Genomic DNA, 56,542 nt, shown 5'->3' with positions numbered 1-56,542 from the left:
AAAAACGTACGCATGTCTTTCCATCTCTTTCAGATGTGATCCAAGACAATTTTTCATCATCACATCTGTCGATTGATTCGCTGAAAATATGGTAAATCGGCCGTTTTGTCTTTTCTGTCTTTCGTAAATATCCACAATAAACGCCGAGAAGTGTGACAGCTCTTCTTCTCTCTTGCCTGCAACATAATAAATGCCGCATGCTGTTTCGAGAAAATAAATACGAGGGTGCACTGCATCATCTACATAAAGATTCCCTTGTATGAAACCATCCATGACCGCATCTACAAACACTGGATATGCCGGATCGATCTGGCGAATCCCTTCTTTTATCGATGCTGTCCTTTGCTTTTCCAAAAGATGCATGGCGCTCCCCTTTTCCAAACATGTTCTTTCCTTCCATTATATATAAAAAAATGCGCGCATGCAGTGACTCTTTGCAACAAATAAAATTCTTTCTCATTTGCTTTCCTCTATTGCTATGCTCATTGTGAAAGGAGGTTTATGAATGAGGGTTTGGTTTTATTTAGAAACAAGAAAAGGTTGTGAAAAGTAAACGTCATCAACCATCCACATGGCACAGGCATTAAAACACCTGAAGCCGCAGTCTTAAAGAAAGAGACCTCGTTTAAAAGGTCTCTTACTTCTTCATTCATTATTCTGCTGCTGTCTCTTCTGTCGCCTTCACCTTCCAAATAAGGGGTAAGCCTACCTGCGAATAAAAATGGGACATGAATATTTTGATCGGATAATATGCCGCCAAGTGCCGGGTCAAAGATCGTACCATTACTTATGTAGGCAGAGTTCATTTTCCTACACATACTGAAACCGCAGTGGAAGAGATAATAAATCACTTGACGCTGAAACTTAACAGAGCAATGTTTCTTGTCATCTTCTCATATGATCATTCTCTCTCTCTAAAAATGAATCACCCCTAATTCTAATGCTGCTTTAATTGCTTCCGCTCTTGAAGTGACCTCCAGCTTTTGATAAATATTTGTTAAATGAGCTTTGACAGTTCTTTCGGAAATCCCCATATCAAATGCAATTTCCTTACTTCGTAATCCTCTAGCCACTGCTTGCAAGACAAGCATCTCTTTTTCAGTCAGCATGTTTATTTCTTTTTTCAAATGGTTCGGAGTCACTTGATGCTCTGTTGATTCAAATACCTTGGCAGCGACGTTTGCTTGAAGAAGAATATCTCCTCTGATAGCTGCTTCAATTGTATAAAATAAATTTTCCCTGCTGGCATCCTTTAAAAGATAGCCCTTTGCTCCAAGTTGCAGCCCTTCAATCATTAATTTCTCTTCGTTATAGGTAGTGAGAATCAGGACCGGTACTTTTAATTGAAGAGACTGCATCTCTTTTAGCATCTCAAGCCCACTCATGTTAGGCATGTTGAGGTCAAGTAATACAAGGTCTGGAGCCTTCTCTTTCAAGACATCTAACCCCTTTGCCCCATCCTCAGCTTCACCAACAACATCAAATCGTTGATCTGTCTCAAGAATTAATTTTAATCCTTCCCTAACAACAAAATGATCATCGACAATCACAATTTGATAAGACATTGTTTTTACTCCTTTTTCAAAGGTATGGTTACCGTCACTTGTGTACCTTCATTTTTTTCACTTTTTAAGTGTAGCTGTGCATCAAGCAGTCGGGCACGTTCTGACATACCAATTAGACCGTAATGCCCGGAAGTGGATTCTTGTTTTTTCTCATTAAAACCCACTCCATTGTCTGTGATTTGCAAGGAGATGTGATCACCTTTTTGCTCCATCATCAATTCGACTTTACTTGCTTTGGCATGCTTGGCAATATTCGTCAAACATTCACTGACAATGTATACGGTATGTTCGATGAGAAAAGGTGACACTTGATAGGAGACAGCCACTTTTGTATGAACTGGAATATTCGTCGCCGTCATAAACCGATTCACTTCATCTTTCACAGAATCAGCTAAGTCATATTGATCCTGGCTATATGTTCGAAGGTCGTCAATGACCAATCTCGCCTCACCTAATGTCGTCCGCGCATGGCTCATTGAACCTTTAATAATGCTTTGAGCACGCTCAACATTCTGATTCTCTAAATGTGCATGGGCCGCTTCTAGCTGCATAATAATACCTGCCAGTCCTTGTGCAAGGGTATCATGTAAATCTCTCGCCATTCTTTGACGCTCATTTGCAAGTGTCAGCTCTTCCACTTGTTGATGTGCCAATTCAAGTTCCTTTAAAAATGTTTGTGTACGAATTCTAGCTTTGACTTGTCTAAAAAATAAAATGGAGTATGCGATGACTACAATCAGAATCAAAAACAAAATAGGAATGTATACCGTCAAATCATCTGTATCATTGACCAAAATAAGGGCAAGAAAAAAAAGGACATAAAAACTAAGCCCTGTCAAAATCACCTTCAATGTATGATAATATACCCCAATACTTTGCGCAATTAGTACCGGTAACAGACCAATTAAGATCACAGGGGAAGCCGCCTGCATGACTGAAACACAAAGTAGAATCACAATTCCTTGAATCAGAAAATATACCCATGGATTCTGCTGAAACCAGTAAAATGCCCACCAATGCAGAATCAGATGTATGGCAATAAGTGCAGAAAAAAACAGGCCAGAAATTGCTATTGGGGTGGTTATAAACTGAAATATCATTGCTGCAATATAAACAAGAATGACCCATAATAATGTTGGAATCCGCGAATAGATCATTTCATTAAAAGGGTCTACCCGTCGTTTCGCCATAAATAATCACCATCCGAGCTTCATATTCACTCAAAAAATACCGCCCACCCTTTATCGAGGTAATGGCGGTATCATCAATCATACCATGTAAGACTATCAGTGACTAAATCACCTTCTCTTCTTTCTCATCTTTCTGAGAAATAGACTCACCTTCAATGTCTATACGTGGAAGCCAGCTTTCGAACCATTTGGGTAAGTACCAAGCAGCTCGTCCGATCAGCATCATACAAGCTGGGATAAAAGTCATTCTTATGACAAATGCATCAAACAGAACGCCGAATGCCAACGTTAATCCCATTGTTTTAATGATCAAGTCATCTGCAAAGATAAAACTAGCAAAGACGAGGATCATGATTAAGCCTGCGGCAGTCACTACTCTTCCACTGTGCTTCAAACCTGATACAACGGACTTTTTCGCATCACCTGATAGAAGGAAATCTTCTCTCATTCGACTGACTAAAAAGACCTCATAATCCATTGCAAGACCAAATAATATTCCTGTCACTAGTACAGGCATAAAATTTAACAATGGGCCATTTGCTGGTATTCCAAACAATGGCGCAAGGTGTCCATCCTGTAAAACAAAGACTGAAAAACCTAGTGTAGCCGTCAATGTCATAAGGAATCCTAAAACCGCTTTTAATGGAACAAGGAATGATCTAAACACAAGAATCATTAAAATCAAAGCAAATCCAATAATGACTCCTGCAAATTTCGGTAACGCTTCACTGAGTCTATCTGAAATATCTATATTAACTGCCGTAGAACCAGTAACAAGTAATTTCGTATCATACTTTGCAGCAGTCTGACTAGATTCATTTCGTATATCTTTGACTAATTGCTTTGTCGCCTTATCTTCTGGACCGCTTTTCGGTAAGATGGTCAGCATGGCGTACTTACCCGATGGATTAGGAACAGCCGGTGCCACTTGTTTGATGCCATCCATCTTCTCTAATACTTTTGTTGTTTTCTCAATAGATTTCATTGCGTTATTTGCATGGGAGGCATCAATGATAACAACCAGTGGCCCATTAAACCCTTTGCCAAACCCTTCTGCTAACAGGTCATAGCCCTTGCGTTCAGTTGTTTCCTTCCCCTTCATACCGTTATCAGGAAGACCCAACTCCATATGAAGTGCTGGCCAACTGAGTAGAGCAGTCAATACAATGACACCTAGGATGATTTTACCTGGATACTTTTTGATAAACCTTCCCCAAGCTGTTGTTTCTTCTTTTTGTTGAGATTGTAATTTAGAGAACCATTTATTCTTTCTTGAAGGGCTTACTTTATCACCAATAATCCCTAGTATCGCAGGAACAATTGTCAGAGACACAAGCATAACTGATAGTACCATGAATGCAGCTACAAGACCCATAACGCCTAAAAATGGTATACCGACTAATACAAGTCCGCATAGTGCAATCACGACGGTGACACCTGCAAACAATACAGCACTGCCTGCTGTAGCAACAGCTCTAGCAGCTGCTTCTTTCAATTCGTAACCCTCTGCTAATAACTGTCGATATCGAGAAATGATAAATAATGCATAATCAATTCCTACGGCAAGTCCAATCATCACAGCTAATGTAAGACTAAATGCAGACATATCAACAAAATTTGAGGTAATTAATATGACCATCACGCCGATTATTAACCCAATGACAGCCGTCAAGATCGGTAGTCCTGCAATCAATAATGAAGCGAAGGTAAAGGCTAAAATAAAGAAGGCCATGACAATACCTATGACTTCCGAAATCCCGCCTACCTCAATTTCTGAGAATGTGACGGAGCCTCCTAATTCTGTTTGGATGCCAGCCTTTCTTGAAATCTTAATACTATCTAATACTTTCTCTTTTGAGGATGCTTTTACCTCACCCGCCTTCACCCGGTATGTAATATCCGCATACCCTATTTTCTTATCTTTACTAATAGCAAATGTCTGATATAAATCCGTCACTTGCTTGACTGCTTTATCCTTTTTGACTTCTTTGATCGTTTCGTTCAATTTATTTTTTACTTTTTTTGTTTCTAATGTTTCGCCCTTAGGTGCTTTAAAGATCAGACGAATCGTCCCGCCATCATCACCTGCTGGGAACTTTTTCTCCAAGAGATCCATTGCCTTTTCTGACTTTGTTCCTGGAATCGACATATCTCCATTAAATGAAACACCTGTCCCTATTGTTGCCGCCACAACAGCTACTAAAACAAGTAACCAACCGATAATCATCCGTTTCGGCTTAGAAAAAGCACTTTTTCCTAAATGATATAAAAATTTTGCCATTCACTTACTCCTTTTTCTTCAACTTCATGAACTTCATCTTTTTATTCTAAGCAATGAGATGATCGATTAAAATTGTACTTTTGGGCAAAAAGCACTGTACTTTTAGGCAACAAAAAAAGGGCATCTTCTTAAGATCCCCTTTAAATCGTTTATGAGGCGACTGTTTTTCGTCTCGTTCTGTTGATTTTACCGACAAACATATAGCCATATTTATAATGATTTGCTAACCGAGACAATAGGATAGGTCCAGCAATTGCAAGTGCTGATATTATGAATGTCCCCACAAAGAATGGATAATCTTTTAATTGTCCCCATAGTAACACAGAAATACCTAGAAAATACCCGTGAAGCAAATAGATGGTGAATGAATATTGACTAATGACAGCTACGAAAGGTGGAACGCTTTTTACTTTAGAAAACAAGAGAAAGCATAAGAAGACAATACTGATTGTATAAAGAACAACATCTGGCCTCTTAGAAGAAGGCTCGAAAAAGCCTACATATGTATTGCTTAGAAGGGTCACTGCTGAAATCAGAACAAGTCCATACACGGCAAACTTAAATTGATGAAGTCTTGTGATAAACTGCTGATAATTCACTCCACAATAATAGGCTAAACAAAAATAGAATAACCAACCTGGAAATGGAATCCATTCTAAGCCGAACATTGGATTAGGTAATTGAGGTTGTGGGATTTTGACGAGGTTCATGACACTTAAATAACCAACTGTGATGATAAAGGAGATCGGCAATACCCATTTGGCTGAGGTACGCTTAGCCATTTTGTGAAAAAACATATGCAAAAAGTAAAATTGAAAAATAATCAGAACAAAATAACCAATATAATTTCCCAATAAGACATTTGCTGAAGCTCTTTTAAAGAAGTCAGCTGCCCCTCCATTTAACGATGCAGAATACAAAAACCCATCGACAATCCCAATAAATGCAAATGGGAAAAAGATGGCTTTCACTCTCTTCCACATAAATCCTTTAGGTGTACCATTTGGATAAGAATGCGCCAATAAAAACTCAGAAATGAAAACAAAACTCGGTGTACTGAACATGAGTAGTGCTACAAGAATAGATGATGATTGTGGGCTAGATAAAATGGCTATTGCATGAATGAGCACAACACTCAAACACGAGATACACCGAATATAAAAAATCTCTTTAATTTGCATTAAAAATCCTCCTTTAGCATTTTGGTAAAATATGTATCATGTTAACATGAATAACACCTCATCAACAGGGACCTTGTGATTATTTCAATACTCTATCCACAGGAACAAAAAAAAGAGCCCTAGTTAGAGCCCTTAATTAGATACAACCGTCGCCTTCCCCTTCCAAATAAGGGTTAAGCCTAATCCGAGAAATAAGACAACACCTGCGAATAGAAATGGGAAATGTATATTTTGATCGAATAAAATCCCGCCAAGGGCTGGGCCGAAAATCGTACCTAGGCTTGTGTAGGTAGAGTTCATCCCTGCGACAAATCCTTGCTGATTGCCAGCGATTTTTGATAAGAAGGTCGTTAATGCTGGACGCAATAAATCAAACGCTAAGAAAATCACACATGTGACAATGAGGACTACCATAAATCCTGAGACGACAGTTGAAACAAAAGCGAGCACCGCTCCGACAATCAAGCAGAGCTGAATGACTCTTTTTTCCCCAAGGGTATTAACGAGTTTCCCAAACACCAGCACTTGGATGATAACCGCCACAATCGAGCTGACCGTAATAATCACCGCAATATCTTTTGGACCAAATCCAAACTTATGATTTGTAAACAGGCTGAAGACCGTTTCATACGCAGACAGTCCAAACGCGAGGACAAACACAATGATAAAAGCGATGAGATAGCTTGGATGGATCGATTTTTTCAAATCCTTAAAGAAGGTCGATTCCTTCACTTGATCCATCTGCTTCGCTCGCTCTTCTTTTGTTAATGGCTCCTTCAGCAAAAGCATAGACGAAATGACGGCTATAAAGGCAATCCCTGCTGCAAAGAAGAATGGCAGGCGTACACCGTATTCTGCAATAAATCCGCCAATCCCAGGTCCGATAATAAAGCCGGTACTAATGGCCGCTGATACATATCCCATTGCCTTTGATCTTTCTTGAACGGTCGTGATATCTGCGACATAAGCAGTCACAGCTGGCATAATAAATGCCGCACTAATACCGCCTAACAGCCTTGCAAAATACAGCACATACACGTGTGTCCCAAGACCGAAGACGAGTTCTGATAACGCAAATAGAAATAGTCCTGACACAATCATAATCTTTCTTCCATAGCGGTCTACCCATCTCCCTGCAATAGGTGATGCAATGAGCTGAGCCACAGCAAACGCCGCCACAAGGTATCCCATCGTACTCCCTGTTAGATGCATCACATTCATGAATAGCGGCATGACAGGAATAATAAGACCAATGCCTAAAAACGCAATAAATATGTTACTTAATAAAATAACGAGTACAGCTTTTTGCTCACGAATCGGTTTTTGCATGATGTTTGTTTCCCCTTTATTGATTCAATTGTTACTCATGATGGTTGATTCCGTGAATAATCAATGAGATCGCTTGTTTTTGTAATTCTTTTTTCTCTTCGATTGGATCATTTTTATACAACACGTCTAATCCGTAAAAAACGGATAATAATATTTTCACCGTTGACTCGACATGCTGGATCGACCAGTTGCCATCTTTGTTACCTTCAAGTATGATGTCTCTCATCACATCATCAAAGTCGGCGTCAATCTTGTTCAGCCGTTCCATGACCTCGTCTGATGTAAAGGCACTTGCACAAAATTCCTCACTTGCTCTCATTAATGGGTAGTTAATGCCCATTTGACTGAGCAGCTCTGCAAATCCTGCGAGCTGATCAATGGCCTGGTGCATCGTTTGTTTTTCCTGATGCCACGTCTCCATCATCAAGAGGTGATCCTCTTCCATGATATGAAGGAACAAAAACTCTTTTCCTTTAAAATGGTGATAAAGATTGCCTTTACTCACTTCAGCCGCCTCTAGAATATCTCGCACAGATGTTTCTGAGTACCCCTTTTTTGCAAATAAATCACGTGAAGCGGTGACGATTTTTCGCTTCGTCTTCTCGCTCTTTTCAGCCCCGCTTTGTGTACTTGTCATCTTTTACAATCCCTTCTATCTTGCTTTTCTTCATCAGGACAATTCAAAACCGACCAGTTGGTTTATTTTTTTATTATAAATGGATCTTTCTCAAAATACAATGAAAAAGTCGTCGAAACAATCACTCATGCCATCTCCTCATTTAAATTACCTTAATATTTAACTTCACTTAACTATAAACATTGCCTATAATGGAGTAGAGGTGATGTCATTGGATGCAGAAATCATTCATTACAGTAAAAAAATCATTGAATACTCGAATGCACTAGGCTCCATCTACGTAGAAGAGTATCAACGATTTTTAAAACATGAATATGCAGATTTATCAGCCAAACAAGAGCTGACACTTGAATTATTACGGACAAAAACAAGAACAATCAACGAACTAGCTGATTACTTTTCCATTTCGGCAAGTGCCGCCAGCCAGCTTGTATCAAAGCTTGAACAACTTGGCTATGTCAAACGAGAAATTAATCCACATAACCGGCGGGAAATCATTGTTGATTTTGCTGAAAAGGGTCATGACTTTCACAAGAATACAGAAGAAATTCAATTGCACCTCATTCAAAAATACTATGCAAAGCTTCCAAAAGAAGATTTAAAAACATTATTGTCTCTATACGAAAAAATCTATCAGATTGCGAAAGAAACGCCTTAATCCGGTGTTTCTTTCTCCGACATTTAAGTTAGATAAACTATTAAGGGGATGAAAGTATGGATAGTATTCATTTACAAGATGGACGTCATATTGGTTTGTGTGAATACGGGGATCTTGAAGGGTTTCCAGTATTCTTTTTTCATGGAACTCCTGGATCAAGAGTGATGTTTTTAGATGATGACCCCATTTCTAAAGAGCTCGGTGTTCGTCTCATCTGTTTAGACAGACCAGGATTTGGTTTATCTACCCCTCAACCTGAACGTACGATTTTAGATTGGGCAAAAGATGTGTTGGAAGTCGCAGATCATCTTGGCGTTCACCATTTTTCAGTGATGGGTGTATCTGGAGGCGGCGCATTCGCTGCTGGCTGTGCTTTTCAATTGCCGAACCGAGTCCTTTCAGCCGCTCTGATTTCAAGTACAACGCCATTTCAGGACGGAAAACCGCCTAAAAGTATGCTCAAAGAAAACAAATTGGCTTTTTTCCTCAGTAAGAAGTTCCCTTGGCTATTAAGAGCAAGCTATCGTTCCCAGAAGAAAATGATTGAGAACAAACCAGAGAAATTTAAGAAGCTGGCCAAAAACGGGAACAAGCATTTACATCCATGGGACCGTCAATTTCTTCAAACCGATGAGCAATTAGAGATGATGATGACACATTTACACGAAGCCACTCGTCAATCGGTGGATGAATGTATTCATGAACCAGATTTGCTCTCGCGTCCGTGGGCATTTGATATGAAGGATATACAAATCCCTGTTGATGTATGGCATGGAAAAGAAGATGCGATGGCTCCTTTTGCTGAAATAGAAAAAATGGCGCCTAGCATTCCAAACGTCAAAACCTATTATATCGATGAAGCGGGACATTTTCTTACAGATGTAGACGATATTTGGCGAGATATTTTACTCTCTTTAAAAACACGTGCAAAAGAGCATCATCAGGAGCACGCATAAAAAAGACCCGAAGCTTCGGGTCCCTTTCTTCATTAATACTTTTCATAATATGCCTGCACTTTACTTGGATCTTTTGTCTTCGTTAGAGCGAGCATAAGCAGAATGCGAGCTTTTTGTGGATTCAATGAATCTGATGAGACAAAGTGATGTTCATCATCCATTTTTTCATGGGTCACAATCCCATTTCCTGCACGGCTTGACCTCACGACGACTACATCTTTCTTTACGGCATCTGTTGCCCCTTTGATGGCTTCTGTTGACATCGTTCCATTTCCAGCTGCGGCAACGACAATGCCTTTCGCTCCTGCATTTACTGCTGCATCATACATGTATTTTTGATCATTTTGATAGCCGTATAAAATATCGACTTGTGGTAATTCTTTTATTTTTGATACATCAAATTCACTTTCAGACGTATGTTTTCTTGTTGGTTCGTTATAAAAGGAAACCACTTCACCAGCAATTTCTCCAATGTAGCCTTGCTCAAGAGACTTGAAGGAATCGGTTGTCGTCGTGTTTGTCTTTGTAATAAATCGAGCTGATGCAATTCGGTCATTTAATGTGACCATGACCCCTTTGCCCTTTGCTTCTTTTGTAGAGGCAATTTTGACAGCATGATACAAGTTTAGCGGGCCATCCGCACTGATAGCAGACGCTGGTCTCATTGAGCCAACGACCACAACTGGCTTATCACTTTTGACAACCAAATGTAAAAAGTAAGCGGTCTCTTCAAGTGTATCTGTTCCATGTGTGATGACAATCCCATCGACTTGATCATCGTTTAAGAGTTTATTGACTCGTTTGGCTAATTTTAAAAGAAGAGCATCATCCACATTTTCACTACCTACGTTCGCCACCTGCTCACCTGTTACGTTTGCAATATCCTTGAGCTGAGGAACTGAAGCAATGACTTTATCGATGCCAAGTGAACCAGATTTATACCCTGTCGTATCTGTATCACTGTCTGAACTGCCAGCAATCGTCCCGCCTGTCGCTAATACCTTAATATTAGACAAGGACTTATTCCCTGTTTCTACGGCTGTCGTTTTGTCCTTTGATTCCTTAGATGCGGTTTCGTTTTCGCTTTGATTTTTCTCTTGGGTACTTGTATTGGCACAAGCTGCTGTCGACATTAATAAAACTGAAAGAAGGACAGCACCTAACCATTTTGTTACGTTCATTCGATCATCTCTTTTCTTAAATATGATGGATTCAAAGCTAGATCTCTTTCTATAGGGTTTACTTTATAACATTCCTTCATTCATCAGCATGAGGCGAAAGATACAGAACCAAATAAAGGCAAAAAGGTCATTATCACAATCATTTCTTTACATCTAAATACCTAAATTTTTTTTAAAAAAAGGTAATATTGAGGTTGTTCAATTATTAACAGTAAACGATGCTAGATCATCAATTTATGATAAAATATAGTAAATTTTACAAAAAAGGAGTATACATATTGCAAAAGCTTCAATCATTTCACAAAATCCTAATAACACTATTCCTTAGTTCGATTTTACTCAGTCTGTTCGTATGCTTCTATCCACCGATTCAGGGAGAGCCTGCGTTCATGGTATTTTACGTTCCCATCTTTTTTGTTTGTTATTTCGTCTTTGCGGTTCCTTTGCAGTTGTTGTTTTCTTTGCAGCCAAAGGCTTTCCATCCACTTTATCTTGCTGCTTATTTACTGATCGCAATGGTTGTCATGCTTTTTGTGATCGATGGTATTGGGAGTTCAGTATCTATACCTATCGTTATCATGAGCAGTCTCATCTACTGGATCTTTGATTCTTTGCTTTATCAAAGAACGCATAAAAAAAACACCTAATGTGAAGGTGTTTTTAGCTGCTCGAGTATATGCTCACAATGATCCAAGTACGCTTGGCTAAGCAGGAAGTCTTTCGGTGCGGCGATCGCTGCTAATGTGATCAGAGTATTTGAATGATGAATGAGCGGATTCAGCATTGAATGCTCTACATCTCTTATTGTTTGAATATGCAACCATTGAGGTGCTACTTCTTTCTCGTAGATCGTTTTTGTTTCAGCGGAATCTACGTTTCGGTCATTTTGTGCCAAAACCAAATAGATCGGTGATTGGATGCGCTTGATATCTGAAGTGGCATCGGCTTTCATGTTCTTTTGTATGAATTCAAATCGATCTTTTGTCATCTCTTGATCGTCCGTTTTCTTTTGATATGTGCGAAATGCCGCGCCTTCTTCTAATAATTTGTTTTGCTCATCTTCTTTTTTGAGTGTTTTTTGAATTTGTTCTTTAGATGCATCCGCTTCTTTTAATGTTTGAAGTGTATTGTACCTTCCCTGTCTCATCCAATTGACAGCAGGCCCGACAAGGATGGAGGCTGTGATATCGGTTCGATCTGTCATTACTTTTGGGATCACCCAGCCCGCTTGGCTTGCTCCCCATAAGATGATTTGTTTTGATTGAAGATTAGGCTCTTTCTTCGCCCATTTGATCACATTCTCTACTTCCTTTGCACGATCATCCATGGATTGATGCAGCCAGTTTCCTTCTGATTGACCCACCCCGGGCTTATCCCATGATATAGACGCATAGCCTTGCTTTGCAAAGCGTTCCATTAAAGGTCTGTATCCTCCGTCATATGTGGCATTTTGTGGACCATCTCCGTGTACAAAAAGGACAATTCCTTTTATTGACTCCTTCTTAGGTGTTGTGACGATACCTGATAATGTCCCATCCGCAGTCTCCATGACGACTTCCTTTTTATTCATAGCAAAGCTGTTTTCATAAAATACAAATGCTGTGATACAAATGAATGCCGCTGCAGCGATGATCAGCCAAATCCTTTTTTTCAATTTCTATTCCCCGCTCTCTGTTCAACTGTGTACACCATGGAATCTTGGTACGTGACAGAGACCGGTACATTCTCATATAAGATCATATAAGAAGGCTGGGCAAACGGAGCTTCGTGTAGAAAAGCCTCAATTTCTTCAATGACTTTCTTTTCATCTTCGGCTAAAAAACTTTTGACCGCGTAAGAACCAGCATCCAGTCTCACATCGTAATCCTGTTCATTTGATACATAATAAGAAATGGTTGAGTCATCTTGCAGATTGATCACATAATATCTCTCCTCAAAAAGAGACAGATCCAGCTCTTTTTGGTGAACGATTTGTTTAAAGTCGAGCTCTGTTTCAGTCTTTAGAAGATGATCTGGGATCTGTTTTAAATAACGAATTGGCCGATCTTGAGTCGTTGTTTGATTAAGCTGAAGGCTGTTTTGAATCGACAGCATATGCTCCAGACGCTGTTTCACTTCGCTCAATTCCTGTAATTGCTTCTCGACCTGATCCAGCATACCTCGATAGGACAGAGTCATACCGGGTTCTTTCGAAAAGCTCTCGCTGATATCTTTTAAAGAAAACCCCGCCTTTTTTAAGAAGAGGATTTGATAAAGGGTGTAAATTTCTTTTTCATCAAATAATTGGTATCCATTTTGAGCGACCTTCGCAGGGCGGACGAGATCCTGTTCTATATAATGACGAAGCGTATACTTTGTGATGTTTAATAGCTTACATACTTCTCCACTTGTTACATACGTCACTAGATTCCCTCCTTGTGTACATAGTCTAAACCATGTGGTTACCACACAGTCAATCATGCCATAAAAAAATCACCGAGGACATCTTCCCTCAGTGATGTATCATTTCTATTTCATACTTGGACCAGCATGTGAAAAAATCGGATCTTTCAATTCAAAATCAAATGTCTTGCCGTCAACAATACCGACTGTTTTCTCATGATCATACAGCTCGAGCAGACAAGCTGCCATTTCTTTTGATGTATGATATTTCTTGATATTGCCTTCATATTCGAATTGATCTACATCTAATGAACGCTTTGCAAATTCCGATTCTGTTGCAGAAGGTGCTAATATTTTTGCCTGTAACTTAGCTCCCTTTTCTTTCAACTCTAGTGCCAGTCCTTCTGTAAAGGCACTCACGTAAAACTTTGTGGCCGAATAGGTGACGGCATTGCCGACGACTGTATAGCCCGCTCTTGAAGAAATGTTGATCAGCTGAGCCCCTTCTACTTGCTCATAATCACGAACAAATAAAGTGGATAAAATCGTTAAGGCTTCGATATTCAGATGAAGCATATCTCCAATTTTACTTACATCCTGTTCTCCTATCGAGCCGAAATGGCCGAATCCTGCATTATTAATGAAGGTGTCGAGCTCATATTCAGCCAATGATTCATAAAATGAATACACTTGCTCCATGTCGGTTAAATCGACAGACTGTATATTTACTTCGATATCGGGATATTGATCAAGAACCTCTTTCTTCAGTTCTTGGAGTTTCTCGAACCGGCGTGCAGCTAAAATAAGATTTTTGCCTCGTGCTGCAAAGGCCAGTGCCGCCTCATATCCAATACCTGAACTTGCTCCTGTAATGACTGTATAGCTCATTTTATATCCCCCTATGAACGTCTTCTAACTAGTTAAATTATAACGACAGCACTTCGCTCTAGTCAATTTTGAAGAGAATCACAGGGGTGATTAGCTTGTCTATCTTCATTCATCATGTTGGAGGATGTCATGTTGAGATTTTTTTGTTAATTTGTGAAAAACCAATTGGTAGGAATGTTCGATTAACTCCTCTACAAATGAAGCTGGAATGTCTGCATCAAGGTAGATGGAATTCCAATGAGTCTTATTCATATAATAGCCAGGAATAATCCCCTCATGCATCTCTCTTAGTTCTTCAGCACGTTGAGGGTCACATTTTAAAGTGATCACAGGCTTTCGATTCGCATCCCCGCCCATCATAGCAAACATCTTTCCACCAATATGATATCGATCTGCCTGCCATTCTGGCTGATAATCATGGGTGACTCCTTTTAAAGAAAGGCAAAATGCCTGTAGATTCTCTTTTTCCATTAGATTCGCTCCTTTTTAAGTCGTCTTCTATCTTTCTATTATATCGACAATGAAGGCACATATCTGATCTTTTTCATTCACTTCACAACAATAAAGCACAGACCCGCTGGGTTCTGTGCTTTTCTATCAATGCTTCTTTCTTATTCAAACGCCTTCTTCAATTGATCACTCATGAGATGCCAAGCCTCTTCAGCTATTTCTAAATCTCCGGCATGTGTGAAGGCGTGGGGAACTCCTTTAAACTGTCTGTACGTGACGTCTATCCCTGCTTCTTTTAACTTCTCAGCATATTGTTCGGCTTCTTGAGCTAGCGAATCTCTTTCAGCTGTGATAACGAGAGCTGGTGGCATTTGTGCCAAGGATGAACGATCGGCAAAGATTGGAGAAACGAGCGGATTGCGCGGATCTTGGCCTTGCAGATAGAAGGCATTAAAGAGCCTCGCCATTTCAACTGGGATCGCTTCTTCAAACGCTGGCTTTTGTGCTGGATCAGTGGCTAAATCAAGTGGCGGATAATCAAGCACTTGATAGACAATCGGGAGTTGGTTCCCTTTTTGAATATTTAAGAGACAAGCAGCCGTTGCCAAGTTTCCTCCTGCGCTATGTCCGCCAATGGCTACTCTATTAGGATCTATTTGAAGCTCATCAGGGTGTTCATACAGCCACTTCAGCACATCGTAGCATTCATGAAGAGCGGCTGGGAAAGGGTGCTCTGGAGCAAGCTGATACTCGACATTGACGACGATACATTGCGCCCTGTCTGCAATGACCGGACACCAGTGGTTATCCATTTCAGCACTGCCTAGAATAAATCCTCCGCCATGTAAATTCACAAAAACAGGAAGCGACTGCTTTGATGTGTTGACCGGCTTAAATACCCATACCTTTGTTTCGCCAGCACTTGTTGGAATGTCATATTCCATTTTGTTCACTTCAGGTGGATGGACTGGTTTTAGTTCCGATTGACTCGGTAATGAACCTTCAGATGGTTGACGTAATGACTCAGCGATTTTGATTTGTTCTTCTAAGTTCATGATCTCAGTCTCCTGTCTTATTTATTTCTTCTTAACTCATTCGTTTCTTTTTCCTCTTTTCCTTCTACTGAATCAGCAGCACATTCTCATTGGTTCACTTTTTATCTATCTCCCCATTTTCGCCCTATTTGAAACAAGCATTGAGAAAATAAAAAAAGCACTGCGGCGCTAAGTCCTCAGTGCTTTTCATCTGTTTTATGAAACTTGCTGTTCTACCTTCACTCGTTTAATGAAGAAAGCGATGATCAAACCAATGACTGTCATGATCACAGCAAAAATAAATGCATGCTGGACGCCATTTGTAAAGGCGAGCAGCTTGTTCATCGGATTTGCAGGATCAGCCACATTTTCCATAAAGCTGCGGGTTCCTGATGAAAGGATCGAAATACCGACAGCAGTACCAATGGCTCCTGACACCTGCTGCAATGTATTCATAATCGCTGTACCATGCGGATATAACTCTGGCGGCAGCTGATTTAATCCATTTGTTTGTGCAGGCATCATGATCATCGCGATGCCGACCATTAATGTAATATGAAGAGTCACAATGTATCCAATTGATGTATTCACACTTAGATTGGTGAAACCTAACATCGTCGCTGCGACGATCGCAAGCCCTGGAATCACAAGCCATTTCGGTCCAAACTTATCAAATAAACCACCCATGATAGGAGATAGCAGACCGTTGATAATTCCACCTGGCAATAGCATTAAACCTGCTGTAAAGGTCGTTAGTGCCAAGGATGTTTGCAAATACAATGGCAAAATCATCATAGCAGACAGCATCACCATCATACACACTAAGATCAGCAGTAACCCAATGACAAACATCGGATATTTAAACGGGCTTAAGTTCAGCATCGGTTCCTTCATATTCAACTGTCTGAGAGAGAATACAAGAATCCCAATGACACCTACTACAATTGCCACGATCACATGCATACTGCTCCAGCCGCCGCCTTCACCGGCGCTACTAAAGCCATACACAATTCCTCCGAAACCAATGGTTGAAAGCACAATCGATAAGATATCGATTTTCGGTCTTGTTGGCTCAGTAATATTTTGCATGAAGATAAAACCAAAGACGAGTGCAGCTATTAATAGCGGAAGTGAAATCCAGAAAATCCAATGCCACGTCAGCGATTTCAAAATAAGGCCAGAGACTGTTGGACCAACAGCTGGTGCAAACATGATCACAAGACCTATAATCCCCATAGATCTGCCTCGTTTATGAGGCGGGATGATTACCAAAATCGTATTGAACATCAATGGAAGAAGCAATGCTGTTCCGACTGCCTGTACGACACGTGCCACCATTAAAATACTAAAGACTGGCGCAACTGCTGCGATAAAAGTTCCAATGATCGAAAAGACGAGCGATGTCATGAAAAGCTGTCTTGTTGTAAACCATTGAAGAATGAGTCCTGAAATTGGTACGAGAATACCAAGTGTTAATAAATATCCTGTTGTCAGCCACTGAGCTGTCGTCGCTTCAATTCCAAAGTCTAACGTTAAGCTTCTCAGCGCCATATTTAGTGCCGTTTCACTGAACAGGCCAATAAAACCGGCTGTGATAAATGAGATAATAATGGGCAGCGTTCGAATATGAGAAGCTGCTGCTTGCTGTTTGTTCATAGTAGGTTGGCTCCTTTTCTTTTTCAATTTAAATCAATCATAGGAAGTAAGGACGGTCAGAAATGAGCCACTTCAATGTCTATTGAAAACAGATAAAATCTGTTTTTCTGCAGCGAATTGAGCGATTTTTTCGATTGAATAACCAGATTCATGAATATAAAACATCAGTTCAGGCGTCATCGGAGAGGACATACAAAGTGTCGTCAGTTCAATATCCTGTATGTTCGCTTCCCCTTTTTCATCTGCTTCTTCTAGCAAATCACGAATCATTTGCCTAAGCGATTGACTGTAATGACAGTCATACACTTTGCTTGTCTGCTCTAAATTCCCAGATATCGTAAGCATCCGAATCCAGTCTAAATGATGACCGACAATGAGATGAATTTCTTCGAGCACATAACGCAAACGTTCACGAACTGGCTGGTCACTGATTTTGCTCAAGTAAAGATGCAAAGCAGGGATCAGCTGTTCAAATCTTTCTCCAAGGATCGAAAGGCACAAATCACTTTTATTGGCATAACGGCGATAAAGAGTACCCTGCCCAACACCAGCTGTTTTGGCAATTTTATGCATGCTGACATTTTCCACGCCAAATTCCTGAAACAAAGTAAAAGCGACTTCTTCAATTTCCTTCCCAATATCCTTTTCCATGATGCTTCACCTTCTTTACCTTCATCCATATTGCACTTCTCTCTATGTGTTCAATCAAAACTTTTTGATTTTCATTAGGACAATTGTACCGGTATTATCTTACGGACAACTGTCCGCTTTGTCAATCATTCTTTAGTAAATCGCCTGAAAAAGATCATTTTCTTTCATAACTTCCTATAAAAAAATAGAAGAGTCTAGTAAAATATCCTCTTTAATATCATATATTAGACCGATTTTCCATTTCGAGAGAATCATGTATGATCAATTAAGAAAACGCTTTCAAAACAAGAGAGGGGAATGCCTACATGTCTTACCGTGTGAAACGAATGTTAATGCTGCTTGTCACTGGAATCGTCTTGAGTTTGTCCACATTTACTGCGGGTGCCTCGGCCCAAACAGGCGGGTCGTTTTATGAGCCTTTTAACAACTATAATACGGGGTTATGGCAAAAAGCCGATGGGTACTCGAATGGAAACATGTTTAACTGTACGTGGCGTGCAAACAATGTCTCCATGACGTCGTTAGGGGAAATGCGGTTATCGCTTACAAGTCCTTCCTATAATAAGTTTGACTGCGGAGAAAATCGTTCCACTCAAACATATGGCTACGGGCTTTATGAAGTCAGCATGAAACCAGCCAAAAATGTTGGGATCGTGTCTTCGTTCTTTACTTATACAGGACCGACTGATGGTACGCCTTGGGATGAAATTGACATCGAATTTCTAGGAAAAGATACGACAAAGGTTCAGTTTAACTACTATACCAATGGTGTAGGAAATCATGAAAAGATCGTCAACCTTGGTTTTGATGCAGCAAACTCTTATCACACGTATGCATTTGACTGGCAGCCTAACTCGATTAAATGGTATGTGGACGGACAATTAAAACATACTGCCACTACTCAAATCCCTCAAACACCAGGAAAGATTATGATGAACCTCTGGAATGGTGCAGGTGTCGATGAATGGCTCGGCTCCTATAACGGTGTTACACCACTCCATGCGCATTATAACTGGGTGCGTTACACAAAAAGATAACCACATTACAAAACCTGTGACTTGTCACAGGTTTTTCTTCATTCAAATGGAATTGGTTTTTAGTTGATGAACGAGCTTTTGTTCATAACTGTGGATAATATCTTCATAACTTTCTATCTTGTAATCTAACCGCTTAATCGTCTCTTCGATTTCCTTTTGCTTTTCTACAAGTCTTTCTCTCTCATTGACCAAAATACTTTTCCGCGAGGACAGGGTATGATCCTCGCCCTCGATAAATAAAGCCGTATATTCTCGAAGTGCATCAATTGAGAGACCCGCATTTCTCATGCATTTTATAAATTCAATCCACTGAATATCCTCTTCTGCATAATCACGAACACCGTTTTCATCCCGCCGGATCGGTCGAATTAACCCAATATTCTCATAGTACCTGAGCGTAGCAGTAGATAAATTGAGCTGCTTGGCGGCTTGTGCTATTTTCATTGTTTTCACCCTTCTCTTCTTCTTTCACCTTATGAAAAATGAAATTCCTTCTTCTCATCATCTCCAATTTGATAGAGAACGCAAGATGCTTTTGGCTCAATTCTTTATTTAAGGATGTTGAAAAGCCTGAAGAGGGTTCTCTATTGACTTAGAGTTCACTTTAAGACGTACAGTATAGAAGTAGAACAGAATCTTACTTTTGAAAGGATGATCCAGAATGTGTCAGACGCACCAATCAAACGTTTTAAGTGTTTCACATGCAAAAGCGAATTTTGAACGGACAACCATTGAACGAAGAGCACTTCGTCCACATGATATTTTAATTGATATTCAATTTAGCGGGATCTGTCATTCAGATATCCACAGCGCCTTTGATGAATGGGGCGGCGGTATTTTCCCAATGGTTCCGGGTCATGAGATTACTGGAGTTGTTACGGCTGTCGGTGATGCTGTGACGAAATTTCAGATTGGAGACCGTGTAGGCGTTGGCTGCTTTGTTGATTCCTGCGGCACCTGTGAATATTGCCAAAACGGAGACGAGCAATATTGCACGAAAGGAGTCGTCCAAACCTATAATAGCATTGATTATGACGGAGAACCAACTTATGGCGGCTATAGTCAGAAGATTGTCGTGACAGAGCGCTTTGTCGTCAGCATTCCAGATCAACTATCCCTTGATGCCGCAAGTCCTCTTCTGTGCGCTGGCATTACCACTTATTCTCCGTTAAAGCACTGGAAGGCAGGCCCGGGTAAAAAAGTGGCCATCGTCGGGATGGGTGGACTCGGTCATGTCGCCATTCAATTCGCACGTGCACTTGGCGCTGAAGTCACGGTATTGAGCCGCTCTATGAATAAAAAAGAAGAGGCACTGTCATTTGGTGCAAAAGACTATTTTGCCACAAGTGATCCCGATACATTTAAAACATTAGCCGGTCAATATGACCTCATTCTCAATACAGTCTCTGCCAATATCAATGTAGACGCCTATTTATCCTTACTTCGCGTGGATGGAACCTTAGTGAATGTCGGTGCACCGCCTAATCCAGATCAATTCCATGTCTTTTCATTAATTTCCGGCCGCCGTAGCATTGCTGGTTCACTCGTTGGCGGCATCCAAGAAACACAAGAAATGCTCGATTTCGCAGCTGCTCACCATATCGCACCACAAATTGAAGTGATTAACGCAAGTCAAGTTGATGAAGCGTATGAACGTGTGCTGAAAAGTGATGTGCGTTATCGGTTTGTCATTGATATTTCGACATTATGATCGGATTCTATCTGGAAAGACCAGCTCAATGGCTGGTCTTTTTTAATGGTGGATATCCTGTTTTTCTTGTAGTGAGATTTTAGAGGATATGTTCAAAAATCATCCAACATTTTCATGAAATCATCTCTTTTTTTTAGAACTAAATTTATTGACAAAAAATAAATAAACATGTTATTATTAAAAATTTGATTATTTTATCTCTAAGTGTGGTACCCTTAAAGTAGATACATGATATGGAGGCGGATGATATGTTTCAAATTGGTGATAACATTGTTTATCCAATGCACGGAGCAGGTATAATTGAAGCCATAGAAGAAAAAGAATTTTCTGATGAAAAACAACAGTATTATGTGATTAATATGTCAATCAGTCATATGAAAGTGATGATTCCAACACGGAAAATATCGGGTTCACGCATTAGACCTGTTACAGATATACTGGCATTAAACAATGTGATGGACATTTTCCAGCATGGCGAATCAGATCAAATACCGACATGGAAAGAACGGCATACAATTAATACAAACAAAATAAAAACGGGTAGCATCCAAGACGGTGCTGAAGTTGTACGTGACCTGATGCGTATGAAAAAAGAGAAAGCACTAAATGCAAGTGAAAAGAAAATGCTAGATGATGCCCATGAATTTTTGCTAAGTGAATTAGAGGTCATCAAAGGGATTACAGAAAAACAAATCAAAAGTTTCTGTTAAGAACTCTGCCGTCTTTTGGGCATCCCTCACCATTTTTGAATTCAAGTTCTCTGACCCACCCTTCAATTAATGAAAGAAAAAAGAATTTATTTAGGCAAATTCCGCATATTGTAAATCCAATATGCTATACTGTTGATAAACCTTTGAAGCATGAATTTTTTTACGATTACCTTGTAACATCTCCCTACTTGTACGCTGAGTAGGGTTTTTTATTGAAGAAATAAATGAAAACACAAAAAAACAGGCTCTCTACAGAGAACCTGTTTTAAAAAATGAAGATTAAGCAGTTTTTTGAACGTTAGCAGCTTGAGCTCCACGAGAACCTTGCTCTACGTCAAATGTTACTTTTTGACCTTCGTCTAAAGATTTGAATCCGTCACCTTGGATAGCTGAGAAATGTACGAATACATCGTCGCCTTCTTCACGTTCGATAAATCCAAAACCTTTTTCTGCGTTAAACCATTTTACTGTACCTTGTTCCATGTTTGTTGCCTCCTAGTGCGTTATCACACAATGTATTATACTATCCTTGCCCAAAGTATCCTCAAGACGAAAAGTCTTTCTTCATGCTATCCTTTACGCCGAACAAAAATAATTAATCTTATTGTAACATGATTCGGAAATAATTGCAATTTAGGATTTAAAAGAGCAAAATCAACGATCATACTCAATTTTGTTCTTCTCTGACTTTAAACTATTTTTTTGCAAAAAGGGTGTTCAATCCGAAAGGAATAAACAAGTTTATAACGTCAATCCATTTTTCAGACATCTTTCAGCTTTATTTAAAAGTAAGGAATAACGAAACATTAATGTACTCTTAGAAAATTGATTTTTATTTTAGTTAAGGTTAGCATCTTTATTTCTATCAATTCTTAAAGTTACTATAAGACTAGCTACGCTGGCTAAAGTTCCTACAACAGAAACAACAATTGTTAAAAAATCTGGAATAAGAAATCCTATTGGAATGAGCCCCAGAAAAGATAGAACAATAAAACATTGGTATACACTAGATATAGTTCTCACAATCAAGTGACTGAAAAAGGACATCACTAACGGAGGAATGAATAAACATACCATTATTACAATTGATATTATTAAGATGTGAGATTGATCAAATGAAATGACATGATCCCCAGGGGAATTTTTGGCAGCCACTAGCAAAACAACTATAGACATCATGAGAGTAAGTAAAACTAGAGAAAACCTTTTTATCATGTTATAACTCCTTTGGTTGATCTTATGCGACTTAATTTCTTTTTATCAAATTATCTCATTATAACCTTTATTTAACAATATGAAAGATGCAAGGAAACTAAAAGCTGAATAAAAGAGCTTATTCAGTTCTTTTATGGACAACAATCACAGCATGACTGACAACTATTCTTTAGAGGATAGTAATTAAGATTTCACAGCTAGCATACAATCGATGTATCTTGTGATCTCTTTCTAATAAAAGAGCACACAAAAAAAATACCAATGGTACACGACCCTTGGTATTTTTTAGAGATGCCCGAGAGGACTTGGACCTCCACGGGGTTATTCACCCCTGACTCCGATTTGCACATATTTTGCACAAAACCTAATCTATTTCTTTACATTTTCCGACTCAAGTCTGATTAACCAGTTATGAACTAATGAGTTAAATACATCGGGTTGTTCGATTTGCAAGTTGTGGCCAGCCATATCAAGCACAGCAAAGGTTGCCCTTGGATAGTCTTCGATCAGCCGCCACGCATCGTGATATCCAACTACATTGTCTTGACGCCCTGTGATAATGAGCGTGGGATACTGAAATTCAGATGAAATGTCGAAGGTATAGCCATATCCATTTTGAAGAATGTTATTGATGAATTCATGATTTGTTTGTTTAGAAGGAAGGTAAATTTCATCTCGAAACCTCTCCCATTCCGGTTTTCCTTGCACAACTGCCATGGAGCAAAATTCATCCGTCTCCTCTGGAGAGAGTTGTGATATCAAGCTGCTGTCACTTTTTAGAACGGTCTTCTCTGGCACGACTCTTTGATCGAATACAGGTATAGTCATTGGGGCCACAAGTAGTAATCCACGAACGGTTTCTAGGCGTGAATGAACAATACCTCTAGCTATGTACCCTCCATACGAATAACCACAAACAATAAACTGTTCATCAGGGATCATTTCGTCCAAAAGACGCAATACCGCTTCTAACATATCATCAGAATTCTGAATAGATGGATGCGGCTCGGAACGTCCCATACCCGGTAAGTCTATGTATATTCTCTTCCAACCGCTTTGTTTTTCAAATACCGGTTCAAATGCATGTAACATCACTTGATGGTCAAGTGTCCAACCATGTAATATAACGATCGGATATCCTTCTCCAATGACTTTATGGTAAATTGACATGTATTTGCATCCCCTTTTCTAGCGCTTCCCTAGTAATCTCAAGATTTTTTGTTGTTTTTCTTCATCATAGCTTAAAGTGAATAAAATCTTTGTTAGGAAGCTATGCTATGATTCCCCAACGAACTTCTCACGTAGATGGATATTATTACTTTGATTTTTTTAATTGGTTTTCGCCCCATAAAAGAAGTTGTTCAAATATAGGGATCAGCTCTAGTCCTGCCCCAGTCAATGAATATTCTACTCTTGATGGAACTTCATTATACTGAACTCGTTGAACAATTCCGTTTTCAATCAGGTCCTTTAATGATTGATTGAGCATTGTTCCTGTAATTCCATACACTTTACGCTTTAACTCATTATATCGAATCTCCTTGTAACTACATAGTACAGCTAAGATTTTTAAATTCCATTTTCCCGCTAATATATTTAATGCATAACTCGCTGGAGCTATCGCTTTATTCAGCTCACTTTCAGTCATATTTTATCCACCCCTTAGTCAGTTTTTCCTTCCTTAAGCAGTTTATATTGCGTACTTGTTAAATCAATTCCATTTATTATAATCAAATATGTAAACCGTGTCATCCATGTAATAGAGAGCAAAATTGATTATAAAACCCTTCAAGTTAATACTTTTTCAAGGAGATGGAGTGAGTAAATGAAAAATGAAAAGATGCGTGCTGCACAATACACTAATTATGGATCACCGAATGTTCTTTTTGAAGATTCTATATCAAAACCTGTTATAGAGTCTGGAGAAGTACTCATTCGTGTACATGGGTCGAGTGTAAACTCTATGGATACGCTGTTTCGATCAGGCAAGTTGAAACTATTAACGGGTAATCAATTCCCTAAAGGGACAGGGGCAGATTTTTCTGGAGAGGTTGTTGAAGTAGGATCGAACGTAAAAAGTTATCAATTAGGTGATAAAGTGTGGGGAGTTCTTCCTATGAATCTCAGGAGCCAAATTGGTAGTGCCGCTGAATATGTAGCTATATCACCTGAGAAAATATCTAAAACTCCTACAAAGATTGATCTCATACAAGCCGCGGCATTGCCTGGCGTAGGTGCTACTGCAATTATTGCCTTAAAATATCAAGCTAAACTTAGAAGAGGCGAAAATTTACTTGTACGTGGTGCAAGTGGAGGAGTCGGAAGCATTGCGATTCAAATTGGAAAAATGTTAGGTGCTCATGTAACTGCTCTTGCAAACGAAAAACATCTCACTTTTCTTCAAGAGCTAGGTGCAGACGAAGTACTTGATTATAAAAAGACGTATCCTACTGATCTTAAAAAGTTTGATGTAGTCATGGACACAGTTGGAACTGACCTCAAACATTATAGGCGCCTGCTTACAAAGAACGGAAGAATGGTTACTATTGGATTTCCTAGTTTTTCGTCTTTCATATATATATTAGCTTCAACTACTTTCGGTTCTCGTAGAGTTCGCACATTCAGCGCAAACCCCAAAAATGAACTTTTAAAAGAATTAGCATCTTATGTAGATTCCAACAAGGTCAGACCAGTTGTTGATAGCATTTATCTTTTATCTGATGTTGCCAAAGCTCATCATTCCTTAGAAACTGGAGGTGGACGAGGAAAACGTATCATAAATTTACTTGATAACAAATAAACCATCAAATGACATGACATTATTCAATTTTTCTGTTGTAAGAGGTACATGCTTGGTAGCCATTTCAAATCTTCCAGCTCTTCTAAAGTATTCAGCTGCTTCTAATGCAAAGTCTTCAATATCACTATACATTTTCCTACTTTTTAAGAACCCAAAACATCGGTCTAACAAATGCTTATCTTCTTTTAAATACAGACCTTGAAGAATGTTAAATTTCGAAATATACTCGACATCCATACAATTCAAATATTTTACATGTTATGATGAATTTGTAATAAAACCAAACTGAGGGGGAAGTATTATGAATAAACTTTACAAGGGATTAATTGTTTCAGTATTATCAATTTCTTCATTAGCTCTTCCAGCTTTAACAAATCAAGCTTCTGCGCAAGAACCTGCAAAAATTCACAATATAGCAAAGCCTACAAATGAAATTGGAACGGTCGATTTCCATATGCTAAGAAACTCAAACGTTGGATTGCTGTATGGCTATACAAGATGGGAAATCATCTCTGGCAGTCACCTTATTAGCATTAGTTCTAGTGGTGTCGTATCTTCTTACTCATCACTGGGCACGGCGTTGGTTTATGCCTATGATATAAACGATAATTACGTCATTTTTAAGATTACAGTTGAACCTCGATAATTAAAAAAGTCCACTTACTTAAGGTAAATGGACAAATTCATTTAAAAGTGATAAAAAATTAAAAAACCAAAGGTTTACCACCTTTGGTTTCTTAGATGCGGCCGAGAGGACTTGAACCTCCACGGGTTATTCACCCACTAGGCCCTCAACCTAGCGCGTCTGCCATTCCGCCACGACCGCGTGTATGATGTGCTCATATATTCATAAGTGCACTGTTTGAAAAAACAATGCGGGTGAAGGGACTTGAACCCCCACGTCATAAAGACACTAGATCCTAAGTCTAGCGCGTCTGCCAATTCCGCCACACCCGCGTGACAATGGTGAGCCATGAAGGACTCGAACCTTCGACCCTCTGATTAAAAGTCAGATGCTCTACCAACTGAGCTAATGGCTCATCTGCTATGCAGAAAAACATATAAAAAAATGGCTGGGCTAGCTGGATTCGAACCAACGCATGACGGAGTCAAAGTCCGTTGCCTTACCGCTTGGCTATAGCCCAACGAATCAAAAAAAACAAAACATGACCCGTACGGGATTCGAACCCGTGTTACCGCCGTGAAAGGGCGGTGTCTTAACCGCTTGACCAACGGGCCATAAAATAATGGCGGAGAAGGAGGGATTTGAACCCTCGCGCCGCTCGCGCGACCTACACCCTTAGCAGGGGCGCCTCTTCAGCCACTTGAGTACTTCTCCATTATGGCTCCGCAGGTAGGACTCGAACCTACGACCGATCGGTTAACAGCCGATAGCTCTACCACTGAGCTACTGCGGAATAATAAGACATGTTTCATTATATATATGCCAGAAAAATGTGTCAAGAATTTTTAAGCGTTTCATTCCTGCTCAATTTGCGACGGCTTTTATAATTTAACATATACTAATATAACAGTCAAGCCTTTTTCCATGCCATTTGTTTAACTTGGCAGAAAGCCCCCGACCTCTTCAAGTAGACCAAGGGCCTTGATGCAGCCTTCCATGAGATTAAGACAGATGAAACTTTCGCATCCACTTATAAAAAGTACTTCTTGGCACTCCTGCTAGCCTCGCTGCTTCTGACACATGACCTTTCGTTTTATGCAGTGCGTCTATCACTGTTTGCTTTTGAATGCGTTCCCTGAATGTGAGTTCTTTTGGAGTTTCAGTACACTCTGCTGGATGCAGCTTCTGCTTTTTCTGATCAATCGCCTCTAATACTGATGCATATTGCGATTCACAAATCCATCCGCCTTGCGGAAAGAGGACCCTTAGATGTTCAAATAGGTTAAAAAGCTCTCTTATGTTTCCTGGCCAATGATACTCCTGCAATTTCTGAAAAAATGATTCAGGAAACGCTGCATTCCAGTGGTGCTTCTTTTGGTAATAACGATATAAATCATGAATGTCTTCTTTTCTTTCTCTAAGCGGCGGGATATTGATCGGATAGACATGAAGACGGTAATACAAGTCTTCTCGTATTTTTCCTTCCTTCAGCAGTTCGTTCATATTACGGTGAGTCGCTGTAATAATCCGAATATCCAAAGGGATTTCGTGTGTCCCGCCAAGCGGTACGACTGCCCTTTCTTCTATCACCCGAAGAAGCGCTACTTGCATCGCATATGGGATTTCGCCTATTTCATCTAGAAAGAGTGTTCCTTTATGAGCTTGTTCAAATTTGCCTTTAGCTCCGTGACGTTTTGCCCCTGTAAATGCCCCTTCAGCATAGCCAAACAGCTCACTTTCTAACAGGCTTTCAGGAATGGCTCCGCAATTAACAGCAATAAACGGCCCTTTATGCCTTTCACTGGCGGAATGAATGGCTCTAGCGGCGAGTTCCTTCCCTGTCCCTGTTTCTCCCCAAATATACACATGAGCATCTGTTTGTGCTGCTCTCTTCATCTCGTTAAGCGTCTGTTGAAATACCTTACTTGTTCCTGATTCCCCTGGAAATTGAGCAAAAGAAACGGTGATGCTGCTTTTCGCTGCTTCTTCAAGGGAAAGGGACATGCCTAGCATCTTTCCGTCTTGCTCTGATTGAATGATCTGCTTTCCCCGGATAACAAATGGATGACCCTTAAGCCGCTCGACATCCATTCCATACCAGTCTGAAAATCGTTCTCTAATCGACCTGCTGGCAGAAACAATTTGCTTTTTTTCATTACAGACCACATACGGTTCGTCTGTTTCCACCTGCTGGAGACAATGAGTGATGAGCTCCAGCTCTCTCCTTTTTTGCTGGACTTGAATTTCTCTCTCGATGGCATAAGCAACCGTTGAAGCCATTCCAAGCATAAAAGGGTGCTTGTTATCCGTCATACAAGAGATGTCAATCACCCCTATGATTGTACCGCCTGCATCGCGAATAGGAGCGGCTGAACAACTCCAATGGTGAGAGGCGATAGAAAAATGCTCAGTTCCATTGATCGTCACTGCTTCTCCGATGACGAGTGCCGTTCCGATCGCGTTTGTCCCTACATCTGTTTCAGTCCAGCGTGAACCCTCCATAAAATTAATTCTTTTTGCTTCCACCATCGTTCTTTCGCTTCCTGTCAAACTTAGCACATAACCATCTGCGTCGATGAGTAAGGCCAGCATGTCAGATTCTTTTAATTGCTGACTGATTTTATTTAAGTAAGGAAGAGCCGCATTTAGGAATAATGAATATTTCTTTTTTTGGGCACTGAAACGCTCCTTTTCTAACAACGACTGTCCTTTATCTAAATACGGATTCACATTTGCCTGTTTACACCTGTGCCATGATTCTACCACTCTCTTATTCAGACGAGACTGATCAAGCAAACCTTCACGAACAAAACGTTTCCACGTATTTAAATAACAAGGCGTCGGATTCATTCCATCCTCTCCTCTAGGGGCTTTTTATTCATTATAGATAATTATAAAAGCGCTTTCAATTATCATTAGCTAACCCTAGAAGTCAATCGGATAGAAAAGAAGCCTTTTTCAGCAGTGCACCGCTCGTCCAATGGTTTGCAGAAAGGCTTCGTGTATCGCCTCTGAAAGTGTCGGATGTGCCGCAATAAACTGCTCTAATGTATCAGCGGTCAGCTCTGTATGCATCATCACCGCCGCTTGTCCAATCAGTTCTGTTGCATGCGGTCCGATAATTGAAACACCTAATATTTCTTGATATTGCGGTTCTACAATGACCTTTACGTGACCGGCTGGTTGATTTAAGATTAATGCTTTTCCATTTGCAGAAAATGCACATGTCCCTATCCGAATCTCCTCATATTGTTTTCTAGCACTCTCTTCACTTAAACCAACACTGGCGATTTCTGGAGAGGTGTATATGCACCTCGGAATCACTTGCTCATTGACCTTTACATGCTCACCTGATGCATGGGATGCCGCAACCGTTCCTTCATGAAAGGCAGTATGAGCAAGCTGGACCCCACCTGTCACATCACCGCACGCATAGATATGCGGGAGATTGGTTTGCATATGTTCATTGACGTAGATACCGTTTCTATCAAATGCAATACCAACCTGATCAAGATTCAACTCTCCAAGCCGCGGAGTTCTGCCAATGGCCACTAAGCAAAGATCCGACTGGATTTCACACTGCTCGCCTTGATTATTCTCCACCACTACTTTACTTGAAGAGGAATCAAGCTGCTTGACTGCGGCGGACGTCAAAATATCTACACCCGTTTCTTCGAGCTGCTCGTGAAGACATTGTGCAATATCACGATCTTCTTCAGGTAAAATGTGCACTGCCCGTTCAACCATGACAACCTTTGATCCCATTCTGCTAAAGATGCTCGCAAACTCACAGCCGATCACCCCGCCCCCAATGATACAAAGCGAATCTGGAATCGAAGAAAGTGACATGGCATCCTTGCTGTGAATAATCCATTCGCCATCAAAAGGTGCAAACGGTAAAGCAGCAGGCGCTGCCCCTGATGCAATAATGATTTGTTTTGCTTGAATGATTTCAGACTTTCCTTCACTTTCTATCAATAGCTCATGTGCTGATAGAAATGAAGCCTTCCCATTTACCACGGTGACTTTGTTTTTATTCATCAAGTAGCGAACACCATCAGTGAGCTGCTTGACGACAGACTGCTTCCGTTTTTGGACAGCATCCCATTGGATGGTAGGCTCATGTTCTGGAAGCTCAATTCCAAAATGTCCAGCCGATTTCACATGCTCATACATATCGGCGCTTTGCAAAAGTGCTTTGGTTGGAATACAGCCCTCATTGAGGCAGGTACCTCCCAGCTGACCTTGATCAATTAACACAACCTCCCTGCCAAAACGAGCGGCTGTTATGGCCGCCACATAACCTGCTGGTCCGCCTCCTATAATGACCAGTGTCATGGTACGTTCACCTTCTTCCTATAAAAGAATGGATATTGGTTCTTCTAAATGTGCTTTGACCGTTGATAAAAATGCGGATGCCGGTGCTCCGTCCAGTACGCGGTGATCAAACGTAAGACTGAGAGGCAGGATGGTCCCTTTGCACAATTCATCCTCTCGATAAACAGGGGTGTCATACATTGTTCCGACGCCAAGGATACCTGCTTCCGGAGGATTCAAAATTGGCGTGAAATGCTCTACACCATACGCTCCAAGATTGGTCAATGTAAATGTCGAACCTTGGATTTCATCATGGAGAAGCTTTCCTTCACGTGCTTTTTGACCATACAATTTAATGCTCTTCGCCAGCTCTATCAGCGTTAACCGCTCCGCATGCCGAATGACCGGTACAGCCAATCCGTTATCTAACGCAGCAGCCATCCCAAGATGAACATTCTCAAAGGTTTCCACAACTCCGTTATGATATTGACTGTTCATCGCAGGGTGTTCTAACAACGAAAGGATCGCTGCTTTGGCTACAAAATCGGTGATGGTCAACTTTGTATCGTAACGTGCTATGGCTGTTTCATTCAGCTGTTGTTGTAAGTTTGTAAGTTTTGTCACGTCCGCTTTCATCGTAATAGTTAATTGTGCACTTGTTTGCAGGCTTTCCATCATTCTTGAGGCAATTGTTTTCCGCATCATGTTAATAGGTTGATGCTCTGTTTCGTTTTGTTTTTTCTCTTCTTGTTTTTTCTCTTCTTGTTTTTTCTCTTTCCGTTCAGGAAGCGCATGAAGCACATCCTCTTTCGTAATTCTTCCACCTGGTCCTGTCCCCACGAGCGTATCAATGTCTAGGTTTGCGCTAATCGCCATTTTACGGGCAACAGGTGAGATTTTCTTTCTCTCTTTCTTTGGTTTTGACTGGATGTCTCTATCTTTCTTTTCCTCCACTTGTTCATTTCCTTCACCGATATAGCAGATGACCGTGCCAGGCGGTACACCTTCTCCCTCGGGCACTTTTATATCCAATATGGTTCCTTCAGCAGGTGATTCGATCTCCATTTCAATTTTTTCGGAGTTGATGCTTGCAATGCTTTCCCCTTTATTTACGGTCTCACCGACCTCCTTATTCCAGACAGATACCGTTCCTTCTTTCATCGACATGCCCAATTTAGGCATCACAACTTCGACAGCCATCTCCCTCTCTCCTTTCTTTAGTTCAAGATCTTGTCATGGCTCTTGCCAATCAGCTCTAATACGGTGTTCACAACTTTATCAGGTGTTGGCAGATATATATCTTCAAGAGGTGGTGAAAATGGTACCGGTGTATGAGGAGCCGTTACTTTTTTGATTGGAGCGTCAAGTAAATCAAATCCTTTATCTGCAATCAAAGAAGAGATATCTGCGGCAATTCCGCACCTTGGATTTGCTTCATCGACAATGACAAGTCGATTTGTTTTTTCTACTGAAGTCAGAATGGCCTCTTCATCGAGCGGCGACAAGCTTCTTGGATCAATCACTTCCGCTTCAATACCTTGAGCAGATAATTGCTCTGCCGCTTCGAGTGCTGTATGCACTTGTTTGCCTACTGCAAAGATGGTTACATCAGATCCTTCTCTCTTCACATCTGCTTTACCAAGCGGCAGTGTGTAATACCTTTCCGGCACATCTCCTGTGATATTGTAAAGCGTCTTGTCTTCAAAAAAGATGACAGGGTCCTGATCCTCGATGGCTGCCAGCAGCAGCCCTTTGGCATCATATGGTGAAGAAGGCACAACTACTTTCAATCCAGGGATGCTTGTAAATAGTGCATACAAACTTTGCGAATGCTGGGCAGCTGCTCTAAAACCCGCCCCATGTGTCGTTCGAATCGTGATTGGCACCTCTGCTTTTCCGCCAAACATGTATCGGAATTTTGCGCCTTGATTCAGGACTTGGTCCAGACAAGTACCGATAAAATCATTAAACATGAGCTCCGCAATTGGTCTTAGCCCTGTTGAAGCAGCTGCCATAGCCGCGCCTACATAGCCAGCTTCACTAATCGGCGTGTCAAGGACACGCTCACGTCCAAACTCCTGAACGATTCCTTTCGTTACACCAAGAACACCGCCCCATGCTTCATCATCCTGTAAGTGATCTACATGAGCGCCACCCGCAACATCTTCTCCCATTAAAATGACATCTTCGTCTCTTCTCATTGCCAGTTTAATCGCTTCATTCAAAGCACTAGACATGCTGATTTCTCTTGTCATTTCCCTCTCCCCTTTCAGATTTATTAATACGAAACATACACATCAGTCAGCAATTCAGTATGATCTGGATATTCACTTTCTTCACTGAATCTCACGGCCTCATCTATCGCTTCTGCTACAGTCGCTTCAATACTTGATATCTCTTGATCCGTTAGCAGCTGCTGCTTTAATAATTCATTTTTAAAAAGAGTGATGGCATCTTTCTCTTCTTGATGTTCGGTTTTTTCTTGATTGGTTTTGTAGTGCTGGGCGTCTCCTTCAAAATGACCATAATTCCGATATGTCATGCATTCAATCAATGTCGGACCTTCTCCATTTTTTGCTCGTTCTATCGCTTGTTCTGCTGCTTGATAAACGGCTGTCACATCTTTTCCATCTACTTGAATACCCGGAATACCATAACTGGTGGCTCGATCCACAATCGATTTGCAGCTTGAAGCATAGGAAAATGGCGTCGCTTCCCCGTAACCATTGTTTTCTGCGATGAAAATGACTGGCAGTTTCCAGATGGCAGCGAGATTGATTCCTTCGTGAAAAGTCCCTTGATTGTTAGCACCATCCCCAAAAAAGCAAACGCTTACATTATCTGTCTTTTTATATTTAGCTGTGAGGGCTGCCCCGCACGCAAGTGGAAAGCCGCCTCCAACAATTCCGTTGGCACCGAGCATTCCTTTATCAAAATCTGCAATGTGCATAGATCCACCTTTTCCTTTACAAAGGCCTGTGGCTTTTCCATAGATTTCTGCCATCATTCCTTTTAGATCACAGCCCTTAGCGATACAATGACCGTGGCCACGGTGTGTACTTGTAATACTGTCTTGTTCATTCAGATGAGCGCAGACTCCTACAGCAACAGCTTCTTCACCAGCATAAAGATGGACAAAACCTGGCAAGATCCCCTTTGTAAAAAGCGTGTGTACTTGATCTTCAAATTGGCGGATTTCCTGCATTTTTCGATACATCCAAACGGCTTTTTCTTTTGTGAGTGCCATTTCCATGATAAAACCTCCTATCTTTTTTGCTTGCACTTCTATACAAGCAAAAAGCGTGCCAACATCATGGCGCTTGAAAGCTTGGGTTTTTGAGCGATTCACACCGATCAAAAAAGAGACAAAATGAGACTTGCGTCTCTATTTGTCTCAATATGTCTACTTCATCTCACAAAAAAAGCATCCCATAAAGGAATGCTTCAGCGTGTAGACAAACCCTCGCATTCTTTGTCAGGACTGTGCTCCGGTGCTCACGAATGTCAAATTCGCTCCGCTCCTGTGCTCGCCCTTCCTAGACTGCAAAGGTTTTCTATCACGCTGAAAAGAAGACAAAGGGCTAAAATAAAGATCATTTTAGCCCTTTGTCAACAATCTGAAGCATCCCATAAAGGTATGCTTATCACTCTGAACCGATTGTACGCTGCCATTTTAATTTTCCTTTGCAGACGCCGCACACATAACGAGAGGTATCAACTCGCCTTTTCCTGATAAAATACTGACCGCATCCTGTGCAGACATATTCTTGCCGTTTCTGTACACGCCGTTTATTTTGTACGGTCTTTAGCGGTGTACAAAAACGCGGGGCTCCTACTTGTTTTAATAACTCTTTAAAGGAACGGTCACGATGCTGATAGCCTTTTCCCTCAAGATGCAGATGATAATGACACAGCTCATGCTTGATGATCCCGATTAATTCTTCTCGTCCATGTTCCTCTAGGTATCGGCGGTTCAGTTCGATATTGTGTGTTCCAAGTAGATACCGCCCGCCTGTCGTTTTGAGACGGTCGTTAAAAACAGCCTGATGGCGGAATGCCTTACCAAAGAACTGCTCAGAAATATGCTCTGTTAACTGCTGTAACTCTCTCTCCTTCAATCAAGATCGTTCCTTTCTATAAAAACATCGAACGGGACAATTTCCCCTTTGCATACATTGAAGGTACACCCACTGTTTCGATAAAAGGAGGAATGGGCGATGCCCAACTGGCTGAAAAATCAGATGCAGAAGGCTTTTTTCGAAAAAAATCATTACCAAATCAAGTTGTTGAATCAATGCTGGTACTTCTACAGAAAAAAACATTCAGTCGCATCAAGGCACACCCCATCCTGAGGTGCGCCTCGTTTTTTGTTTACTCTGGTTTCAGCATGGAGAGGGCAACGCGGCCTTTTGCCTGGTCAACGGAGTCCACCCATACAGTCACAATGTCACCAACTGATACAACGTCAAGCGGATGCTTCACAAAGCGGTTGCTGAGCTTGGAAATATGGACAAGCCCGTCCTGTTTTACACCAATATCAACGAATGCGCCGAAGTCTACAACGTTTCTCACTGTACCTTGCAGCTCCATTCCTTGCTTCAAGTCCTCTAATTTCAACACATCTGTTTTTAAAAGAGGTTTTGGTACTTCATCGCGCGGATCACGCTCAGGTCTTGTCAGCTGATCGACGATATCTTGTAATGTAATGATACCAATATCAAGCTGCTCTGCTGCTTCGTCCAGCTTGACCTCTGCGATTTTCTCCTTTAATTGCTCTGTGCCAAGATCATTTGGTGTCATCTTGATCATGCGTAAGAACTGTTTTGTTTCTTTATAGCTCTCTGGGTGAATGCCTGTCCGGTCAAGTGGATCTTGTCCGTCTGCAATGCGCAGGAAGCCGATACACTGCTCATAAGTCTTAGCACCAAGTCTTGGAATGTCCTTTAGCTCTTTTCTGCTTGTGAATCTTCCAATCTCTTCGCGGCGCTTGATGATATTCCCTGCGACGGCTTTTGAAAGACCTGACACATATTGCAGCAGCGCCTGTGAGGCCGTATTGACGTTCACACCGACTTGGTTGACGACCGTCTCTACCACGAAGGTTAACGAGCTGTTTAATTGTTTTTGGCTCACGTCATGCTGGTATTGGCCCACTCCGACAGACTTCGGATCAATTTTCACGAGCTCTGCTAAAGGATCTTGTAATCTTCGAGCAATGGATATAGCACTTCGTTCTTCGACTTGCAGGTCTGGAAACTCTTCTCGCGCCAGTGCAGACGCAGAGTATACACTTGCTCCTGCTTCATTCACAATCAAATAGGAGACCGGCTGATCCAGCTCTTGAATGAGGTCTGCAATGAATTGTTCGGTCTCTCTTGAGGCTGTTCCGTTTCCAATCGCAATGACTTCAATGTTAGATGATTGAATGATCTCTTTCACTTTTTGTTTCGCTTCCGCTTTTTTCTGTACAGGCGGGTGCGGGTAAATGACGCCTATATGATGGACTTTTCCTGTATCATCCACGACGGCTAATTTACAGCCTGTACGAAATGCAGGGTCCACTCCAAGTACACGTCTCCCTTTCATCGGCGGCTGAAGCAGTAGTTTTCTTAAGTTTTCAGCAAAAATATGAATCGCTTGTTCCTCTGCTTTTTCTGTCAGCTCTTTGCGTATTTCTCGTTCGATGGAAGGCTGAATGAGGCGTTTATACGCATCGTCAATTGCCGCTTCGATAAACGGTCTCGCCGTCGTCTGTTTGCCTTTTATGACTTGTTTGTCGAGATAGAAACGAATATTTTCAGCAGGTGGCTCGATGGCTGCCTTTAAGATGCCTTCTTTCTCTCCACGATTGACCGCTAGTACGCGGTGAGGCACTATCTTTTTGATGGGCTCTTGATAATCGTAATACATTTCATAGACATTTTTCTCATCGCTCTCGATGTCTTTTCCTGATGTGACCAGACTTCCCTTTTGGTACGTTTCGCTGCGAATCCATTTCCGCATATCAGGATCATCTGCCAGCTGTTCAGCAATGATGTGCTGCGCGCCTTCAAGTGCCTCTTCTACACTTGTTACTTCTTTTTCTTCGTTGATAAAAGAAGCGGCCTTCTTCTCGATCTCATCGCTTGGCAGGGTGAGTATATATTCTGCCAGCGGCTCGAGCCCTTTTGCTTTGGCTACATTCGCCTTTGTTTTACGTTTTTGTTTGAATGGTCGGTATAAATCTTCGACCTCTTGCAGTTTATGAGCTTGTTCAATTTTTTGTTTTAATTCATCCGTCAGTTTGTCTTGTTCTGCGATTAAGCGAATGACTTCTTCTTTTCGGTTCATGACATTTTGGATATATGTATAGCGCTCTGAAATGGTTTGAATTTGCACCTCATCCAGAGAGCCTGTCTGCTCTTTCCGGTAACGGGCAATAAACGGGACGGTGTTACCATCCTCTAAGAGCTTGATGACACTTTCAATTTGTTTTGTTGAAATCTTTAATTCTGTTGCAATTTGTTTCAATAAAAAGTCAGATGTCTTCATACTTTGCATCCCCTCACTGTGTCTTCTCTTTTAGTGTATCAAAAAAATCGGCAAAACAGAAAAAAGGTCAGCTATTTTACGTGAGCTGACCAAGTACATAGGTGAGATCGTCCTTTTTGTCTTGTGTGTATGTTTCAAGCTGTTTGGCAATGTCTGCAACTGAATGACTATGCTTTAAACACATTCTCATGTTTGGCACATTCAGTCCGTCTGAATACATAATGAATGTCGATCCTTTTTCGTAGGAATAGGTGTATGTTTTATATTTTCTAGGTTTCCCTGATAAGTATCCTGATGTCGGAAGTGGATAAATATAGTCGCCAGAAGGGGCATTCAAGATGAACCGAATATTACCAACCGAACAATAGGTAAACTGCTGCTGGGAAAAATTCACCTTTAATATGGCTACAGTGGCTCCGCGTTTATTTTTCATCGCCTGATTGCATCTGTCGATGAGGGTCGTCATATCCTCATGTCCATATTCTTCGACAATTTCGCTGACTAAAGAAGATGATTCATTGGCGAACTGACCGCTGCCTAATCCGTCTGCCACAGCACAAATTAGTTCTTCATCATCTGCTTTAATAAAAAAACTGTCCCCGCAGCATGATTTCCCTTCTTTATTCGATTGATAGATAATGGCATTCACATGCTCATGCTGTTCAATCTGCTTCATTACCCTAGCTCCATAGACGCATCTTCTGATAATGCATCTCGTAGCTTTTTAACTGCCTTCCGTTGCAGTCTCGATACATGCATTTGGGATATCCCTAGTAAATCGCCTGTTTCTTTTTGACTCTTATTTTGCAAATAAGTCAGATTGATAATCTCTTTTTCCCGATCTGTCAGAACATGAAGCACACTCTCAAGCATCATTTTTTGGTTTACACGTTCGTAGCCCTCTTCCTGTGAGCCAACAACGTCTAAAATGGTGACTGTGCTTCCTTCAGAATCAGCCTCTACGCCTTGGTCAACAGACAGTGCTTGATAGCTTTTGCCCATCTCCATGGTTTCCAGTACTTCTTCCTCTGTCACATCTAGGTATTCTGCAATTTCTTGGACTTGCGGTGATTTTTGCGTCTCTGTTGTTAGATGATCAACAGCCATCTTGATTCTTGGTCCAAGCTCTTTGATTCGCCTTGGTACATGGACACTCCATGTTTTATCTCGTAAAAAGCGTTTGATTTCCCCGATGATGGTTGGAATAGCAAAGGCTTCAAATGATTTACCGACTAGCGGATCGTATCGCTTAATGGCGCCAAGTAAACCAATCATTCCAACTTGTCTGAGGTCCTCATGAAAGCTTTTTCCTTTTGAATATTTTTTTGCCAGCATATCAACCAAGTTTGTATAGCATTCGACCAGCGTGAGCTGCGCCTGCTCATCTTGGTTGGATTGATAGCTTTGGATAAGGCGATCCACTTCATCTTTAGTTAGTTTCATAGTTTTGGATGGTTGTGTCATGGTCAACTCGCTCCCTGTTTAAAAACTTTGTCATCGCAACGGTAACTCCGGAGTTTGCTTGCACCTCGACTTCATCCATCAATGTTTGCATTAAGTATAAACCAAGACCTCCTTCTGCCAATTGATCCACCGTATGAGCAGATGTATACGGCCCTAGGTCTTCCTGCTTTTGCTTAAAGTCAAAGCTACCGCCTTTGTCCGCGACAATGATTTCTAGACGATCCTCGTAGACAAGAAAGCGAACAGCTACCTCTCCATCTTCGCCATTTTCACCTTTGTAGGCATGCTGAACTGCATTTGTACAGGCCTCACTGACCGCAATTTTTAAGTCCTCAATCTCTTCATAGGCATAACCCATTCGACTTGCTACGCCTGAAAGAGTCAGGCGGATGATGCCTACGTATTCTGGTTTCGCTGGGATTTTCATCTCGATTAGATCTACTGATTCGTTCATTGTACCCCACCCTCTGTCTTTGCAGAAATGTCAATGATGTCCTTTAGTCCAGTAATTTCAAACAACCTTACAAGCCGATCTGACAAGTTCTCAAGCTTTAGTGTTCCACCTGCTTTTTGAGCCGCTTTAAACAGCCCAACAAATACACCTAATCCTGTACTATCCATATACGTAACATCCTTCAAACAGATCTCAAGATGCTCTCCCGCCTCGGCTTTAGGCATGAGTGTTTCTCTTAGCTGAGGAGCAGAGTACACATCAATTTCTCCGCTGACACTAATTTTCGTTTTTTGATCTATTTGATGCTCTTTCACTGTCATATTCATTATGCATTCACCTCGAAATTCTTGTTTCCTAGAATTTTATATACCCGCATCTTCACTTTCTAAACCTTTCTTTTGAGCACAAGTAAAGTGAAGTCATCGTGAAGCTGAAAATCTTGTAGCTTGAGTAAGCTGGCATAGATGGCATCGACCATTTCCTGAGCTGAGTAGGGTAGGTGCTCTGCTATAAGCGCTTTGATATCCTCCCGCTCTAAAAAGCCGTCCTCCGACTTAGATTCTGTAACACCATCGGAGAATAAGATCACCATATCTCCTACGTCCAAATGCTTCTCATACTGCTTATAATCAAAATCTGGTGCGATTCCAAGTACAAGCCCTTTTGCATCTAAATCGTAAAATTTGTTCTCTTTATTGCAATAGAAAAAGCCCGGCTCATGACCAGCCGATGCATATTTAAATTCATGCGTTTCTTTATTATAACTGCCATAAAACATGGTGATAAACATACTTGGGTCTACGTTTTGCTCGACAACACGATTAAGGGTTTTCAGCACTTTAGTTGGACCGCTCCCTGACTCTGGCAAGGAATCCATCGCATATTTAATCATCGACATACAAAGCGCAGCTGGGATTCCCTTTCCAATGACATCTGCGATCGCAATATTAATCGTATCGTGATCCGTGACGAAATGGTAATAATCTCCACTCATCTGTTTTGCCGGTACACTGATCGCCCCAATATCGAACGTATCTCCTTCTGGAATTTTCGTTTCCAGAAGGGTTTGCTGAACATTTGCAGCAATTTCAATTTCAGATTTAATTTCTTGCTGAATGCCTCTAAGTGTTAAATGTTCCTGATAGGCAAGTCCGTACCCAATCATGACTTCAATTAAGAAGTCTAGTGAATGAAAAACATCTTCCGGCAAATCAGGGTAAAGCTCCTGAATCACTTTTCGGTGAACACTCACTATTTCTTCAGGAGGTATTTGATGCTCAATGGTTTTACGGCTAAATTTTTGAGCTTGATAAAGCGATGTTTCAGTTAAATCACTGATATAACGACTGAGCAGCTGATGGTACCGCTGCTCCATTACCTCCTTAAAATCCATGGTTTCCCTCCTAGCGAAGCCACTTAACAGCTTGTATCTCCGTTCCTTGTTCTGGTGCAGAATCTAATTTAAATTCATCCATCAGTCTTCTGACGCCCGGCAAGCCTGCTCCGAGTCCGCCTGATGTAGAAAATCCGTCTTCCATCACTTTACGTATATCCATGATGCCAGGCCCCTCATCGGCTGCGATGACCTTGAGTCCACGCTTTCCGCGCTCCATCACTTCTTCTATACAAATCTGACCTTTACCAGCGTATAAATAGATGTTTCGAGCTAATTCTGAAATGGCCGTCGTAATTCTTGCTTGGTCAACTGTTCCAAAACCAAGTTCTTTTGCAACATTGCGCCCCAATTGTCTTGCTGCGACTATATCCCATTCCGTCAATATTTTCACACAGGATTGGTCTTTCATATCTATTCCCCCAATTCCCGCTTCAGTGTCTCAAGCCCTTGTTCAAGATCTAGTGCTGTTTGAATTTCTTCCAGCGATATACCAAGTTCAATAAGCGTCACAGCGACTGCCGGCTGTATTCCTGTTAATACAACTTTTGCCCCCATGAGCTTGGACATGGTGATCACATCGCCTAATACCTTTGCGATAAATGAATCAATCATATCGACGGATGTTAAGTCAATGACAACACCGTTTGCTCCTGTTTCATGAATTTTATTCAGTAAGTCTTCTTGAAAGTGAAGAGCTGTTTGATCATCAAGCTCCCACTGTATTGAGATCAGAAGACAATTATATAATTTTAAGATTGGAATCTTCGGGTGATTTCTCAATTGGTTATCCCTCCAATGAAACAATTTTTCGATTTGTCATTTCCAAAGCAGTTTGAATTCCTTTTTGAAGGGTATTCTTTGTTGTAACCTGAGATAAATCAATTCCAAGGTTAACGATCGTTTGGGCTATTTCTGGGCGAATACCGACAAGTAAACACTTCGCTCCTACTAATCTCACAGCCTCTGACGCTTGAATGATATGGTGGGCCACCATTGTATCTACGACAGGTACCCCCGTGATATCAATCAAGACGACCTGTGAGCGATGTTTGACGACACCATTGAGCAGATTCTCCATAATTTTTTTCGCACGATCTGTATCAATTGTTCCAACAAGTGGCATGACGGTGATGTGCTCAAATACAGGAATAAGCGGGGCAGAAAGTTCCTGTAGCGCCATTTTTTGAAGGCTGACGGTTTTTTCCCATGAGATGGAGTACTGGTTTAAGATCTCGTTATGGATGGGTGTGATGAATCGATCGATTTGCCAAATGAGGTCATGACTTTCTTGTGTTGTATCTTTGTCATCGTTCATTTTTTCATATAAATGTGTACGGATTTCCGTTAGACCGTTTGCCAGTAACTTAAGTGATATACCCATTTGAACAATTTTTAAAGCAAAATTTTGCACTTTTTCTTCAAAATCCTCACTATACCCCTCTGAAAGAGATGTAATGATTAGTTGAACATATTCCGAACAGATGGTTTCATACATTTTGTCGTTCAGCATCATGTCCGTTTCTTTTTCTCCGAGTCGTTTTAAAATGTCCGTCCACTCATTTTCTAATTCCTTTTGATGCTTTCTTGCAAAAGCTAACACGATATGATTCGACATGTTTTACCCCCTACTTACATTTAAAACTCTTCTTTAGTCTGTCTTCATTATAACGTTAATAAAAATTGAACACAAAAAAAGTTGCTCCCAGTAGAGCAACCATATCTCACCATATTAAAAATCAATAAGAGCCAAACTAACTTGTAAGGCTTCATCAACCTTCTCCATCATCTCATCATCAAGATGTGTGATTTTATCTGTCAATCTTTGTTTATCGATTGTACGAATCTGTTCCAAAAGAATGACAGAATCTCGTTCAAAGCCGTAGCGCTTTGCATTAATTTCGACGTGAGTCGGTAATTTCGCTTTTTGTATTTGGGCTGTTATGGCTGCAACGATAGCAGTCGGGCTAAAGCGATTTCCAATGTCATTTTGAATCACCAATACCGGGCGAACCCCGCCCTGCTCGGAGCCAACAACAGGAGATAAATCAGCAAAGTAAACATCACCGCGTTTAACAATCAAATGTTTAACCCCCGCTGACTAATCGCTCAACTGTATTCTCAGCCTCAAACTCTGCGTATTGTGCCTCTGAAGAGATATTCAGATTAATTTTCGCCATCTCCATGTAGCCGCGTCTCATCGATTCACGATTTTGTCGAATATTACGTTCACGAATATACGTTTTTGTCGCTCGGTAGATCAATTCATTTCTTGTTACCTTATCCTGCTCTGCTACTCGTTCGATCTCAGACATTAAAGCCTCCGGCAGTCGAATCTTCATTTCATTTGTTGCGCTGGATTCAGACAAAAAACATACACCTCCACAAAACTTACGGATACCGTATCGATCCATTCCAAGACTAATCATACCATTATTCAATGCACAAGCAAAGCTGTTTTTTCATGAATTCTTATTAGAACATGAAGCGGCTCGCCACCCGTAAATCAAGATGATAATGGAGTTCCTCTTTCCCATTATACGCTTTTTTCCGAAAATCATACGGTATTTCCAAAATCTCTAAAAAAGGGAGAATGTTTACCCTACTTTTGTCGAATAAAAAAGAACGAAGTCAGTTTGACTATCGTTCTTTTGAATGTTGTTTATAAAAAACTTGGCCCGCCTTGAAGGAGCGGATTCCGCACATGCACTCTTTCGCCGTCCTCTAAATATACTCTTGGGACGCGGTGGCCAATCGAGCAAGTGACTTCATAGTTAATGGTTTCAAGCCTTTTGGCGATTTCATCGACTGATACCATGTCTTCTCCTTGCTTACCAATCAAAACGACCGGCTCGCCTACTGGAAGCTTGTCTTTCAGTTCAATCATGAATTGATCCATACAAACCCTTCCTGCGATCTTCCGGCGTTTTCCGCCAACAAGCACTTCCGTTGCTGCCAGCTTCCTGATCCACCCATCTGCATAGCCGACTGGAACCGTGCCGATCCACGTATCTTGATTGGCTGTATACGTCGCCCCATAGCTGACACTCTCACCCTCTTGAATATGCTTTACATGGGCAAGCTTTGTATGAAGAGACATGGCTTCTTCGAGCTTGAAAGGCAATTCATCTTTGATTTCTTCAGATGGTGACAGCCCGTACATACTGATGCCGAAGCGAACCATATTAAACAAAACGTCTTTAAACCTTAAACCTGCAGCACTGTTGGCGCAATGAACGAGCAGCTTGTCCGTATGAAGCGGCTCAAGCAGTGTTTGAAAGGTGTCGACCTGCCGATCAAAGTAGGCTTCATCCTTTTCATCTGCTGTCGCAAAGTGAGTAAATACGCCTTCCAGCTGTAAATAAGATTGCTCGCTGACAAGCTTTTTCACTTCGTTCACTTGCTCTATCGTTTTCACACCTAATCGGTTCATTCCGCTGTCTATTTTCAAATGAAAACGTATCGGTTGTCCCATCTGCCCTTTCACCATTTTGGTGACGTCTCTCAGCCAATCGATGGAGTAGGCGGTCATGATGACATTGTAACGAACGGCGACTTTGACATATTCCGGCGGTACTGCGCCGAGTACAAGTATTGGTGCTTTGATGCCTTTATTTCTTAAAGAAACCGCCTCATCTAAAAAGGCGACGGCTAATACGTCTGCTCCTGCTTTGAGAGCAGCTCTCGCCACTTCTATATCTCCATGTCCATATGCATTGGCTTTCACCACAGCCATCAGTTGAACACTTTGACCGATATGATCTTTCATATGTGAAACATTATGCTTGATTGCTGATAAATTAATTTCTGCCCATGTGTCTCTATAAAAGGCATTTGTGTCCATCCGTCACACTTCCCTATTGAATGATTCAATCCCCTCATATGATACTAAAAATCAAGAATAATGTGAAACAAATCAAAGAAAATCAGCCCATGCATAGGGCTGATGTTTCATTTCTAAGGCTCTCGCCTGAGGTATTTATTTAGCTGACTGGCCTTCTACACTCTTTGCAACCATCAAGAGCTCTTCCTTCGATAGATCACTTGAAGAAATCAAGTAGTCCACTCCGTCAGATGTCCATGAAAGGGATTGATCTGTGAGAACCCCAACTGTCATGCCAAGGTCGACTGGCTCACCGTTCATTGTCACAGGCGTAGATGCTTCAGCGACTCTCGCTTTTTCCTGAATGAGTGTGAAGGATTTCTTTCCGCCATACGTCATGACATAACGCTTACCGGCATCTGTCATCATTTCTTTCTCTTCCATCTTCTTCACACCCTCTGGCATGTCAACTGGCGTTTTCACCGCAAAGCTGTCAGATGGGTCTGCACTTGTGGCAACATCCATTTGAGAGAGTGTCATGTTTTTCTTCTCATCAAATGCATCTTTGTCAAAGGATTTATTGAATTCAAAGTGAGAGAATTCCACTTTCACCATTGGCTTTTTGTCGCTATCCAGTACTTTCACACTGGCAGGCGCCATTGTTTTTTTATGAAAGGTAATCTCTTGGGTAGGCAGCATTTGGTTGTGCTGATAATTGGTTTTGGTTTCAAACACATACTTTGAATCTTTCGCTTTGAACTGAGCGGCACTGTCATTTTTAATGTCCTTCACGAGTGACTCAAATAAGTAGACCTGACTGCTATTATTTGGCCAATCACTGTGGAAACGGAAGCTCTTGTTCAATGAAGGTGTCAGCACAAACACACCATTGCCATTTCTTAAAATGACTTGACTCTGATCCTTTTTCGGATTTTCTAAATAGACACGGTAAAGTTCCGGCTTCTTGTACCAAATTTCTACTTGATACTCCTGCGGGTCATTTCCTGTCTCAATGGTCATTTTTGCTTTGGCTTTGTATGATGTCATTTCCCCTGCCTTTTTGTTTAAATCTCCAACGATATCCTGCTGAGATTTTTGACCGCATGCGGAGAGAATCAGTACAAAAAGGATTCCCGTTACAAGCAAAACAAAGCTTTTTCTCACCCTTTTCAACCCCTTCGTTAATTGTGTTAAAAGGAAGAAACCGCTTGTTTGACTTTAACAGTACGCCTCAAGAGTTAACTGCGTACCGCGAACCATCAAAGCCTGTTAGCAACTCGCCCTTCCTTATCGCACTACCCAATATATGAAGGGGGGACAAACAATATGCAGACTAGCTTGACAACCTTTCAATTAAAACTTGTGCAGCAGCATATTCTTTCGTGTGAGTGATGGACACGTGAACCTGGTCACCCTTCGTCTTTTCGCTTTTGATGAAAGGTTTTCCAAGTTCGTCTTTCTGGATCTCCATATCATGAAAGCTTAAATGCCGGCCGATTCCCGTTCCGTATGCTTTAGCGAAAGCTTCCTTTGCTGCAAAACGTCCTGCCAAAAATTCCAGCTGCCTCTTTTCACTGAGTGTGTGAAAGATGTCTTGTTCACTTAACGTTAAAATCCGTTCTGGTAAACGAGGCTGTCTACTAAGCACGCGCGCGAGCCGGTTGATCTCTACTATATCAATACCTATTCCTTTGATCATGAGGTACCTCCTATGAGACTCGTACTAATTTGGATGTTCTCTTCATAAACGTGTTACTATAAACTTACCATTATCTAGTCAAAAGGGGTTTGTTATGTTTATTCGAACGGAGAGCTTTCAACAATTTATTAGATCGTATCCAATCGTCACAACGATCCTTGCTTTGCAATTTGGTCTATGGCTTATATTTGCGCTTCCTATCCCTCTTATACAGCTTGGTCACGACCATCTCGTCGGTTTCAATTATGGTGTAGCTACTGGAGAATGGTGGCGGCTCGTCACACCTATTTTCCTTCACGGAAGTCTGACCCATATTTTGTTCAATTCTATGTCTTTGTTCTTATTCGCTCCAGCGCTTGAGCATTTGCTTGGGAAGGTTCGATTTCTCATTATCTATCTTGGTGCAGGGTTCATTGGCAATCTCGGAACCTATTGGGTGGAGCCTTTAGAGTATGTACATGTCGGCGCGTCTGGTGCGATCTTCGGTTTGTTTGGCGTTTATTTATACCTTGTTCTATTTAAACCGCATATGATGGACCGCGGCAATTCTCAGGTGATCTTAACAATTCTTGCCGTCTCTGTCATCATGACGTTCGTCAACTCGAACATCAATATCATGGCTCACTTATTTGGATTAATCGGCGGCATGCTCCTAGCACCTCTTACGCTATTTTTCCATTCAAAAAAAAGACGCTACTAACCTCATAAAAAAATGTCGATCACTCCTATGAACAGGAAGCGGATCGACATTTTTTGTTTAAGAAGATTTATTTTTTTCATACGAATACCAATCCATTACACGTGCTGCATCTTCTTCCTCAAGGTGATGCACACCAAAGGAATCAAGCAGCGCAGAGGATTTCACAAAGGTGTGAATACTCGCCACTCGGCCTTTCTTTTGGAAGAAAGATTGCGTCATCGTATAGTTTTGCATTCGTTTTCTCAAGACAATGCCAGTGGTTTTGCCAATGCCTCTTGATGTCAGTTGAATCAATGGATCTTTGATCTTATAGCCTGATTGTTTATAAGCTAAATAACCAAAAAACAAAGCAATAGGCAGCGGAATAAGTGCCAAATACCCCCATGGCGGAAAACGGACAGATAGGATTACGCCGACAAGTAATGGCACAAAGCCGAAAGAGATCAGGTAGCGCTTGAGCGAACGCTTTGGCACCTTTTTCAGTTCAGCTTCTGGCGCCAAATGATAATCATCTGTGAATTGAGATAGCAGTTCGTTGATTTTTTTCTTCCGAATCAGTGGAAATAAGACGGAAGAGGTTTCTTTTTCTGTAATAGAACCTCCTGCACTCACAAGCATCACCGTCGCAAAGCCAAAGGGTTCACGAAGAATATTTTCTTTGATTTTCACTGCTTGAATTCTCGCAAGCGGAATGGTCATTTGATGCCTCTCAATGAGCCCTCTTGTGATGATGATGTCTTTCCCTTTTCGTTTCGCGGTAAAATTCGCATATTGAAGGGCTGTTACCCCAACACTAAGAATCCAAGCAATCAATACGGCAATAAATATGAGAATCGCATAAATCTCAACACTCGCATGACTTAAAAAAGAAAACCGCTTGAGGAAACCGTCCAAAGGAAGAATTTCATCTATTTGTGTGTAAATGGCGAGGCACCCAGAAATAATGACTCCGATCCCACTGGAAGTGGTCGCAGCCAAAAGCAGCTCTGGTACACCCATTCGGTAGGAAACATTGATTTCTTTTTCTACAGGTTGCTGCGCTGTCAGAGGATCATGCGGGACATCCCCATTTTCATCCACTTCTTCTTGCTGCAAGCTTTTCTTCCGGTTGAAAATCGATTGCTTTAATTGTTCCGCTTCTGCTTTTGTAATCGCCGTCAGACTCACTTCCGGACCGTCTGTTCCACCAGCTGTTTCGATTTGGACCCGCACCAAACCAAAAATCCGTTGGAAGATACCTTCACTTGTATTCACCGTTTGAATTCGCTCTAACGAAATATATTTTTTCTTTTTTGTGATGACGCCCGATTCCACGCGAAATTCATCCTCTTCCATCCGGTAGGTAAATCGCCTCCATGCTAAAACGGTTGAAACAGCTTTCCATAAAAGAAGCACACCAAGAAAGATAAATGCATAAAAACGAATGCTCGAATTCGAGTTCACAAAAATAAGCACGAAAAAAGGGATAATGAAGTTTTTAATCATGGATACGGCATCTGATATAAAATCAATGAACATCGAGATTGGATGTACACGTTTTGGTTCAGACATCATCTTCCGTCACCCTTGCTAAACGAGATATGTAATCACGAAGCTCATCTGCTTCTTCTAATTCTAGCGCCGGTATATCATGAACTGTGGCAGCAGTCGATATTTGAACAGATGCCAAACGGTAGCGCCTTAAGAGCGGTCCTTGTGATGTATCGACATGCTGGACACGCACCATCGGTACAATCACACGTGTAACGCGAATGAGTCCATGCTGAATTTCAATTTCATTTTCGAATACTTCGTAGCGCCAGATGCGATGACGTATTTTCGGTATAAGCCAGATGCCAAAAATAATCTGCAAGACCCATAAACCGGCGAGGATGGCGCCAATCCAATATGGCCATTGAAGATAATAACTAGCAACAAATACCCCAATGATGATGAGTAAGAAAATCAATGAGATAATTCCATTTTGAAGACGCCATACCTTTAAACCATTTAAACTTATTTGACGTTGCGGCTGTTTTCTCACATTCTTCCCCCATTCTCTTACTTTTCTATCAATATATTACGAAAGAAAGCCTAAAAAGTTTCAGTAAACCTGTTAAAAAAAGCGAATCCTGCAAAGGATTCGCTTTTAAATTAGCTATTATAAGATTTCTTTTGACGGCGATCGCTAGAAGAACGATTGCGGTCATTTGAAGAACGCTTTTTATCACCGTAAGATGAACGACTTTTTCCGCGATAGCCGCCTCCGCCGCCACCGTCTCTACGTTTAGAAGAGCTGCGGTTGTTACGATTGCGTTTTGAAACCATTGGTGCTTCATCTGTCAAACGAACAGGCGTTGCATCTGGCTCTTTTGTCATCATTTTGATGGCAGCCGCAACCACTGTGACAGAATCATGATCTTCTAGCAATTCAGCAGCAGCTGTCATGTAGAAGTTTAAGTTGTTTTCACTGATGATTGTGCGCAGACGATCAATTGTTACTTGTTGTTGTCCCTCGATTGCCTCATCTAGTGTTGGTTCTTTCATACGATCCATTTTACGTTTAGTTGTTTGCTCAATCGCACGAAGCATATCTTTTTCACGCGGTGTGATAAATGTCACCGCCATACCTGTACGTCCAGCACGTCCAGTACGTCCAATACGGTGTACGTAGCTTTCTGGATCTTGTGGTACGTCAAAGTTATACACGTGTGTTACGCCTGAGATATCAAGTCCACGTGCTGCAACGTCTGTTGCTACAAGCACATCGATTGAACCTTCTTTGAATTTACGAAGCGCAACCATACGTTTCGCTTGAGTCAAGTCACCATGAATTCCTTCAGCTGTATAACCTCTAAGGTTAAGTGCTTCAGTCAATTCGTCAACGCGGCGTTTCGTACGGCCGAAGACAATTGAAAGCTCAGGTGATTGAATGTCAAGAAGACGAGTCAATGTATCAAACTTCTTACGCTCATGGATATCCAAGTAGAACTGTTGGATGTTAGAGACAGTCATTTCTTTCGCTTTTACTTTTACGTGTTCTGGGTTTGTCATGAAACGTTCTGCAATGCGCTTAATTGGTGCAGGCATTGTCGCAGAGAATAAAAGTGTTTGGTGTTCACTTGGTACATTTGAAAGGATCGATTCAATGTCTTCGATGAAACCCATGTTTAGCATTTCGTCTGCTTCATCAAGCACAACAGTTTCAACATTTTGAAGACGCATTGTACGACGGTTAATGTGATCGAGTAAACGTCCTGGAGTCCCTACGATGATATGAGGATTTTTCTTGAGCGAACGGATTTGGCGACCGATATCTTGTCCACCGTAAATCGGAAGTACACGCGCACGCTTGTCTTGGCCAATTTTGTATAGCTCTTCAGATACTTGAATCGCTAATTCTCTTGTTGGCGCAATGATAATCGCTTGGATATTTGGAGACGCTGGGTCAATTTTTTCTACAAGAGGAATACCAAACGCTGCAGTTTTTCCTGTTCCTGTTTGTGCTTGTCCAATGACATCTTTATTCTGAAGACCGAGAGGAATTGTTTCCGCTTGAATCGGTGTTGCTTCTTCAAATCCCATGCGGTTAATAGCTTTCATGAGACTTTCGCTTAATTGAAAATCTTGAAACGTTATAGTCAAATTATTCAAACTCCTTCTAATTGCTGTTTCAGTAATCTCGTGAATGATCATTAAAAACTGCCCTTACCCGAAAGGACAGGTCCATTATATACAAAGCCCGAATTACCCTACCTTATATCTTACCATTACACTATTTGTTTTTCAACAAGACAGAAATGGATATATCTACTGTTCCACAATGACAGATTCACCATCACTTTGATCGCCATCCATCCATTTCCACTTTTCGAACAGTTGAATTTTTCCGTTATCCAACTGCTTAGGTGTAGAATTGCAAGACCCGCTTCTCATGCTGCCGTCTTTGCTGACATGGTGGTATCTAAAATGAAGTGTTCCATCCTCATTTACAGTTCCTACAAGTACACCAGATACAATACTGCCGCCTTGATATGTGCCCGTTAATATATTCCCGTCCTGACGATATTGAAATATGGTGCCTGCCGATACTTCTCCGTTACTCGAATTAGACTGCGGGACAAAGGTTTTTCCATCGTATTGAAACAACCGAATCAGCCACCTTTTCTTTCCTATTGTACCATAGGCTTGTCACTCATTCGACAAAAATGATGCAATTTTTAACAAGTGGGATTCAATTTATATTAGTTTAGCCACATTTTCGCTTTTCTATAGATTAAATTGTTTTTTTTAGAAATTGCTCTACTTTTCCAAACAATTGCTGTGCACACGGCTCGTGACAAACATGATGTTTACAGTCAGGTAAATAAAACACTTCTTTCTGACGAGACGGGATTTTATGATCAATAAATTGTGCACTTGAAGCTGGCACAATCCCATCGCTTTCTCCTTGAACAATTAACACAGGGAGGTGTAGTTTCTCAAGGGAGCTCTTCGTTTGCTTCACCAGTTTCATAAATTCAACAGCGGCTGACAGCGGTGTGCTCGTTAGCTTATGACGGTATCTATCATACAAAGGATTCGTATCAATCAGCCCAGACAATGATTCTTTCACCAACTGCCTTGTGTCTTGAATCATTTGTTTTGGATTCACATATTTCGCCGCAGCACTTAAAAGGACGAGACGAGCAACTGGATACTTCGCTGCAAGATAAGAAGCAATCATTCCTCCCATGGAAAACCCGATCAAAAAAATGGTATCACATGTTCTGTAAAGAGAAAGAAGTTCTAATTCAGCTGTCGCAATCCATTCTTGATAGAGAATACCTTTTAGCTGAAGTTCATCTCCATGCCCCGGAAGCGTGACAGACTGAACGTTCCAATCTGTCTTCTGCTTTAAATATTGCGCTAGCGGTTCCACTTCATAGGGAGCGCCTGTGAATCCATGTATACATAGACAGCCAATCATTCTGTCACCTTCTTTGCCGCTCACTTTTTATAGCGCAGTAATGACTTCTTCTAATCTCATGCCGCGTGAGGCTTTGATGAGAACAACATCGTCAGGACCTGCTACATCAGCAAGTTTTTTCTTCAGTTCCTCTTTGTCCATAAATGAGGACACGCGCGCGTCACCGAATGATTTCTTTGCTCCTTCAGCGATGAATGCACCTAAGCGGCCATACGTCATCACATGATCAATGAATTCAGGCTTGATGTAGCGGCCTAGTTCATAATGATACGTTTCTTCCTCGCTGCCCATTTCGAGCATGTCTCCAAGGACAAGAATCCTATTTGCAAAGCCGTCCATATCTCCTACAAGATCAATGGCAGCTTTCATGGAAGTAGGACTTGCATTATACGCATCATTGATAACAGTGATTCCTTTTTCTGTTTTAAACAGTTCAAGACGCATTCCTGTTAACTTTGTTTGCATGAGTCCTTGGGCGATTTGTCTTTCATTCAGTCCGAAATGCTGGCCTATGGCAATGGCAGCAAGGGCATTCTTTACATTATGTTTCCCTAATACAGGAATGAGAAACCCCTGGGCATACCCTTCGACCTGAAATTCAGTTCCTTCTGCAAGCTGGTTGATATGCGTTACCTTGATATCACAGTCCTCTGCTTCTCCAAAGGTTTTCACTTGCTGCGAAAGTGCAGTCGCTCTCTCGCGGATCAAAGGTTCATCTCCTAAATAATAAAAGGTACCATCCTTTTTTAGCCCTTTTGTGATCTCACATTTTGCATCAGCAATGGCTTCTCTTGATCCTAAATCTTGCATATGAGATTCTCCGATATTGGTGATGACTGCTGCATCAGGCTCAGCTAGGTTTGACAAGAACTCGATCTCGCCTTTTGCACTCATGCCCATCTCCAAGACAGCTATCTCTGTACCTTCTGGCATCGCAAGAATAGTGAGCGGAAGACCGATATGATTATTAAAGTTACCGTCTGTTTTATGAACTTGATACGTTGTTTGTAAGACGGAATGAATCATATCTTTCGTTGTCGTTTTCCCGTTACTTCCTGTAATACCGACAACACGAGGGTTTTCTTCTTTTAAATATGATTTTGCCAATTGCTGCAGTGCTGCCAGTGTATCGTCGACAAGAATGACAGGTACACCGAACGGTGGATTGGCTTCTTTTTGATTCCAAAGAACGGCTGCGGCTCCAAGCTCCACTGCTTTAGAAGCAAATGTGTGACCGTTAAAATGTTCTCCAATTAAGGGGATAAACAATGCACCTTTTGATACTTTTCGTGTATCTGTCGTCACTCCGTAAATTTGCTCTTCGCCAAAAGCTTGATTAGATAGTGTCCCACCAGCCATTTGGGCGATTTGATTCACTGTACGTTTGATCATGATTTTTTCGCCTCTCTTTCTCATTTCACGTTTGAAGGAAAAGAGACACTACCAAAGGATAGTGTCTGCTTGTTGCTCACATTAAAAAGTCGTTTTAATGGTTTGTTTTTCTTGATGGCGTTCAATTGCAAGTGACACTAGCTTTTCAATTAGCTCTGGATACTCTACACCAGTGTGCTTCCAAAGAAGCGGGAACATACTGAATGGTGTGAATCCAGGCATTGTATTCACTTCATTGATCAACACTTCGCCTTTTTCTGTGAGGAAGAAGTCTGCACGTACAAGACCAGAACCATCTAGGGATTTAAATGCCTTAATCGCCATATCATGAATCGTCTTGTATTCATCTTCTGACACACTCGCAGGAATGATCAAATCTGTATCGCCATCTTCATATTTTGCTTTGTAGTCATAAAAATCTGTTTTAGGTGCAATTTCACCAACGACAGAGCACTTCGGCTCGTCATTTCCTAATACACCTATCTCGATTTCTCTTCCTACGACGCCTTCTTCTACGACCACACGACGATCATATTGGAAAGCCAAGTCGAATGCGGTTTGCAGCTCTTCTTTGCTGCGGCATTTGCTTATTCCAACACTTGATCCCATGTTGGCAGGTTTCACAAAGCATGGATAGCCAAGTACTTGTTCTACCTGTTCTAAGCTGTCTGCTGTGGCTTTCTCATAGTCTTTTTTATTGAAGGAAAGGTGCTTTGCTTGTGCAAGTCCTGCTTGAGCAAAAACATCTTTCATCATGACTTTATCCATACCCGCGGCAGAAGCAAGAACGCCGTTGCCGACATACGGGATATTTAGCAGTTCAAGTAATCCTTGCATCGTTCCATCTTCACCATTTGGCCCGTGCAACAATGGGAAGACAACATCAATCTTCTCATCAGCGGATGCAGGCTGTGGAAACATGCTCTCATTTAAAGAAGTTGGTAAAAACGTCTTTGCGCTCTGTTCAAATTGAAGCATTCTGACGTTTGATACTGGTTCAGTGAGTTTTTCTCCTCTTAGCCATTCGCCCTCTTCTGTAATATAAATTGGATGTATATCGAACTTCTCAGTGTTAAGTGCTTTTGTAACTGCAAGGGCTGTTTGCAGTGATACATTATGTTCGGCTGACTTTCCGCCGTAAATCAATCCTAAACTTATTTTCAATGGATACTCCCCCCACTAAAATTCATCTTTACTATCTTATCACTTTCAAGCAAAAATGCTCTAATTAATTTTTGTTGTTACGGAATTGAAATGATTTGTAAAGTTGTAAGCGCCTCCCGAGCATTTGTATGTCATTCGCCTTTATTTTATATTAAAATGACATTGAAAAGGAGTTGTGACAAATTGAAAAAAATCACAAGTACTGAACAATTCAATGAAATCATTCAATCTGACAAAGAAGTCATCGTTAAATTCTTTGCAACATGGTGTCCTGACTGTACAAGAATGGACATGTTCATTCCAGACATCTTAGAGGCGTATGCTCACCATGAATGGTTTGAAATAAACAAAGATGATTTCCCTGAATTAGCAGAAACGTATCAGGTCATGGGTATTCCAAGCCTGTTAATTTTCAAAAATGGCGAAAAAACAGGTCATTTACACAGTGCAAACGCAAAATCACCTGAAGAAGTGACAGAGTTTCTTCAAGGGCACGTTTCTTAAATCGTGAAACGAAGGACATCAGCAAACACTTGCTGGTGTCTTTTTTTCTCCATCTCTTACATCAAATCTCTTCATAAGACGAATTGTTCAGTCAAAACGTTTCAATGAGCGAAAGAATGTTTTATATAGAGGCTTCTCTTACGACAAGAAATGACAGAAATTATTTCCTGGGAAAGAATGAGCGTCGACTAGGCTTCGAATTTGTCGATTACATGAATTTTCTGAATATAATCTTTACTTCCGGCATTGTGCTTTGTATAATAAAGGTGCTAATTGAAAATGATTATCAATTTCATCTATGTAGAATCCTATAGACGTCTATTCTTATAAAGGAGCGATGAGTCACATGTCTAAGAAGAAAATCAAAACGTATCAGCAATTGATTGAAGAAAACAAGAAAGCCATCATGCGCGATCCTAAAATGATGGAAAGTATATACGAAACCATCGACAAAAAGCATCAGAAGCAGCTTGCAGCTGCTGGACGTGAATCATAAACATAAGGGGGAGCAGTCAAAGCTGGCTGCTCCTCTCTTTTGTCTTTTTCAACAAAAAAAGCCGATAAAATCTATGCTGTGATTTTATCGGCTTTTGTTTTAATGTGATTTCGCTACACGGTCCTGCTTCATTCCTAAATAAATGAGCATATATGTGAGATAACCCATAGTCATTGTTAAACCACCGAAGAAGAACTGAGAAAAGACAGGCTCCTCAAATGTTGTGACAGCTGCAAGTATGATCCAGCTCGCATATAAATAAACCATGAACCATTTCATGTTTCTTTTAAGTGTATACAGAAAGAAAAGACCCGCTAACGAAAAGATCCCCAGCGCTAGTCTGAAATAAATAAGATGATCAAACTGGAAGGCAAAAGACACAAACGAAAACGACAGCAGCAACAAAATGGGTAAAGCCGTAATGAAATTTTTCACGATAGTGCCACCTCCAAGACTCCCTCTTATTATAAGACAAAATCAGCCGGTTATCGTGAAATGCAGACTCGTTTTCACAAAGATGTCACGAATTTTTCTTGTTATTTGACACAATTTTTACACATTTACATCACGCTTCCAAAAAAGAACCCAAGCCGTGCCAACAAAGAAAACAAAATGCGCCCCTACCATAAATAGAGAAAACAAAGGGCTCATGCCATGGAAGGGCGGCGGTCCTTGAAAGCTGTACTGAGTAAAGTCTGTATTAGCAAAAAGCAGGATTTTCCCCCACTGATTTTCTAAAAGAGACATAATAGGCACAAGTGATTTAGCTGCATATAAAACAAAAAACGAGGTCACAAGCGCAACGAGGCTGTTCCTAAACAAGCTGGAACACATAAAAGCGAAGCTTGCCATCATGATCACTTCCACCCACTGAGATCCGATCACAGCAAACGTATGCTGAAATAATCGTCCCGTACTTTCGTCAAATGCAGTACCAAAGAAAATAAAGCCAAATAGGAAAGCAATGACATAATAAAAAACAAACAAATAAATGACCATAAGCACAAGTGTGATGTATTTTGACAGGAAAATTTGCAGCCTTGTTTTGGGCCGTATCAATAAAAACTTGATCGTTCTTTTTTGAAATTCTGTTGAGATCAAGGTCGCGCCAATGACAACCGCGAGCACCTGTAAAATAAACACGACGTTTGTGGAATAAGCAAAATAGTTGGCGACAGTGTCTTGTCCACCAAAGCTGGAGATGACTCGTTTCAACGCTAGAGCCATCGCTAATTGAAACACAACAATCAATCCAAGTGCAATGAACGTGATCTTTTTCCTCGTAATTTTCTTATGCTCATTCTTGATGAGTTGAAGCATCTGCCGTCCCGCCTTCCGTCCATTTCATAAATGCCTCTTCAATTGATGGCTTTTGAGGCGTCATTTCAAGTACAGCAAATCCAGCCAGAACAAGCTGTTTGTTCAGCTCAGGCACTTGGTCTTTGTTCAATTGAAGTAATACATGCGCTCCGTTTCGTTCATATGTATAGGCATGTGTATCAAGCCACGCAGCCGCCTTT

Annotated in this window: 62 protein-coding genes and 7 tRNA genes (2 of these 69 only partly in view); 12 read left to right on the top strand and 57 right to left on the bottom strand. The window is 41.1% G+C overall.

Going from position 1 to position 56,542, the window contains the following annotated elements; translation table 11 throughout:
- The 7 genes from NSS78_RS02835 to NSS78_RS02805 all read right to left on the bottom strand — a co-directional run.
- Window positions 1–363, bottom strand: the start of a protein-coding gene (locus NSS78_RS02835) for a GNAT family N-acetyltransferase (RefSeq protein WP_137055585.1). 423 nt of this gene lie to the left of the window's left edge; the window shows 363 of its 786 coding nt (coding positions 1–363); its start codon is at window positions 361–363; its stop codon lies off the left edge, out of view.
- A 551-nt stretch (window positions 364–914) separates the two neighbouring features.
- Window positions 915–1,565, bottom strand: coding sequence for a response regulator transcription factor (locus NSS78_RS02830; RefSeq protein WP_106030199.1), 651 nt, complete (start codon window positions 1,563–1,565; stop codon window positions 915–917).
- A 5-nt stretch (window positions 1,566–1,570) separates the two neighbouring features.
- Window positions 1,571–2,755, bottom strand: coding sequence for a sensor histidine kinase (locus tag NSS78_RS02825; RefSeq protein WP_050945649.1), 1,185 nt, complete (start codon window positions 2,753–2,755; stop codon window positions 1,571–1,573).
- A 103-nt stretch (window positions 2,756–2,858) separates the two neighbouring features.
- Window positions 2,859–5,036, bottom strand: a complete 2,178-nt coding sequence (locus NSS78_RS02820) for an MMPL family transporter (protein ID WP_309217909.1) — start codon at window positions 5,034–5,036, stop codon at window positions 2,859–2,861.
- Window positions 5,037–5,185: 149 nt separating this feature from the next.
- Entirely contained in the window at window positions 5,186–6,217 is a 1,032-nt protein-coding gene (locus NSS78_RS02815; RefSeq protein WP_309217911.1) for an acyltransferase family protein, read from the bottom strand.
- A 132-nt stretch (window positions 6,218–6,349) separates the two neighbouring features.
- Window positions 6,350–7,546 carry an MFS transporter gene (locus NSS78_RS02810; RefSeq protein ID WP_137055580.1) on the bottom strand — a complete coding sequence of 399 codons (1,197 nt, stop codon included), beginning with the start codon at window positions 7,544–7,546 and terminating at the stop codon, window positions 6,350–6,352.
- Between the two features lie 31 nt (window positions 7,547–7,577).
- Window positions 7,578–8,183 carry a TetR/AcrR family transcriptional regulator gene (locus NSS78_RS02805; protein WP_342468283.1) on the bottom strand — a complete coding sequence of 202 codons (606 nt, stop codon included), beginning with the start codon at window positions 8,181–8,183 and terminating at the stop codon, window positions 7,578–7,580.
- 205 nt (window positions 8,184–8,388) lie between these two features.
- On the opposite strand from NSS78_RS02805, the gene NSS78_RS02800 reads away from it, so the two are divergent.
- Both NSS78_RS02800 and NSS78_RS02795 read left to right on the top strand, forming a co-directional pair.
- Window positions 8,389–8,841 carry a MarR family transcriptional regulator gene (locus NSS78_RS02800; RefSeq protein WP_050945644.1) on the top strand — a complete coding sequence of 151 codons (453 nt, stop codon included), beginning with the start codon at window positions 8,389–8,391 and terminating at the stop codon, window positions 8,839–8,841.
- Between the two features lie 56 nt (window positions 8,842–8,897).
- A complete protein-coding gene (locus tag NSS78_RS02795; protein WP_335363969.1) occupies window positions 8,898–9,797 on the top strand; it encodes an alpha/beta hydrolase in 900 nt (299 codons plus the stop codon).
- Window positions 9,798–9,829: 32 nt separating this feature from the next.
- On the opposite strand, the gene NSS78_RS02790 is transcribed toward NSS78_RS02795, so the two are convergent.
- Window positions 9,830–10,978 carry a type II asparaginase gene (locus NSS78_RS02790; protein ID WP_309217917.1) on the bottom strand — a complete coding sequence of 383 codons (1,149 nt, stop codon included), beginning with the start codon at window positions 10,976–10,978 and terminating at the stop codon, window positions 9,830–9,832.
- Between the two features lie 218 nt (window positions 10,979–11,196).
- Here NSS78_RS02790 and NSS78_RS02785 point away from each other — a divergent pair, with 218 nt between their 5' ends.
- On the top strand, window positions 11,197–11,625 hold the full coding sequence (locus NSS78_RS02785) for a UPF0715 family protein (protein ID WP_324606748.1): 429 nt from the start codon (window positions 11,197–11,199) through the stop codon (window positions 11,623–11,625).
- Here NSS78_RS02785 and NSS78_RS02780 read toward each other — a convergent pair.
- The 7 genes from NSS78_RS02780 to NSS78_RS02750 all read right to left on the bottom strand — a co-directional run bounded on the left by NSS78_RS02780 (window position 11,622) and on the right by NSS78_RS02750 (window position 18,039).
- Window positions 11,622–12,632 carry an alpha/beta fold hydrolase gene (locus NSS78_RS02780; protein ID WP_309217920.1) on the bottom strand — a complete coding sequence of 337 codons (1,011 nt, stop codon included), beginning with the start codon at window positions 12,630–12,632 and terminating at the stop codon, window positions 11,622–11,624. The two genes, NSS78_RS02785 and NSS78_RS02780, sit on opposite strands and share 4 nt — an antisense overlap.
- Window positions 12,629–13,381: a MerR family transcriptional regulator gene (locus tag NSS78_RS02775; protein ID WP_309217923.1), complete on the bottom strand. Its 753-nt coding sequence runs from the start codon at window positions 13,379–13,381 to the stop codon at window positions 12,629–12,631. The genes NSS78_RS02780 and NSS78_RS02775 overlap by 4 nt, the downstream gene beginning before the upstream one ends.
- A gap of 105 nt (window positions 13,382–13,486) precedes the next feature.
- Window positions 13,487–14,248, bottom strand: coding sequence for an SDR family NAD(P)-dependent oxidoreductase (locus NSS78_RS02770; RefSeq protein WP_309217925.1), 762 nt, complete (start codon window positions 14,246–14,248; stop codon window positions 13,487–13,489).
- A 105-nt stretch (window positions 14,249–14,353) separates the two neighbouring features.
- Window positions 14,354–14,719: an MmcQ/YjbR family DNA-binding protein gene (locus NSS78_RS02765; protein ID WP_003213869.1), complete on the bottom strand. Its 366-nt coding sequence runs from the start codon at window positions 14,717–14,719 to the stop codon at window positions 14,354–14,356.
- A gap of 140 nt (window positions 14,720–14,859) precedes the next feature.
- Window positions 14,860–15,753 (bottom strand): alpha/beta hydrolase, encoded by an 894-nt coding sequence (locus NSS78_RS02760; RefSeq protein ID WP_113386747.1) that lies wholly within the window; start codon window positions 15,751–15,753, stop codon window positions 14,860–14,862.
- 195 nt (window positions 15,754–15,948) lie between these two features.
- Window positions 15,949–17,388, bottom strand: coding sequence for a DHA2 family efflux MFS transporter permease subunit (locus tag NSS78_RS02755; RefSeq protein WP_050945631.1), 1,440 nt, complete (start codon window positions 17,386–17,388; stop codon window positions 15,949–15,951).
- Between the two features lie 72 nt (window positions 17,389–17,460).
- The gene (locus NSS78_RS02750) at window positions 17,461–18,039 is read right to left on the bottom strand and encodes a TetR/AcrR family transcriptional regulator (RefSeq protein WP_050945624.1); all 579 of its coding nucleotides are present in this window, start codon (window positions 18,037–18,039) and stop codon (window positions 17,461–17,463) included.
- 305 nt (window positions 18,040–18,344) lie between these two features.
- Here NSS78_RS02750 and NSS78_RS02745 point away from each other — a divergent pair, with 305 nt between their 5' ends.
- Entirely contained in the window at window positions 18,345–19,076 is a 732-nt protein-coding gene (locus NSS78_RS02745) for a glycoside hydrolase family 16 protein (protein ID WP_003214284.1), read from the top strand.
- A gap of 42 nt (window positions 19,077–19,118) precedes the next feature.
- Here the strand turns inward: NSS78_RS02745 and NSS78_RS02740 are convergent, their stop codons facing one another.
- The gene (locus NSS78_RS02740; protein WP_113386745.1) at window positions 19,119–19,520 is read right to left on the bottom strand and encodes a MerR family transcriptional regulator; all 402 of its coding nucleotides are present in this window, start codon (window positions 19,518–19,520) and stop codon (window positions 19,119–19,121) included.
- Between the two features lie 217 nt (window positions 19,521–19,737).
- Here NSS78_RS02740 and NSS78_RS02735 point away from each other — a divergent pair, with 217 nt between their 5' ends.
- Window positions 19,738–20,787, top strand: coding sequence for an NAD(P)-dependent alcohol dehydrogenase (locus NSS78_RS02735; protein ID WP_003213908.1), 1,050 nt, complete (start codon window positions 19,738–19,740; stop codon window positions 20,785–20,787).
- A gap of 248 nt (window positions 20,788–21,035) precedes the next feature.
- On the top strand, window positions 21,036–21,497 hold the full coding sequence (locus NSS78_RS02730; protein WP_003214090.1) for a CarD family transcriptional regulator: 462 nt from the start codon (window positions 21,036–21,038) through the stop codon (window positions 21,495–21,497).
- 279 nt (window positions 21,498–21,776) lie between these two features.
- On the opposite strand, the gene NSS78_RS02725 is transcribed toward NSS78_RS02730, so the two are convergent.
- The 4 genes from NSS78_RS02725 to NSS78_RS02710 form a co-directional block, all read right to left on the bottom strand.
- Entirely contained in the window at window positions 21,777–21,980 is a 204-nt protein-coding gene (locus NSS78_RS02725; RefSeq protein WP_003214229.1) for a cold-shock protein, read from the bottom strand.
- 354 nt (window positions 21,981–22,334) lie between these two features.
- A complete protein-coding gene (locus tag NSS78_RS02720) occupies window positions 22,335–22,712 on the bottom strand; it encodes a hypothetical protein (protein WP_212046671.1) in 378 nt (125 codons plus the stop codon).
- 369 nt (window positions 22,713–23,081) lie between these two features.
- Complete coding sequence (locus tag NSS78_RS02715) at window positions 23,082–23,882, bottom strand: alpha/beta hydrolase (protein ID WP_212046672.1); 801 nt, start codon at window positions 23,880–23,882, stop codon at window positions 23,082–23,084.
- A gap of 145 nt (window positions 23,883–24,027) precedes the next feature.
- Window positions 24,028–24,360: a helix-turn-helix domain-containing protein gene (locus NSS78_RS02710; RefSeq protein WP_212046673.1), complete on the bottom strand. Its 333-nt coding sequence runs from the start codon at window positions 24,358–24,360 to the stop codon at window positions 24,028–24,030.
- A 177-nt stretch (window positions 24,361–24,537) separates the two neighbouring features.
- On the opposite strand from NSS78_RS02710, the gene NSS78_RS02705 reads away from it, so the two are divergent.
- Window positions 24,538–25,512, top strand: a complete 975-nt coding sequence (locus NSS78_RS02705; protein ID WP_212046674.1) for an NAD(P)-dependent alcohol dehydrogenase — start codon at window positions 24,538–24,540, stop codon at window positions 25,510–25,512.
- Between the two features lie 301 nt (window positions 25,513–25,813).
- Complete coding sequence (locus tag NSS78_RS02700) at window positions 25,814–26,158, top strand: hypothetical protein (protein ID WP_034620217.1); 345 nt, start codon at window positions 25,814–25,816, stop codon at window positions 26,156–26,158.
- 96 nt (window positions 26,159–26,254) lie between these two features.
- Here NSS78_RS02700 and NSS78_RS02695 read toward each other — a convergent pair.
- The 13 genes from NSS78_RS02695 to NSS78_RS02635 all read right to left on the bottom strand — a co-directional run bounded on the left by NSS78_RS02695 (window position 26,255) and on the right by NSS78_RS02635 (window position 34,572).
- Window positions 26,255–26,338, bottom strand: a tRNA-Leu gene (locus NSS78_RS02695).
- A 48-nt stretch (window positions 26,339–26,386) separates the two neighbouring features.
- Window positions 26,387–26,469 (bottom strand) — tRNA-Leu (locus NSS78_RS02690).
- Window positions 26,470–26,476: 7 nt separating this feature from the next.
- Window positions 26,477–26,552: transfer RNA gene (locus tag NSS78_RS02685), tRNA-Lys, on the bottom strand.
- 30 nt (window positions 26,553–26,582) lie between these two features.
- Window positions 26,583–26,657, bottom strand: a tRNA-Gln gene (locus tag NSS78_RS02680).
- Between the two features lie 22 nt (window positions 26,658–26,679).
- A tRNA-Glu gene (locus tag NSS78_RS02675) sits at window positions 26,680–26,751 on the bottom strand.
- 9 nt (window positions 26,752–26,760) lie between these two features.
- Window positions 26,761–26,851, bottom strand: a tRNA-Ser gene (locus NSS78_RS02670).
- 4 nt (window positions 26,852–26,855) lie between these two features.
- A tRNA-Asn gene (locus tag NSS78_RS02665) sits at window positions 26,856–26,930 on the bottom strand.
- Between the two features lie 209 nt (window positions 26,931–27,139).
- The gene (locus NSS78_RS02660) at window positions 27,140–28,987 is read right to left on the bottom strand and encodes a sigma-54-dependent Fis family transcriptional regulator (protein WP_342468282.1); all 1,848 of its coding nucleotides are present in this window, start codon (window positions 28,985–28,987) and stop codon (window positions 27,140–27,142) included.
- 108 nt (window positions 28,988–29,095) lie between these two features.
- Window positions 29,096–30,475 carry a dihydrolipoyl dehydrogenase gene (gene lpdA, locus NSS78_RS02655; protein WP_342468281.1) on the bottom strand — a complete coding sequence of 460 codons (1,380 nt, stop codon included), beginning with the start codon at window positions 30,473–30,475 and terminating at the stop codon, window positions 29,096–29,098.
- Window positions 30,476–30,493: 18 nt separating this feature from the next.
- Window positions 30,494–31,654, bottom strand: a complete 1,161-nt coding sequence (locus tag NSS78_RS02650) for a dihydrolipoamide acetyltransferase family protein (protein ID WP_342468280.1) — start codon at window positions 31,652–31,654, stop codon at window positions 30,494–30,496.
- Window positions 31,655–31,671: 17 nt separating this feature from the next.
- On the bottom strand, window positions 31,672–32,709 hold the full coding sequence (locus NSS78_RS02645; RefSeq protein WP_003214035.1) for an alpha-ketoacid dehydrogenase subunit beta: 1,038 nt from the start codon (window positions 32,707–32,709) through the stop codon (window positions 31,672–31,674).
- 23 nt (window positions 32,710–32,732) lie between these two features.
- On the bottom strand, window positions 32,733–33,707 hold the full coding sequence (locus NSS78_RS02640) for a thiamine pyrophosphate-dependent dehydrogenase E1 component subunit alpha (RefSeq protein ID WP_342468279.1): 975 nt from the start codon (window positions 33,705–33,707) through the stop codon (window positions 32,733–32,735).
- Window positions 33,708–34,098: 391 nt separating this feature from the next.
- Window positions 34,099–34,572, bottom strand: a complete 474-nt coding sequence (locus NSS78_RS02635; RefSeq protein ID WP_003214448.1) for a SprT family protein — start codon at window positions 34,570–34,572, stop codon at window positions 34,099–34,101.
- Window positions 34,573–34,671: 99 nt separating this feature from the next.
- Between NSS78_RS02635 and cmpA the strand changes: the two genes are divergently transcribed.
- On the top strand, window positions 34,672–34,806 hold the full coding sequence (gene cmpA / locus NSS78_RS02630) for a cortex morphogenetic protein CmpA (protein WP_012009003.1): 135 nt from the start codon (window positions 34,672–34,674) through the stop codon (window positions 34,804–34,806).
- A gap of 19 nt (window positions 34,807–34,825) precedes the next feature.
- Here the strand turns inward: cmpA and NSS78_RS02625 are convergent, their stop codons facing one another.
- The 14 genes from NSS78_RS02625 to acpS form a co-directional block, all read right to left on the bottom strand.
- Window positions 34,826–36,985: a Tex family protein gene (locus tag NSS78_RS02625; protein ID WP_212046676.1), complete on the bottom strand. Its 2,160-nt coding sequence runs from the start codon at window positions 36,983–36,985 to the stop codon at window positions 34,826–34,828.
- A 76-nt stretch (window positions 36,986–37,061) separates the two neighbouring features.
- Window positions 37,062–37,661, bottom strand: a complete 600-nt coding sequence (locus NSS78_RS02620) for a PP2C family serine/threonine-protein phosphatase (protein ID WP_003214034.1) — start codon at window positions 37,659–37,661, stop codon at window positions 37,062–37,064.
- Window positions 37,661–38,449, bottom strand: a complete 789-nt coding sequence (gene sigB, locus NSS78_RS02615; RefSeq protein ID WP_003214304.1) for an RNA polymerase sigma factor SigB — start codon at window positions 38,447–38,449, stop codon at window positions 37,661–37,663. The genes NSS78_RS02620 and sigB overlap by 1 nt, the downstream gene beginning before the upstream one ends.
- Window positions 38,415–38,903 carry an anti-sigma B factor RsbW gene (gene rsbW / locus NSS78_RS02610; protein ID WP_003214356.1) on the bottom strand — a complete coding sequence of 163 codons (489 nt, stop codon included), beginning with the start codon at window positions 38,901–38,903 and terminating at the stop codon, window positions 38,415–38,417. The genes sigB and rsbW overlap by 35 nt, the downstream gene beginning before the upstream one ends.
- On the bottom strand, window positions 38,900–39,229 hold the full coding sequence (locus tag NSS78_RS02605; RefSeq protein ID WP_003213847.1) for an anti-sigma factor antagonist: 330 nt from the start codon (window positions 39,227–39,229) through the stop codon (window positions 38,900–38,902). The genes rsbW and NSS78_RS02605 overlap by 4 nt, the downstream gene beginning before the upstream one ends.
- A gap of 59 nt (window positions 39,230–39,288) precedes the next feature.
- Window positions 39,289–40,296: a PP2C family protein-serine/threonine phosphatase gene (locus NSS78_RS02600; RefSeq protein ID WP_003213895.1), complete on the bottom strand. Its 1,008-nt coding sequence runs from the start codon at window positions 40,294–40,296 to the stop codon at window positions 39,289–39,291.
- A gap of 10 nt (window positions 40,297–40,306) precedes the next feature.
- The gene (locus NSS78_RS02595) at window positions 40,307–40,708 is read right to left on the bottom strand and encodes an anti-sigma regulatory factor (protein ID WP_003214085.1); all 402 of its coding nucleotides are present in this window, start codon (window positions 40,706–40,708) and stop codon (window positions 40,307–40,309) included.
- A gap of 2 nt (window positions 40,709–40,710) precedes the next feature.
- Window positions 40,711–41,079, bottom strand: coding sequence for an RsbT antagonist protein RsbS (rsbS, locus tag NSS78_RS02590; RefSeq protein ID WP_003214235.1), 369 nt, complete (start codon window positions 41,077–41,079; stop codon window positions 40,711–40,713).
- Window positions 41,080–41,083: 4 nt separating this feature from the next.
- The gene (locus NSS78_RS02585) at window positions 41,084–41,914 is read right to left on the bottom strand and encodes an RsbT co-antagonist protein RsbRA (RefSeq protein ID WP_003214372.1); all 831 of its coding nucleotides are present in this window, start codon (window positions 41,912–41,914) and stop codon (window positions 41,084–41,086) included.
- A gap of 114 nt (window positions 41,915–42,028) precedes the next feature.
- A complete protein-coding gene (gene ndoA / locus NSS78_RS02580; RefSeq protein WP_003214169.1) occupies window positions 42,029–42,379 on the bottom strand; it encodes a type II toxin-antitoxin system endoribonuclease NdoA in 351 nt (116 codons plus the stop codon).
- A 4-nt stretch (window positions 42,380–42,383) separates the two neighbouring features.
- Window positions 42,384–42,665 carry a hypothetical protein gene (locus tag NSS78_RS02575; RefSeq protein WP_003214273.1) on the bottom strand — a complete coding sequence of 94 codons (282 nt, stop codon included), beginning with the start codon at window positions 42,663–42,665 and terminating at the stop codon, window positions 42,384–42,386.
- A gap of 293 nt (window positions 42,666–42,958) precedes the next feature.
- Window positions 42,959–44,140, bottom strand: coding sequence for an alanine racemase (gene alr, locus NSS78_RS02570; RefSeq protein ID WP_212046677.1), 1,182 nt, complete (start codon window positions 44,138–44,140; stop codon window positions 42,959–42,961).
- A 135-nt stretch (window positions 44,141–44,275) separates the two neighbouring features.
- Window positions 44,276–45,292 carry an outer membrane lipoprotein carrier protein LolA gene (locus NSS78_RS02565; protein ID WP_106030172.1) on the bottom strand — a complete coding sequence of 339 codons (1,017 nt, stop codon included), beginning with the start codon at window positions 45,290–45,292 and terminating at the stop codon, window positions 44,276–44,278.
- Between the two features lie 160 nt (window positions 45,293–45,452).
- The gene (acpS, locus tag NSS78_RS02560) at window positions 45,453–45,818 is read right to left on the bottom strand and encodes a holo-ACP synthase (RefSeq protein WP_050945549.1); all 366 of its coding nucleotides are present in this window, start codon (window positions 45,816–45,818) and stop codon (window positions 45,453–45,455) included.
- Window positions 45,819–45,912: 94 nt separating this feature from the next.
- Between acpS and NSS78_RS02555 the strand changes: the two genes are divergently transcribed.
- Window positions 45,913–46,518, top strand: a complete 606-nt coding sequence (locus tag NSS78_RS02555) for a rhomboid family intramembrane serine protease (protein ID WP_050945548.1) — start codon at window positions 45,913–45,915, stop codon at window positions 46,516–46,518.
- A 57-nt stretch (window positions 46,519–46,575) separates the two neighbouring features.
- Here NSS78_RS02555 and NSS78_RS02550 read toward each other — a convergent pair whose 3' ends face one another.
- From NSS78_RS02550 to NSS78_RS02520, 7 genes are all read right to left on the bottom strand, one after another.
- Entirely contained in the window at window positions 46,576–48,072 is a 1,497-nt protein-coding gene (locus tag NSS78_RS02550) for a PH domain-containing protein (protein ID WP_212046678.1), read from the bottom strand.
- Window positions 48,062–48,541, bottom strand: coding sequence for a PH domain-containing protein (locus NSS78_RS02545; RefSeq protein ID WP_212046679.1), 480 nt, complete (start codon window positions 48,539–48,541; stop codon window positions 48,062–48,064). Before NSS78_RS02545 ends, NSS78_RS02550 begins: the two co-directional genes overlap by 11 nt.
- Before the next feature lie 110 nt (window positions 48,542–48,651).
- The gene (locus NSS78_RS02540) at window positions 48,652–50,142 is read right to left on the bottom strand and encodes a DEAD/DEAH box helicase (RefSeq protein ID WP_003214093.1); all 1,491 of its coding nucleotides are present in this window, start codon (window positions 50,140–50,142) and stop codon (window positions 48,652–48,654) included.
- A gap of 165 nt (window positions 50,143–50,307) precedes the next feature.
- Complete coding sequence (locus tag NSS78_RS02535) at window positions 50,308–50,646, bottom strand: hypothetical protein (protein ID WP_003213982.1); 339 nt, start codon at window positions 50,644–50,646, stop codon at window positions 50,308–50,310.
- Window positions 50,647–50,773: 127 nt separating this feature from the next.
- On the bottom strand, window positions 50,774–51,466 hold the full coding sequence (locus NSS78_RS02530) for an alpha/beta fold hydrolase (RefSeq protein WP_050945546.1): 693 nt from the start codon (window positions 51,464–51,466) through the stop codon (window positions 50,774–50,776).
- A 27-nt stretch (window positions 51,467–51,493) separates the two neighbouring features.
- Complete coding sequence (murF, locus tag NSS78_RS02525) at window positions 51,494–52,858, bottom strand: UDP-N-acetylmuramoyl-tripeptide--D-alanyl-D-alanine ligase (RefSeq protein ID WP_050945545.1); 1,365 nt, start codon at window positions 52,856–52,858, stop codon at window positions 51,494–51,496.
- Between the two features lie 81 nt (window positions 52,859–52,939).
- Window positions 52,940–54,022 carry a D-alanine--D-alanine ligase gene (locus NSS78_RS02520; RefSeq protein ID WP_044140559.1) on the bottom strand — a complete coding sequence of 361 codons (1,083 nt, stop codon included), beginning with the start codon at window positions 54,020–54,022 and terminating at the stop codon, window positions 52,940–52,942.
- Window positions 54,023–54,205: 183 nt separating this feature from the next.
- On the opposite strand from NSS78_RS02520, the gene NSS78_RS02515 reads away from it, so the two are divergent.
- Both NSS78_RS02515 and fbpB read left to right on the top strand, forming a co-directional pair.
- Complete coding sequence (locus tag NSS78_RS02515; RefSeq protein ID WP_034663973.1) at window positions 54,206–54,526, top strand: thioredoxin family protein; 321 nt, start codon at window positions 54,206–54,208, stop codon at window positions 54,524–54,526.
- 346 nt (window positions 54,527–54,872) lie between these two features.
- Complete coding sequence (gene fbpB, locus NSS78_RS02510; protein ID WP_003214266.1) at window positions 54,873–55,022, top strand: Fur-regulated basic protein FbpB; 150 nt, start codon at window positions 54,873–54,875, stop codon at window positions 55,020–55,022.
- Window positions 55,023–55,121: 99 nt separating this feature from the next.
- Here fbpB and NSS78_RS02505 read toward each other — a convergent pair whose 3' ends face one another.
- From NSS78_RS02505 to NSS78_RS02495, 3 genes are all read right to left on the bottom strand, one after another.
- The gene (locus NSS78_RS02505) at window positions 55,122–55,457 is read right to left on the bottom strand and encodes a hypothetical protein (protein WP_003214381.1); all 336 of its coding nucleotides are present in this window, start codon (window positions 55,455–55,457) and stop codon (window positions 55,122–55,124) included.
- A 117-nt stretch (window positions 55,458–55,574) separates the two neighbouring features.
- Complete coding sequence (locus NSS78_RS02500; RefSeq protein ID WP_212046680.1) at window positions 55,575–56,342, bottom strand: ABC transporter permease; 768 nt, start codon at window positions 56,340–56,342, stop codon at window positions 55,575–55,577.
- Window positions 56,320–56,542, bottom strand: partial view of an ABC transporter ATP-binding protein gene (locus tag NSS78_RS02495; RefSeq protein ID WP_050945542.1) — the 3' end only. 704 nt of this gene lie beyond the right edge of the window; only the last 223 of its 927 coding nucleotides appear in the window; the start codon falls outside the window, past its right edge — the gene reads right to left on this strand; its stop codon occupies window positions 56,320–56,322. Before NSS78_RS02495 ends, NSS78_RS02500 begins: the two co-directional genes overlap by 23 nt.

The sequence above is a fragment of the Bacillus sp. FSL W8-0920 genome (genome assembly GCF_038593215.1).
Lineage (GTDB): Bacteria > Bacillota > Bacilli > Bacillales > Bacillaceae > Bacillus > Bacillus pumilus.
This window is presented reverse-complemented; position numbering and strand designations above follow the sequence as displayed.

Excerpts from the sequence above, each read along its gene's own strand:
- NSS78_RS02830 (WP_106030199.1), bottom strand. The coding sequence starts at position 1,565 with ATGTCTTATCAAATTGTGATTGTCGATGATCATTTTGTTGTTAGGGAA.
- NSS78_RS02825 (WP_050945649.1), bottom strand. The coding sequence starts at position 2,755 with ATGGCGAAACGACGGGTAGACCCTTTTAATGAAATGATCTATTCGCGG.
- NSS78_RS02820 (WP_309217909.1), bottom strand. The coding sequence starts at position 5,036 with ATGGCAAAATTTTTATATCATTTAGGAAAAAGTGCTTTTTCTAAGCCG.
- NSS78_RS02815 (WP_309217911.1), bottom strand. The coding sequence starts at position 6,217 with ATGCAAATTAAAGAGATTTTTTATATTCGGTGTATCTCGTGTTTGAGT.
- NSS78_RS02810 (WP_137055580.1), bottom strand. The coding sequence starts at position 7,546 with ATGCAAAAACCGATTCGTGAGCAAAAAGCTGTACTCGTTATTTTATTA.
- NSS78_RS02805 (WP_342468283.1), bottom strand. The coding sequence starts at position 8,183 with ATGACAAGTACACAAAGCGGGGCTGAAAAGAGCGAGAAGACGAAGCGA.
- NSS78_RS02800 (WP_050945644.1), top strand. The coding sequence starts at position 8,389 with ATGTCATTGGATGCAGAAATCATTCATTACAGTAAAAAAATCATTGAA.
- NSS78_RS02795 (WP_335363969.1), top strand. The coding sequence starts at position 8,898 with ATGGATAGTATTCATTTACAAGATGGACGTCATATTGGTTTGTGTGAA.
- NSS78_RS02790 (WP_309217917.1), bottom strand. The coding sequence starts at position 10,978 with ATGAACGTAACAAAATGGTTAGGTGCTGTCCTTCTTTCAGTTTTATTA.
- NSS78_RS02785 (WP_324606748.1), top strand. The coding sequence starts at position 11,197 with ATGCTAGATCATCAATTTATGATAAAATATAGTAAATTTTACAAAAAA.
- NSS78_RS02770 (WP_309217925.1), bottom strand. The coding sequence starts at position 14,248 with ATGAGCTATACAGTCATTACAGGAGCAAGTTCAGGTATTGGATATGAG.
- NSS78_RS02765 (WP_003213869.1), bottom strand. The coding sequence starts at position 14,719 with ATGGAAAAAGAGAATCTACAGGCATTTTGCCTTTCTTTAAAAGGAGTC.
- NSS78_RS02760 (WP_113386747.1), bottom strand. The coding sequence starts at position 15,753 with ATGAACTTAGAAGAACAAATCAAAATCGCTGAGTCATTACGTCAACCA.
- NSS78_RS02755 (WP_050945631.1), bottom strand. The coding sequence starts at position 17,388 with ATGAACAAACAGCAAGCAGCAGCTTCTCATATTCGAACGCTGCCCATT.
- NSS78_RS02750 (WP_050945624.1), bottom strand. The coding sequence starts at position 18,039 with ATGGAAAAGGATATTGGGAAGGAAATTGAAGAAGTCGCTTTTACTTTG.
- NSS78_RS02745 (WP_003214284.1), top strand. The coding sequence starts at position 18,345 with ATGTCTTACCGTGTGAAACGAATGTTAATGCTGCTTGTCACTGGAATC.
- NSS78_RS02740 (WP_113386745.1), bottom strand. The coding sequence starts at position 19,520 with ATGAAAATAGCACAAGCCGCCAAGCAGCTCAATTTATCTACTGCTACG.
- NSS78_RS02735 (WP_003213908.1), top strand. The coding sequence starts at position 19,738 with ATGTGTCAGACGCACCAATCAAACGTTTTAAGTGTTTCACATGCAAAA.
- NSS78_RS02730 (WP_003214090.1), top strand. The coding sequence starts at position 21,036 with ATGTTTCAAATTGGTGATAACATTGTTTATCCAATGCACGGAGCAGGT.
- NSS78_RS02725 (WP_003214229.1), bottom strand. The coding sequence starts at position 21,980 with ATGGAACAAGGTACAGTAAAATGGTTTAACGCAGAAAAAGGTTTTGGA.
- NSS78_RS02720 (WP_212046671.1), bottom strand. The coding sequence starts at position 22,712 with ATGATAAAAAGGTTTTCTCTAGTTTTACTTACTCTCATGATGTCTATA.
- NSS78_RS02715 (WP_212046672.1), bottom strand. The coding sequence starts at position 23,882 with ATGTCAATTTACCATAAAGTCATTGGAGAAGGATATCCGATCGTTATA.
- NSS78_RS02710 (WP_212046673.1), bottom strand. The coding sequence starts at position 24,360 with ATGACTGAAAGTGAGCTGAATAAAGCGATAGCTCCAGCGAGTTATGCA.
- NSS78_RS02705 (WP_212046674.1), top strand. The coding sequence starts at position 24,538 with ATGAAAAATGAAAAGATGCGTGCTGCACAATACACTAATTATGGATCA.
- NSS78_RS02700 (WP_034620217.1), top strand. The coding sequence starts at position 25,814 with ATGAATAAACTTTACAAGGGATTAATTGTTTCAGTATTATCAATTTCT.
- NSS78_RS02660 (WP_342468282.1), bottom strand. The coding sequence starts at position 28,987 with ATGAATCCGACGCCTTGTTATTTAAATACGTGGAAACGTTTTGTTCGT.
- lpdA (WP_342468281.1), bottom strand. The coding sequence starts at position 30,475 with ATGACACTGGTCATTATAGGAGGCGGACCAGCAGGTTATGTGGCGGCC.
- NSS78_RS02650 (WP_342468280.1), bottom strand. The coding sequence starts at position 31,654 with ATGGCTGTCGAAGTTGTGATGCCTAAATTGGGCATGTCGATGAAAGAA.
- NSS78_RS02645 (WP_003214035.1), bottom strand. The coding sequence starts at position 32,709 with ATGACAAGAGAAATCAGCATGTCTAGTGCTTTGAATGAAGCGATTAAA.
- NSS78_RS02640 (WP_342468279.1), bottom strand. The coding sequence starts at position 33,707 with ATGGAAATGGCACTCACAAAAGAAAAAGCCGTTTGGATGTATCGAAAA.
- cmpA (WP_012009003.1), top strand. The coding sequence starts at position 34,672 with ATGCCCAACTGGCTGAAAAATCAGATGCAGAAGGCTTTTTTCGAAAAA.
- NSS78_RS02625 (WP_212046676.1), bottom strand. The coding sequence starts at position 36,985 with ATGAAGACATCTGACTTTTTATTGAAACAAATTGCAACAGAATTAAAG.
- NSS78_RS02620 (WP_003214034.1), bottom strand. The coding sequence starts at position 37,661 with ATGAAGCAGATTGAACAGCATGAGCATGTGAATGCCATTATCTATCAA.
- sigB (WP_003214304.1), bottom strand. The coding sequence starts at position 38,449 with ATGACACAACCATCCAAAACTATGAAACTAACTAAAGATGAAGTGGAT.
- rsbW (WP_003214356.1), bottom strand. The coding sequence starts at position 38,903 with ATGAACGAATCAGTAGATCTAATCGAGATGAAAATCCCAGCGAAACCA.
- NSS78_RS02605 (WP_003213847.1), bottom strand. The coding sequence starts at position 39,229 with ATGAATATGACAGTGAAAGAGCATCAAATAGATCAAAAAACGAAAATT.
- NSS78_RS02600 (WP_003213895.1), bottom strand. The coding sequence starts at position 40,296 with ATGGATTTTAAGGAGGTAATGGAGCAGCGGTACCATCAGCTGCTCAGT.
- NSS78_RS02595 (WP_003214085.1), bottom strand. The coding sequence starts at position 40,708 with ATGAAAGACCAATCCTGTGTGAAAATATTGACGGAATGGGATATAGTC.
- NSS78_RS02585 (WP_003214372.1), bottom strand. The coding sequence starts at position 41,914 with ATGTCGAATCATATCGTGTTAGCTTTTGCAAGAAAGCATCAAAAGGAA.
- alr (WP_212046677.1), bottom strand. The coding sequence starts at position 44,140 with ATGGACACAAATGCCTTTTATAGAGACACATGGGCAGAAATTAATTTA.
- acpS (WP_050945549.1), bottom strand. The coding sequence starts at position 45,818 with ATGATCAAAGGAATAGGTATTGATATAGTAGAGATCAACCGGCTCGCG.
- NSS78_RS02555 (WP_050945548.1), top strand. The coding sequence starts at position 45,913 with ATGTTTATTCGAACGGAGAGCTTTCAACAATTTATTAGATCGTATCCA.
- NSS78_RS02550 (WP_212046678.1), bottom strand. The coding sequence starts at position 48,072 with ATGATGTCTGAACCAAAACGTGTACATCCAATCTCGATGTTCATTGAT.
- NSS78_RS02530 (WP_050945546.1), bottom strand. The coding sequence starts at position 51,466 with ATGATTGGCTGTCTATGTATACATGGATTCACAGGCGCTCCCTATGAA.
- murF (WP_050945545.1), bottom strand. The coding sequence starts at position 52,858 with ATGATCAAACGTACAGTGAATCAAATCGCCCAAATGGCTGGTGGGACA.
- fbpB (WP_003214266.1), top strand. The coding sequence starts at position 54,873 with ATGTCTAAGAAGAAAATCAAAACGTATCAGCAATTGATTGAAGAAAAC.
- NSS78_RS02500 (WP_212046680.1), bottom strand. The coding sequence starts at position 56,342 with ATGCTTCAACTCATCAAGAATGAGCATAAGAAAATTACGAGGAAAAAG.